Annotated in this window: 73 protein-coding genes, 1 pseudogene and 1 riboswitch (1 of these 75 running past the window's edge); of the genes and pseudogenes, 56 read left to right on the top strand and 18 right to left on the bottom strand. The window is 32.0% G+C overall.

Going from position 1 to position 56,426, the window contains the following annotated elements:
- Both GC105_RS11725 and GC105_RS11720 read right to left on the bottom strand, forming a co-directional pair.
- Positions 1-166, bottom strand: the start of a protein-coding gene (locus GC105_RS11725) for a methylenetetrahydrofolate reductase (protein ID WP_152804987.1). 704 nt of this gene lie to the left of the window's left edge; only the first 166 of its 870 coding nucleotides appear in the window; its start codon is at positions 164-166; its stop codon lies off the left edge, out of view.
- A gap of 144 nt (positions 167-310) precedes the next feature.
- Entirely contained in the window at positions 311-1,195 is an 885-nt protein-coding gene (locus GC105_RS11720; RefSeq protein WP_152804984.1) for a LysR family transcriptional regulator, read from the bottom strand.
- A gap of 224 nt (positions 1,196-1,419) precedes the next feature.
- Between GC105_RS11720 and GC105_RS11715 the strand changes: the two genes are divergently transcribed.
- The 3 genes from GC105_RS11715 to GC105_RS11705 are packed head-to-tail and all read left to right on the top strand — an operon-like array spanning position 1,420 to position 4,748.
- Positions 1,420-2,511, top strand: coding sequence for an NAD(P)-dependent alcohol dehydrogenase (locus GC105_RS11715; RefSeq protein WP_152804982.1), 1,092 nt, complete (start codon positions 1,420-1,422; stop codon positions 2,509-2,511).
- A 47-nt stretch (positions 2,512-2,558) separates the two neighbouring features.
- Positions 2,559-4,448, top strand: a complete 1,890-nt coding sequence (locus tag GC105_RS11710) for an aldehyde ferredoxin oxidoreductase family protein (RefSeq protein WP_152804980.1) — start codon at positions 2,559-2,561, stop codon at positions 4,446-4,448.
- A gap of 9 nt (positions 4,449-4,457) precedes the next feature.
- Entirely contained in the window at positions 4,458-4,748 is a 291-nt protein-coding gene (locus tag GC105_RS11705) for a MoaD family protein (RefSeq protein ID WP_152804978.1), read from the top strand.
- A gap of 62 nt (positions 4,749-4,810) precedes the next feature.
- Here the strand turns inward: GC105_RS11705 and GC105_RS11700 are convergent, their stop codons facing one another.
- Positions 4,811-5,470, bottom strand: coding sequence for a transaldolase family protein (locus GC105_RS11700; RefSeq protein ID WP_152804976.1), 660 nt, complete (start codon positions 5,468-5,470; stop codon positions 4,811-4,813).
- 359 nt (positions 5,471-5,829) lie between these two features.
- A complete protein-coding gene (locus tag GC105_RS11695; protein WP_152804973.1) occupies positions 5,830-6,738 on the bottom strand; it encodes a uroporphyrinogen decarboxylase family protein in 909 nt (302 codons plus the stop codon).
- 275 nt (positions 6,739-7,013) lie between these two features.
- Between GC105_RS11695 and GC105_RS11690 the strand changes: the two genes are divergently transcribed.
- The 5 genes from GC105_RS11690 (at position 7,014) to GC105_RS11670 (ending at position 11,972) form a co-directional block, all read left to right on the top strand.
- Complete coding sequence (locus GC105_RS11690; RefSeq protein WP_152804971.1) at positions 7,014-7,193, top strand: DUF6440 family protein; 180 nt, start codon at positions 7,014-7,016, stop codon at positions 7,191-7,193.
- A 70-nt stretch (positions 7,194-7,263) separates the two neighbouring features.
- Entirely contained in the window at positions 7,264-8,271 is a 1,008-nt protein-coding gene (locus GC105_RS11685) for a nucleoid-associated protein (protein ID WP_152804969.1), read from the top strand.
- Between the two features lie 104 nt (positions 8,272-8,375).
- A riboswitch (TPP riboswitch) is annotated at positions 8,376-8,472 on the top strand.
- Positions 8,473-8,661: 189 nt separating this feature from the next.
- The gene (gene thiC, locus GC105_RS11680) at positions 8,662-9,963 is read left to right on the top strand and encodes a phosphomethylpyrimidine synthase ThiC (RefSeq protein WP_152804967.1); all 1,302 of its coding nucleotides are present in this window, start codon (positions 8,662-8,664) and stop codon (positions 9,961-9,963) included.
- A 314-nt stretch (positions 9,964-10,277) separates the two neighbouring features.
- Positions 10,278-10,817 carry an ECF transporter S component gene (locus tag GC105_RS11675; RefSeq protein WP_343030021.1) on the top strand — a complete coding sequence of 180 codons (540 nt, stop codon included), beginning with the start codon at positions 10,278-10,280 and terminating at the stop codon, positions 10,815-10,817.
- Between the two features lie 15 nt (positions 10,818-10,832).
- The gene (locus GC105_RS11670; protein WP_152804963.1) at positions 10,833-11,972 is read left to right on the top strand and encodes a pyridoxal-phosphate-dependent aminotransferase family protein; all 1,140 of its coding nucleotides are present in this window, start codon (positions 10,833-10,835) and stop codon (positions 11,970-11,972) included.
- 256 nt (positions 11,973-12,228) lie between these two features.
- On the opposite strand, the gene GC105_RS11665 is transcribed toward GC105_RS11670, so the two are convergent.
- Together GC105_RS11665 and GC105_RS11660 are read right to left on the bottom strand one after the other, a co-directional pair.
- Positions 12,229-12,426, bottom strand: a complete 198-nt coding sequence (locus tag GC105_RS11665; RefSeq protein ID WP_152804961.1) for a cold-shock protein — start codon at positions 12,424-12,426, stop codon at positions 12,229-12,231.
- A gap of 228 nt (positions 12,427-12,654) precedes the next feature.
- On the bottom strand, positions 12,655-13,212 hold the full coding sequence (locus tag GC105_RS11660; protein ID WP_152804959.1) for an NADPH-dependent FMN reductase: 558 nt from the start codon (positions 13,210-13,212) through the stop codon (positions 12,655-12,657).
- A 205-nt stretch (positions 13,213-13,417) separates the two neighbouring features.
- On the opposite strand from GC105_RS11660, the gene GC105_RS11655 reads away from it, so the two are divergent.
- Positions 13,418-14,035 (top strand): DUF2238 domain-containing protein, encoded by a 618-nt coding sequence (locus GC105_RS11655; protein ID WP_152804957.1) that lies wholly within the window; start codon positions 13,418-13,420, stop codon positions 14,033-14,035.
- A gap of 43 nt (positions 14,036-14,078) precedes the next feature.
- Here GC105_RS11655 and GC105_RS11650 read toward each other — a convergent pair whose 3' ends face one another.
- The 3 genes from GC105_RS11650 to GC105_RS11640 all read right to left on the bottom strand — a co-directional run bounded on the left by GC105_RS11650 (position 14,079) and on the right by GC105_RS11640 (position 15,444).
- Complete coding sequence (locus tag GC105_RS11650; protein WP_152804955.1) at positions 14,079-14,345, bottom strand: hypothetical protein; 267 nt, start codon at positions 14,343-14,345, stop codon at positions 14,079-14,081.
- A 212-nt stretch (positions 14,346-14,557) separates the two neighbouring features.
- Complete coding sequence (locus GC105_RS11645) at positions 14,558-14,773, bottom strand: hypothetical protein (protein WP_152804953.1); 216 nt, start codon at positions 14,771-14,773, stop codon at positions 14,558-14,560.
- Between the two features lie 494 nt (positions 14,774-15,267).
- On the bottom strand, positions 15,268-15,444 hold the full coding sequence (locus GC105_RS11640; protein ID WP_152804951.1) for an aspartyl-phosphate phosphatase Spo0E family protein: 177 nt from the start codon (positions 15,442-15,444) through the stop codon (positions 15,268-15,270).
- Between the two features lie 286 nt (positions 15,445-15,730).
- Between GC105_RS11640 and GC105_RS11635 the strand changes: the two genes are divergently transcribed.
- The gene (locus GC105_RS11635; RefSeq protein ID WP_152804949.1) at positions 15,731-15,943 is read left to right on the top strand and encodes a hypothetical protein; all 213 of its coding nucleotides are present in this window, start codon (positions 15,731-15,733) and stop codon (positions 15,941-15,943) included.
- Between the two features lie 249 nt (positions 15,944-16,192).
- Complete coding sequence (locus tag GC105_RS11630) at positions 16,193-16,582, top strand: DUF5412 family protein (RefSeq protein WP_343030022.1); 390 nt, start codon at positions 16,193-16,195, stop codon at positions 16,580-16,582.
- Between the two features lie 536 nt (positions 16,583-17,118).
- Here GC105_RS11630 and GC105_RS11625 read toward each other — a convergent pair.
- The 4 genes and pseudogenes from GC105_RS11625 to GC105_RS11610 all read right to left on the bottom strand — a co-directional run.
- Positions 17,119-17,550 (bottom strand): annotated as a pseudogene (locus tag GC105_RS11625) (glycosyl hydrolase family 18 protein); the annotation flags it as partial.
- A gap of 6 nt (positions 17,551-17,556) precedes the next feature.
- Positions 17,557-17,784, bottom strand: a complete 228-nt coding sequence (locus GC105_RS11620) for a hypothetical protein (RefSeq protein ID WP_152804943.1) — start codon at positions 17,782-17,784, stop codon at positions 17,557-17,559.
- A 43-nt stretch (positions 17,785-17,827) separates the two neighbouring features.
- On the bottom strand, positions 17,828-19,348 hold the full coding sequence (locus GC105_RS11615; protein ID WP_152804941.1) for a recombinase family protein: 1,521 nt from the start codon (positions 19,346-19,348) through the stop codon (positions 17,828-17,830).
- Complete coding sequence (locus tag GC105_RS11610; RefSeq protein WP_152804939.1) at positions 19,345-19,833, bottom strand: ImmA/IrrE family metallo-endopeptidase; 489 nt, start codon at positions 19,831-19,833, stop codon at positions 19,345-19,347. The genes GC105_RS11615 and GC105_RS11610 overlap by 4 nt, the downstream gene beginning before the upstream one ends.
- A 158-nt stretch (positions 19,834-19,991) precedes the next feature.
- On the opposite strand from GC105_RS11610, the gene dcm reads away from it, so the two are divergent.
- Complete coding sequence (gene dcm, locus GC105_RS11605) at positions 19,992-21,449, top strand: DNA (cytosine-5-)-methyltransferase (RefSeq protein WP_152804937.1); 1,458 nt, start codon at positions 19,992-19,994, stop codon at positions 21,447-21,449.
- Positions 21,450-21,472: 23 nt separating this feature from the next.
- On the opposite strand, the gene GC105_RS11600 is transcribed toward dcm, so the two are convergent.
- The 4 genes from GC105_RS11600 to GC105_RS11585 all read right to left on the bottom strand — a co-directional run bounded on the left by GC105_RS11600 (position 21,473) and on the right by GC105_RS11585 (position 26,993).
- Entirely contained in the window at positions 21,473-22,171 is a 699-nt protein-coding gene (locus GC105_RS11600; protein WP_152804935.1) for an NgoBV family restriction endonuclease, read from the bottom strand.
- A gap of 21 nt (positions 22,172-22,192) precedes the next feature.
- A complete protein-coding gene (locus tag GC105_RS11595; RefSeq protein WP_152804933.1) occupies positions 22,193-24,055 on the bottom strand; it encodes a UvrD-helicase domain-containing protein in 1,863 nt (620 codons plus the stop codon).
- Complete coding sequence (locus tag GC105_RS11590) at positions 24,056-26,392, bottom strand: AAA family ATPase (protein ID WP_152804931.1); 2,337 nt, start codon at positions 26,390-26,392, stop codon at positions 24,056-24,058.
- A gap of 199 nt (positions 26,393-26,591) precedes the next feature.
- Positions 26,592-26,993, bottom strand: coding sequence for a helix-turn-helix domain-containing protein (locus GC105_RS11585; protein WP_152804929.1), 402 nt, complete (start codon positions 26,991-26,993; stop codon positions 26,592-26,594).
- Positions 26,994-27,124: 131 nt separating this feature from the next.
- On the opposite strand from GC105_RS11585, the gene GC105_RS11580 reads away from it, so the two are divergent.
- Positions 27,125-27,331 carry a helix-turn-helix transcriptional regulator gene (locus tag GC105_RS11580; RefSeq protein WP_152804927.1) on the top strand — a complete coding sequence of 69 codons (207 nt, stop codon included), beginning with the start codon at positions 27,125-27,127 and terminating at the stop codon, positions 27,329-27,331.
- A gap of 324 nt (positions 27,332-27,655) precedes the next feature.
- Complete coding sequence (locus GC105_RS11575) at positions 27,656-27,925, top strand: hypothetical protein (protein ID WP_152804925.1); 270 nt, start codon at positions 27,656-27,658, stop codon at positions 27,923-27,925.
- Here GC105_RS11575 and GC105_RS11570 read toward each other — a convergent pair.
- Positions 27,909-28,187, bottom strand: a complete 279-nt coding sequence (locus GC105_RS11570) for a hypothetical protein (RefSeq protein ID WP_152804923.1) — start codon at positions 28,185-28,187, stop codon at positions 27,909-27,911. The two genes, GC105_RS11575 and GC105_RS11570, sit on opposite strands and share 17 nt — an antisense overlap.
- Positions 28,188-28,292: 105 nt before the next feature.
- On the opposite strand from GC105_RS11570, the gene GC105_RS16945 reads away from it, so the two are divergent.
- From GC105_RS16945 to GC105_RS11380, 42 genes are all read left to right on the top strand, one after another.
- Entirely contained in the window at positions 28,293-28,448 is a 156-nt protein-coding gene (locus GC105_RS16945) for a hypothetical protein (RefSeq protein ID WP_193708404.1), read from the top strand.
- 85 nt (positions 28,449-28,533) lie between these two features.
- Positions 28,534-29,046, top strand: coding sequence for a helix-turn-helix transcriptional regulator (locus GC105_RS11565; protein ID WP_193708403.1), 513 nt, complete (start codon positions 28,534-28,536; stop codon positions 29,044-29,046).
- A 74-nt stretch (positions 29,047-29,120) separates the two neighbouring features.
- Positions 29,121-29,273 (top strand): hypothetical protein, encoded by a 153-nt coding sequence (locus GC105_RS16940; protein WP_193708402.1) that lies wholly within the window; start codon positions 29,121-29,123, stop codon positions 29,271-29,273.
- 77 nt (positions 29,274-29,350) lie between these two features.
- A complete protein-coding gene (locus tag GC105_RS11560; RefSeq protein ID WP_152804919.1) occupies positions 29,351-29,554 on the top strand; it encodes a hypothetical protein in 204 nt (67 codons plus the stop codon).
- A 20-nt stretch (positions 29,555-29,574) separates the two neighbouring features.
- Positions 29,575-29,826 carry a hypothetical protein gene (locus GC105_RS11555; RefSeq protein WP_152804917.1) on the top strand — a complete coding sequence of 84 codons (252 nt, stop codon included), beginning with the start codon at positions 29,575-29,577 and terminating at the stop codon, positions 29,824-29,826.
- A gap of 2 nt (positions 29,827-29,828) precedes the next feature.
- Entirely contained in the window at positions 29,829-30,812 is a 984-nt protein-coding gene (locus GC105_RS11550) for a hypothetical protein (RefSeq protein WP_152804915.1), read from the top strand.
- A 204-nt stretch (positions 30,813-31,016) separates the two neighbouring features.
- A complete protein-coding gene (locus tag GC105_RS11545) occupies positions 31,017-31,220 on the top strand; it encodes a hypothetical protein (RefSeq protein ID WP_152804912.1) in 204 nt (67 codons plus the stop codon).
- Positions 31,221-31,228: 8 nt separating this feature from the next.
- On the top strand, positions 31,229-31,408 hold the full coding sequence (locus GC105_RS11540) for a hypothetical protein (RefSeq protein ID WP_152804910.1): 180 nt from the start codon (positions 31,229-31,231) through the stop codon (positions 31,406-31,408).
- A gap of 3 nt (positions 31,409-31,411) precedes the next feature.
- The gene (locus tag GC105_RS11535; RefSeq protein ID WP_152804908.1) at positions 31,412-31,648 is read left to right on the top strand and encodes a hypothetical protein; all 237 of its coding nucleotides are present in this window, start codon (positions 31,412-31,414) and stop codon (positions 31,646-31,648) included.
- Between the two features lie 38 nt (positions 31,649-31,686).
- Positions 31,687-32,667, top strand: a complete 981-nt coding sequence (locus GC105_RS11530; RefSeq protein ID WP_343030020.1) for a DNA cytosine methyltransferase — start codon at positions 31,687-31,689, stop codon at positions 32,665-32,667.
- A 165-nt stretch (positions 32,668-32,832) separates the two neighbouring features.
- The gene (locus GC105_RS11525; protein ID WP_152804906.1) at positions 32,833-33,210 is read left to right on the top strand and encodes a hypothetical protein; all 378 of its coding nucleotides are present in this window, start codon (positions 32,833-32,835) and stop codon (positions 33,208-33,210) included.
- Positions 33,203-33,325 (top strand): hypothetical protein, encoded by a 123-nt coding sequence (locus GC105_RS17495; protein ID WP_281350118.1) that lies wholly within the window; start codon positions 33,203-33,205, stop codon positions 33,323-33,325. Before GC105_RS11525 ends, GC105_RS17495 begins: the two co-directional genes overlap by 8 nt.
- Positions 33,318-33,716, top strand: a complete 399-nt coding sequence (locus GC105_RS11520) for a single-stranded DNA-binding protein (RefSeq protein WP_152804904.1) — start codon at positions 33,318-33,320, stop codon at positions 33,714-33,716. Before GC105_RS17495 ends, GC105_RS11520 begins: the two co-directional genes overlap by 8 nt.
- A 154-nt stretch (positions 33,717-33,870) precedes the next feature.
- On the top strand, positions 33,871-34,308 hold the full coding sequence (locus GC105_RS11515) for a hypothetical protein (RefSeq protein WP_152804902.1): 438 nt from the start codon (positions 33,871-33,873) through the stop codon (positions 34,306-34,308).
- Positions 34,309-34,405: 97 nt separating this feature from the next.
- A complete protein-coding gene (locus GC105_RS11510; protein ID WP_152804900.1) occupies positions 34,406-34,741 on the top strand; it encodes a YjgN family protein in 336 nt (111 codons plus the stop codon).
- Positions 34,742-34,895: 154 nt separating this feature from the next.
- Positions 34,896-35,678: a Dam family site-specific DNA-(adenine-N6)-methyltransferase gene (locus tag GC105_RS11505; protein ID WP_152804898.1), complete on the top strand. Its 783-nt coding sequence runs from the start codon at positions 34,896-34,898 to the stop codon at positions 35,676-35,678.
- A 261-nt stretch (positions 35,679-35,939) separates the two neighbouring features.
- Positions 35,940-36,491 (top strand): site-specific integrase, encoded by a 552-nt coding sequence (locus GC105_RS11500; protein WP_152804896.1) that lies wholly within the window; start codon positions 35,940-35,942, stop codon positions 36,489-36,491.
- Positions 36,492-36,693: 202 nt separating this feature from the next.
- Positions 36,694-36,981 (top strand): hypothetical protein, encoded by a 288-nt coding sequence (locus GC105_RS11495; RefSeq protein WP_152804894.1) that lies wholly within the window; start codon positions 36,694-36,696, stop codon positions 36,979-36,981.
- 242 nt (positions 36,982-37,223) lie between these two features.
- Positions 37,224-37,520 (top strand): hypothetical protein, encoded by a 297-nt coding sequence (locus tag GC105_RS11490; RefSeq protein WP_152804892.1) that lies wholly within the window; start codon positions 37,224-37,226, stop codon positions 37,518-37,520.
- A 58-nt stretch (positions 37,521-37,578) separates the two neighbouring features.
- Positions 37,579-37,947 carry a hypothetical protein gene (locus GC105_RS11485; protein ID WP_152804890.1) on the top strand — a complete coding sequence of 123 codons (369 nt, stop codon included), beginning with the start codon at positions 37,579-37,581 and terminating at the stop codon, positions 37,945-37,947.
- Positions 37,925-38,254 carry an HNH endonuclease gene (locus GC105_RS11480; RefSeq protein WP_207706976.1) on the top strand — a complete coding sequence of 110 codons (330 nt, stop codon included), beginning with the start codon at positions 37,925-37,927 and terminating at the stop codon, positions 38,252-38,254. The genes GC105_RS11485 and GC105_RS11480 overlap by 23 nt, the downstream gene beginning before the upstream one ends.
- Positions 38,255-38,364: 110 nt before the next feature.
- A complete protein-coding gene (locus tag GC105_RS11475) occupies positions 38,365-38,709 on the top strand; it encodes a P27 family phage terminase small subunit (RefSeq protein WP_152804888.1) in 345 nt (114 codons plus the stop codon).
- The gene (locus GC105_RS11470) at positions 38,690-40,333 is read left to right on the top strand and encodes a terminase TerL endonuclease subunit (RefSeq protein WP_152804886.1); all 1,644 of its coding nucleotides are present in this window, start codon (positions 38,690-38,692) and stop codon (positions 40,331-40,333) included. Before GC105_RS11475 ends, GC105_RS11470 begins: the two co-directional genes overlap by 20 nt.
- A gap of 14 nt (positions 40,334-40,347) precedes the next feature.
- Complete coding sequence (locus GC105_RS11465) at positions 40,348-41,523, top strand: phage portal protein (RefSeq protein WP_152804884.1); 1,176 nt, start codon at positions 40,348-40,350, stop codon at positions 41,521-41,523.
- Positions 41,524-41,543: 20 nt separating this feature from the next.
- Positions 41,544-42,254 carry a head maturation protease, ClpP-related gene (locus GC105_RS11460; RefSeq protein ID WP_193708399.1) on the top strand — a complete coding sequence of 237 codons (711 nt, stop codon included), beginning with the start codon at positions 41,544-41,546 and terminating at the stop codon, positions 42,252-42,254.
- A gap of 5 nt (positions 42,255-42,259) precedes the next feature.
- Positions 42,260-43,411 (top strand): phage major capsid protein, encoded by a 1,152-nt coding sequence (locus GC105_RS11455; protein WP_152804881.1) that lies wholly within the window; start codon positions 42,260-42,262, stop codon positions 43,409-43,411.
- A gap of 11 nt (positions 43,412-43,422) precedes the next feature.
- Positions 43,423-43,716, top strand: a complete 294-nt coding sequence (locus GC105_RS11450) for a hypothetical protein (protein WP_152804879.1) — start codon at positions 43,423-43,425, stop codon at positions 43,714-43,716.
- Entirely contained in the window at positions 43,700-44,074 is a 375-nt protein-coding gene (locus GC105_RS11445; RefSeq protein ID WP_152804877.1) for a hypothetical protein, read from the top strand. The genes GC105_RS11450 and GC105_RS11445 overlap by 17 nt, the downstream gene beginning before the upstream one ends.
- Positions 44,071-44,400, top strand: coding sequence for a hypothetical protein (locus GC105_RS11440; RefSeq protein WP_152804875.1), 330 nt, complete (start codon positions 44,071-44,073; stop codon positions 44,398-44,400). Before GC105_RS11445 ends, GC105_RS11440 begins: the two co-directional genes overlap by 4 nt.
- Entirely contained in the window at positions 44,387-44,773 is a 387-nt protein-coding gene (locus GC105_RS11435; protein ID WP_152804873.1) for an HK97-gp10 family putative phage morphogenesis protein, read from the top strand. Before GC105_RS11440 ends, GC105_RS11435 begins: the two co-directional genes overlap by 14 nt.
- Positions 44,774-44,775: 2 nt before the next feature.
- The gene (locus GC105_RS11430) at positions 44,776-45,390 is read left to right on the top strand and encodes a major tail protein (protein WP_152804871.1); all 615 of its coding nucleotides are present in this window, start codon (positions 44,776-44,778) and stop codon (positions 45,388-45,390) included.
- Between the two features lie 3 nt (positions 45,391-45,393).
- On the top strand, positions 45,394-45,759 hold the full coding sequence (locus GC105_RS11425; RefSeq protein WP_152804869.1) for a hypothetical protein: 366 nt from the start codon (positions 45,394-45,396) through the stop codon (positions 45,757-45,759).
- Positions 45,760-45,887: 128 nt separating this feature from the next.
- On the top strand, positions 45,888-48,128 hold the full coding sequence (locus tag GC105_RS11420) for a phage tail tape measure protein (protein ID WP_152804867.1): 2,241 nt from the start codon (positions 45,888-45,890) through the stop codon (positions 48,126-48,128).
- Positions 48,128-48,787 (top strand): phage tail domain-containing protein, encoded by a 660-nt coding sequence (locus tag GC105_RS11415; RefSeq protein ID WP_152804865.1) that lies wholly within the window; start codon positions 48,128-48,130, stop codon positions 48,785-48,787. Before GC105_RS11420 ends, GC105_RS11415 begins: the two co-directional genes overlap by 1 nt.
- The gene (locus GC105_RS11410) at positions 48,784-51,357 is read left to right on the top strand and encodes a phage tail spike protein (RefSeq protein WP_152804863.1); all 2,574 of its coding nucleotides are present in this window, start codon (positions 48,784-48,786) and stop codon (positions 51,355-51,357) included. Before GC105_RS11415 ends, GC105_RS11410 begins: the two co-directional genes overlap by 4 nt.
- Positions 51,357-53,444 carry a DUF859 family phage minor structural protein gene (locus GC105_RS11405; RefSeq protein ID WP_152804862.1) on the top strand — a complete coding sequence of 696 codons (2,088 nt, stop codon included), beginning with the start codon at positions 51,357-51,359 and terminating at the stop codon, positions 53,442-53,444. Before GC105_RS11410 ends, GC105_RS11405 begins: the two co-directional genes overlap by 1 nt.
- A gap of 14 nt (positions 53,445-53,458) precedes the next feature.
- On the top strand, positions 53,459-53,890 hold the full coding sequence (locus GC105_RS11400; RefSeq protein ID WP_152804860.1) for a hypothetical protein: 432 nt from the start codon (positions 53,459-53,461) through the stop codon (positions 53,888-53,890).
- A gap of 52 nt (positions 53,891-53,942) precedes the next feature.
- Complete coding sequence (locus tag GC105_RS11395) at positions 53,943-54,191, top strand: hypothetical protein (RefSeq protein WP_152804858.1); 249 nt, start codon at positions 53,943-53,945, stop codon at positions 54,189-54,191.
- Between the two features lie 18 nt (positions 54,192-54,209).
- Positions 54,210-54,449, top strand: coding sequence for a phage holin (locus GC105_RS11390; protein WP_152804856.1), 240 nt, complete (start codon positions 54,210-54,212; stop codon positions 54,447-54,449).
- Positions 54,449-54,988 (top strand): D-Ala-D-Ala carboxypeptidase family metallohydrolase, encoded by a 540-nt coding sequence (locus GC105_RS11385; protein ID WP_152804854.1) that lies wholly within the window; start codon positions 54,449-54,451, stop codon positions 54,986-54,988. The genes GC105_RS11390 and GC105_RS11385 overlap by 1 nt, the downstream gene beginning before the upstream one ends.
- A gap of 795 nt (positions 54,989-55,783) precedes the next feature.
- The gene (locus tag GC105_RS16935) at positions 55,784-55,939 is read left to right on the top strand and encodes a hypothetical protein (RefSeq protein ID WP_193708398.1); all 156 of its coding nucleotides are present in this window, start codon (positions 55,784-55,786) and stop codon (positions 55,937-55,939) included.
- A gap of 31 nt (positions 55,940-55,970) precedes the next feature.
- Positions 55,971-56,183 carry a hypothetical protein gene (locus tag GC105_RS11380; protein WP_152804853.1) on the top strand — a complete coding sequence of 71 codons (213 nt, stop codon included), beginning with the start codon at positions 55,971-55,973 and terminating at the stop codon, positions 56,181-56,183.
- The last annotated feature ends 243 nt before the right edge of the window (positions 56,184-56,426 follow it).

Below are 56,426 nucleotides of genomic sequence, written 5' to 3'. Positions count from 1 at the left end.
CTGCGTTTGTTCCACCTGCACCATAAGTACAACTTATAAAATCAGGATCAAATTTATAGAGATGGTCAAGTGTGTTTAAAAGTGGCTCAATAGGATTTTCTGATTTTGGTGGGAATACCTCAAAAGAAAAACATAATTTTTGTTTCATAATTTCAGTTACTTTCATTTTTTAACCTCCATTTTTTCTATAATGACAATGAAGACTAGACTACAAGCTAAGCATGTATATCTATATATTAATCAACTTTTGTGATTTTAAACAAAGAATTTATATTTTATTTCGCATTAACAGGCACAAGTAAAAATATGTTTACTTATCGATTAGTTTTTTTATATAATTTATAAAAGTACTAGCTAACTTCTGACATTTTTTATCTTTTCTAGTTATAATATAAATATCCCAAGAAAAAGAACTATCGGAAAATGGTATCGAAAATACATTAGGATAGTAGATATCCTTTGAAACAAAATCTACAGTAATACCTACTCCTTTATTAAGTCGGCTCAGTTTATAAGGAACAAAAATCTCTGCTGTAGTAAGTGAAATATTTGGTTCAAATCCTAAGTCTACACATTTTCTTACAAAACTATGAAATATCTTAAAATTATCGTTCACAATTATGATATTCTCATTCTTTAAGTCTATGAAATCGATAGACTTTTTTTGTGATATAGGATTTAATTCGTTAATTAGGGCATGTGGTTTTTGTGTTTTGATCTTTACGGCATCAAACTTCTTCTCGTCTACAGGTCCAATAGTTAACGCAATGTCAATATGTTCTTCTAATAATGCTGCCTCACATTGAAAATCAGGATATTCAATTATTTCTAAATTAATATGGGGATGTAAAGAATGAAAGTCAGTGATAAGCTCTGTTGATATGGCCATAATAACACCAAATGCAAATCCTACAGATAGATTTTTAGATTTACTATTAGAAATTTCTTTGAAAGTTTCATGTATTGAGTCTAGTTCTTTTATTATAATATGTGCATGTTCTTTGAGATAGGTGCCATGTTCAGTAAGCATTATTCCATGTATATTACGGTAAAATAGAGGTGCTTGAAAATAGTTTTCTAAGCTTTTGATAGATTTACTTAATCCTTGCTGGGTTATAAATAAATTTTTAGCTGCTTTTGTAAAACTTTGGTCTTCACATATTTGCAAGAAATATTTAAGTTGCTTTATTTCCAATAAAATTACCTCCATATAATAAAAAAAATAGTATTTATAAACTATATAAAGTTATTAATTACAAATACAATTTTGTAATATTAGCTATATTATAACATATAACAACTTATAGTTGTGGCTGTTTATACAATAAGTTGTTATGATTAGAAGAAAGTTTCTTATATGATAGTAATATATACACTTATAAAAATCATTATTCTAAAATTAGGAAGGGTGGATTTAGAATGTTAATTAAAGGCGCAGTTACTCACAACAAAGGTGATGACTTTGTAATTGAAAACATAGAACTTGCATCACCAAAAGCAGATGAAGTTCTTGTTAAAATAACTGCTTGTGGCGTATGTCACACTGATGCAGTTGCTAGAGATCAGTTAATACCTGTACCATTAGCTGCAGTGTTAGGACACGAAGGATCTGGTGTAGTAGTTGAAGTAGGTTCATCAGTAACGACAATTAAACCTGGTGACCATGTAGTGTTATCATATAGTTCATGTGGATATTGTGAAAATTGTTTGACTGGAAAGCCATATTCATGTCTAGAATTAAACAAGCTAAATTTTGGTGGAGTAATGAATGATGGTACCAAAAGGTTAAAACATGGGAATAAAGAATTATCGACATTTTTTGGACAGTCATCTTTCGCTACATATGCAGTAGCAAATGAGAGAAATGTAGTGTCAGTTGACAAAGATGTAGATTTAAAAATATTGGGGCCATTAGGATGTGGATTTCAAACAGGTGCTGGAACTGTACTGAATGGATTAAAACCTGAGTTTGGAACTTCTATAGCTGTTTTTGGTTGTGGATCTGTTGGATTGACTGCCATAATGGGTGCAAAAATAGCAGGGTGTGAAAAGATAATTGCTGTTGGAGGTACACCTGCACGATTAGAGTTAGCAAAAGAACTAGGAGCAACACATATAGTAAATAGAAAACAAGTTGCAGATGTCGTAGAAGAAATCAAAAGAATAACTAATGGTGGAGTTAATTATACAGTAGAAACTTCTGCAGTACCTGATATTGTTAATCAAGCATTATATGCTCTCAGAAGTTTAGGGACTTGTGCAATTGTAGGAGCAACTGGTGATGTTACAATTAATATTCAGGGTGCCCTTATGGGAGAAGGTAAATCCATGGTAGGATATATTGAAGGTAATTCTGTTCCTCAAGTCTTTATACCTAAGTTGATAAAATACTTTAAAAAAGGATTATTTCCAATAGATAAACTAGTAAAGGTATACGATTTAGAGGAAATTAACGTAGCTTTTGAAGATTCACATAAGGGAATAACGGTTAAGCCAATTATTAAAATGTAGAATCATTTAATAAGTGTGAAAAGTAATACAAATAAGGGGAGGATATTATGTTAAAAGGCGGTTATATGGGTAAAGTACTGCGTGTAAATCTTAGTACACAAAAAATTAGAGTTGAAGATTTATCTGAGGAAATTGCGAAAGATTTTCTTGGGGGAGCTGGTTTTGGTATAAAGTATCTATCAGATGAAGTACCAGGAAATATAGACCCATTAGGTGAGGAAAACAAGCTGATTTTTGCTCCAGGTCCTCTTAGTGGTACATCTGCACCATGTGCAAGTAGAATGGCTCTAACTACAAAATCTCCATTAACGGGTGCTGTTGGGATGTCTTTATCGGGAGGTCATTTCCCTGTAGAATTGAAATTTGCAGGATACGATATTTTAATTATAGAAGGTAAATCGGAAAAACCAGTATACATAAATATTAACGACGATAAAGTTACTATTCGTAAAGCAGAAAAAATATGGGGCATGGATACTGTAGACACTCAATTGCTTATTAAACATGAATTGAAAGAACAAAATACTAGAATCGCTTGTATTGGACCAGCTGGAGAAAATCTATCGAAGATGGCATCCATTATTAATGAAAGAAGAGCTTTTGGTCGAAAAGGTGTTGGAGCTGTAATGGGTTCTAAAAATTTAAAAGCAATAGCTGTTAGAGGCACAAAAGTTGTCCCTATTGCAAAGAAAGATGAATTTAATAAAGCAAGGTCAACAATGTTAGCCGCAATGAAAGCAAGTCCTGTTTTATATCCTGAATTCTCAAAACTAGGTACACCTATGGTAGTTGACGTAACTAGTGCATTGGGAATATTTCCATCTGAAAATTATAGGACTACTGGAGAGAAAGATTATACAAAGGGAATAGGTGCTGAAGCAAGCGAAGCTACCAATATTGCAAGTGAACCTTGCTATGGATGTCCAGTTGGATGCAGTCAACTTAAATTAGCAAGGGGAAATTCCAAATACACAGGAGCACTTTCTGATCCAGAGTATGAGACTTTTTATAGTTTTGGAGGTCAAACAGGAGTTGATAATTTAGATAGTATAATTGCTGCAGATCAAATATGTGATAGATTAGGAATAGACACTATGTCTGTTGGAGTTACGATTGGTTTTGCAATGGAGTTATTCGAAAATGGATTATTAACCCTTGAAGATACTAAGGGTATCGATTTAAAATTTGGAAATCATGAAGCTATGGTTGATTTACTTAAAGAAATAGCTTATAGACGAGAAGGTTTAGGAGCTTTGCTTTGTGATGGAACTAAAATTTTATCAGAAACTATTGGTCGTGGTAGCGAAAAATATGCTATGCATGTTAAAGGGCTAGAATTCCCAGCATATGACCCTAGAGGTGCAAAAGCTCATGGACTAAATTATGCAACATCTTATACTGGAGCAGATCATAATAGAGGATATGCGTTTCAAGAAATATTTGGAATGCCAATTCCAAAACCGTATGATAGATTTACAATAGAAGGTAAGGGTGCATTAACAAAGTGGAATCAAGATACTAGATGCGCGACTACAGATTGTCCAACTATGTGTGGATTTTTAATGGATATGGCATTACCTGATATTGCTCTTGAGAATACTGCGAATATGGTGAATAGTGTATCAGGATTAAATCTAACTCCTGATGATATTTTTAAAATAGGTGAAAGAGTAAATAACATTGCTAAGGTATTTAATATTACTGCTGGTTTTACAAGAGAAGATGATACTTTTCCTGAGAGGATACTTACTGAACCGATTAAAGAAGGTACAGCTAAAGGTCATTATATTAGCAGTGAAGATTTAAACACTATGTTAGATGAATACTATGAAGCGAGAAGCTGGACACTAGAAGGTATTCCTACTATTGAAAAACTAGAAGAATTAGGGATAGGATATATTCACGAAAAGATTAAATCTCTTGAAGTAAGTGAATAGGTCTACAAGATGATAGAAATAAGACTCAAAACGATTTTAGGAATAGTAAATTTAGTAGGTGGTCTCAAAGAACAAAAGGTATATATAGAACAAGATGCGAGAGTATTTGATTTATTAGAAATATTAGTATTAAAATATGGTCATGAGTTTAAGCAAAAAATATTTGATGATTCTATGGAAATTAATAGAGGAATAGCTATGTTTATAAACGGAAGAAATATTTATGCACTAGATGGTTTAAAAACAAAGTTATGTTTAGGTGATGAATTTTTAATTTTTCCACCAGTAGGTGGAGGTTAGAGCTAAAAGTACAGAGAATGCATAGGCATTCTCTGTACTTTTCCTTTGTATATTTTATTAATTTATTTTATGTCGTAATAAGTGTAACCGTCAAGAATAAAATCAATAATACTTTCCTGAGTAAGTGGATGATAAAGAAGATTCGAACATAGTTCAGGGCTAATAGTAACGGAATGAGCACCTGAAAGACTTACTTGATGAACTTGTTCAACGTTTTTAAAACTAGCAGCTAATACTTTTGTGCTTAATTGAAAATTTTTAATTAAATTTACGATATCTTCTACAACATTGATACCACTTGAAGATATATTATCAAGTCTATTGACATAAGGAGCCACAAAATCTGCTCCTGCAACGCTTGCTATAAGTGCCTGTTGTTGAGTAAATATTGCAGTGGCTGTGACATTAAAGTTGTCTTTCTTAAGAAGTCTAATTGCTTTGATACCTTGTTCGTTTACTGGTATTTTAGCGTAGAAATTTCCTTTAACTGCATCTCGTAAGATATTTGCTTCTTTTATCATATCTTCTGAAGTTTCTCCTAAAGTTTGTACGTGCAGCATTTTATCTTCACCTATACACGCTCTAATTTCTTTAATAGTCTCGATTACGTTTTTACCTCTCTGTGCAATAATTGTTGGATTTGTAGTTACACCACTAATGGGATAAAACTCAATTGATTTTCTTATAGCATCTACATCTGCTGTGTCAAGTAAATACAACATGTTAATTCCTCCTTTGATTATCTATTATATTTCATCCCCTACTGAATATTAGTTTTTCGCGAAACAACCAAGCGAAAATATATTGTCGTAGTACCTTAATGACGGATAATTTAATAGCTTGCTTTCATTTGGCGAGTGTCGTGACTGAAAGAAGCTAGAAGCCTAGTAACCTAAGACGAGAGTCTTGGTACCTTTTAATGCGGGATAAAAAGTACAAGTCATAGTATTTCGCATTACAGTTAAATGATTATAAACATAACATTATATCAAAGTTGAACAAATGTAAATACTATATTTTATGTAAACCTTTGCTAATAACAAATACCATCATTGATGTTTTAGGATCATTACATGTAATGTCATTTCATATTAATAATATCTACATTTTTGTACATATTATTTAATTTATTTACGTCCATGCCAGTAAAAAGTCCACTATTTGTTCCCAATATAAATCCATTAAATTCGGTATTGTCACTAATATCTTTGATTAGACGATTCATTACAATAGGATCATCTGATAAATTTAAATCATCTACATCTAAATGTCCCCATAAACAAATCTTATCTGCATATGGCTTTAAAGCCCTTAGAGTTACATCACATTTTTTATCTATACAATGTATACCTTTAAAACCACTATTTATAATGTCATCTATTACTGCTAGATAATTACCATCTGAATGAAAGAAGGGAATCATTTGCCTTTCTGATATGGCTTTTACTTGATTTTCTAAGGAAGGCAAAAATAGTTCTCTAAAACTTTCAGGATGTAGCATTAGTCCATTTCGAAAGGCAATATCGTCAGCTATGATTATACCATCGACTCCATAGTCTGCTAATTTTGCAGCTGTTTCAATATTTAGTTTTTCAACTTTAGAGATAAATTCTTTAGTTTCTTCTGGATCATTCATTATCATAGATAAAAATTCTGCAAACCCAATTGATCTTAAGCCGAATTCAAATGCTCCATCTAAAAGTACAAAAGTAAATAATGAAGTATTCTTTGTCCATTTATTTAAATCTAATTCAGTACAATCAATAGAAAAGTCTTCTACTTTAGAGTATTTTGGTGATAAAGAAATAATATCAAGTCCAAATTTATTTATAAATTCATATCTCTCATCAAAACCTACTGTTTTGCTTTGTAGATTATTTTTAATGATATCGTCGTCAAGTACCAATTCACCTCTAGGTACCTTATTCGTTGTTTGACGATAAATTGTATCAAGTACTAAATTGCGAGAATTAACCTGTTTTTTATCCATTATATCTCCTCCTATTTAATAGATTTTATCATTTTTTATAAAATTAAGTAACCTGAAATTGCCGATGAACATCAAAAAAATCTAGTAATACTACTATTAAGGTGTTGATGGTATGATAAAGACATTAATATTTAACAAAAGGCGTAATTGCTTAAGGTAATATAAATATATCTTTATTAACAGATTACGGATATGGTATTATTAATAAGGCAATATAAGATTTGTCAATATACAGTAATTTTTATTAATCACTTTATCATATTGAGGAGAATAAAATGAAAAAAAACGATAGATTCATAAAAACATATACACAAGGGACATTAAACCAAACTGAGATATGGGTTGACCGAGAAACAGGAGTAAACTATGTTTATCATTCAGCTGGCTACTCAGGTGGGCTTACTCCATTACTAGATAAAAGTGGCAATGTGATTGTAACAACAATAGAATTATAATCAATACAAATTGAAGTGAATTAAATTAATATAATAGCATAGATGACTCAATCATCAGAAGGGGAGTATTATGGGTCAAGATATAACAATTAAACGAGCAATATTACATATTCTAGATAATGCAGGAGGCATTTCTGTTGTATCTGATAAAACCATTCCAATGGACTCAGAAATTAATGAATATTTAAATAAACATATACTAAAGTGTTTTAGCGATATTGATGTTAAAAATACTAACTTTGAAGATAGAGAAAATAATGGATTTTTGAAGATAATCCAATCATATGTGCAAAATGATAATTTTTTGGAAACTAGCAAAATAATCGCTAAGACATTTATAGATTTTATGGTTAATGGTACATCAGTTATATCTGGTGATCTTCTCATTGTGGATTTTATGCACGATGGTCAGAATTACTTAGGAATTTTTAAATTTAATTACAAATATAGTTATATTCATTATGTTGAAAGTGAAGATGGATATAGAAATACGATTATTAAACAACCTTGTACTCTTCCTTTAGAGACTCAAAAGCTAGATGAGTTTGTTATTGTAAATTTAGAAACTCAATATCTTATAGTAAAGGATAAAAAATATGAAATAAACGGTGTAAAAGAAGAGTATATTACTAAATACATTTTAAACTCAAAGGTAGTCAGTACTGATAGAGAAGTAGTAGATTTAGTTGAAAAAACTGCTAAGACAATTATACAAAATGAGTATAATAATGATATTTCTAAATTGAATACATTTAGAAAAACAATCGCTGATACCTTTGTAATGACTAATGAAATTGATTTAGATAATCTAGCAGATACAACCTTTGAAGATGAGATTGGTAAAAAAGCATTTAAGCAAGGTATATTAGATGCAGGTATACAGGAAAACAAGATTAAAATTAGTCCAAATGCCGAAAAAAGAATTGTGAAAAAGCAAAAGTTAGTCACAGATTCTGGTATAGAAATAAATATACCTTCAAGCTGCTTATCAGATAATGAGTTGGTTGAGTTTGTTAACAACATTGATGGAACTATATCTATAATAATTAAAAATATTGGTACAATAAACGGAAAATAATGAATAGGTAATTGAGAAAGTTTTATATTTTGAAAAATAAATTATTTAATAAATTTTAAATGAAGTCATTGATTGACATAATAAAAAAAAAGAGCTAATATATAGTTATATTGCAGGGGAACATTAAGTTGAGAAGGTTAAAACCTGACCCTTTGAACCTGTCGGTTAAAACCGGTGTAGGGAAGCAAGATACATTTATTAAGTTTATAATGTATACATAAGTGCTTACCTTTTTTGGTAGCACTTTTTTTGTACGATAGAAATTTCAACTTGCGCGCTTAGGCAAACCAATCTATCGTGCTTAATGAGTGTTAAAGACGTTATTCTTGTACTAGAACTTATCCCTATAAGTCTCACTGCATATATAAATAAAATTAAAGGAGAATAATTATGATTTATAAAACACAGATGGAGGCAGCAAAAAAAGGGATTATTACAAAAGAAATGTCGATTGTAGCAGAGAAGGAGTATATCTCTGTAGATAAGCTGAGAGATCTGATAGCTTGTGGTAAAGTTGCAATTCCAGCTAATATTAATCATAAATCACTTAGCCCTGAAGGAATAGGAGAAGGCTTAAAGACAAAAATCAATGTGAATCTAGGTGTCTCTGGAGATTGTGCTGATTATACTAAAGAGATGGATAAAGTGAAGATGGCAATTGATTTTGGAGTTGAAGCAATAATGGATTTAAGTAATTATGGTAAGACAAATACTTTTCGTAAAGAACTAATTGATTATTCACAGGCTATGATTGGTACTGTACCTATGTATGATGCGATAGGTTATCTTGAAAAAGATTTAATGAAAATAAAAGCAATTGACTTTTTGAGTGTTATCGAAGCACATGCGATAGAAGGTGTAGATTTTATGACTATCCATGCAGGTATTAACAGACGTGCTATTGAGAGCTTTAGAGGTTCGAATCGACTAACAAATATTGTGTCGAGAGGTGGATCTTTAATATTTGCATGGATGGAAATGACTGGAAACGAAAATCCATTTTATGAATATTATGACGATATTTTAGAAATTTTACGTAAGTATGATGTGACAATTAGTTTGGGAGATGCACTAAGACCAGGAAGTATTAATGATAGTAGCGATGCAGGTCAAATAAGTGAACTCATAGAACTTGGAATGCTTACAAAACGCGCATGGGAAAAAGACGTACAAGTAATGGTGGAAGGACCAGGACATATGGCAATAAATGAGATTGCTGCAAATATGACTCTACAAAAAAGATTGTGTTTTGGTGCACCATTTTATGTTTTAGGTCCTATTGTCACAGATATAGCGCCAGGTTACGATCATATTACTTCAGCAATTGGTGGAGCAATAGCAGCTTCCCATGGAGCAGATTTTCTATGTTATGTTACACCAGCTGAACATCTACGTTTGCCAAACTTAGAAGATGTAAAAGAAGGTATTATTGCCACAAAAATTGCTGCACATGCCGCCGATATAGCAAAAGGTGTACCTAATGCAAGAGATATAGACAATAAAATGAGTGATGCTAGACGTCGTATTGATTGGGAAGAGATGTTCTCACTTGCAATTGATGGTAAGAAAGCTAGAGAATATTTTGAAAGCACACCTCCTGCTGATGATCAAAGTTGTTCTATGTGCGGTAAGATGTGTGCCATGAGAACTACAAATAAGATTCTAAATGGTGAAACAGTAGAATTCTGTTAATATGTTGAGTTTTATACATACCTAATTGTATTTATAACATGCTAATTAGAATACAAAAGTAAGTTTACCAAATAAGAGCTGAAAGGCTCTTATTTGGTTTATCGCGAAGTAATGAGCCAAATAGCTGCTTGCAGACATTTGGCGACTACCGCGTAACCGCGAGAAACTCGCAAAGAGTGTTTCTTGTGGTTTATGAAGACAATGAGAAAAATAAAAAAAACTGTACCCTTTAAAAAATATAAATCTGCACATTTACAGAGTGACAATTAAGAATTATTATAGTAATAACACATAGTATTAGGAGGATGGGAATTGTGGAAAATCAAATATTAAAAGAAAATACAGTTAGAACAAGTGCAAAGGATCTAGTAGTTACAGGATTATTAATTGCTATGGTTTTCATAGGGACAATGTTTATAAATATACGTTTACCCATATCAATTAATGGTGGTCTTGTACATTTGGGTAATGTAATACTCTTTACAGTATCTTTTACATTTGGTAAGAAAAAAGGTGCAATGGCAGGAGCTTTTGGTATGGGTTTATTTGATATCTTATCAGGGTGGACTGCATGGGCTCCATTTACTTTTATTATAAGAGGTATTATGGGCTATTTATTAGGTAGTATTTCTAATTATAGAGGAAAAAATGGTGAGAGCATTTTAATAAATATTCTTGCAATTATCATTAGTGGGATATGGATGATAGGGGGATACTATTTAACGGAAGTCATCTTATATGGAAATTGGATTACACCAGTTACTTCAGTACCAGGAAATATTACACAATTAGTCATTGGGTTATTTGCACTATTATTAACACCTGCAATAAAGAAAATAAAAAATATACTATAATATTAGGAGGCAAATATGAAAACACCTATGATAATGACACCTGGACCAACTTATATTCATGAAGATGTAAGAAAGGCTATGTCAAGGGAAGTTACAAATCCTGATTTAGATAAAAATTTCTATGAGTTTTATAAGGAAACTTGTGAACAGTTGAAAAAAGTATATAACACGACAAATGAAGTTTTAATTTTAAATGGAGAGGGTATACTCGGATTAGAAGCAAGTTGCGCTTCATTAATAGAACCAGGTGATAGAGTGTTATGTATCGATAATGGAATATTTGGCAATGGATTTGCTGATTTTGCAAAAATATATGGGGCTGATGTGACTTATTTTAAAACTGATTATAAAAAAGCTGTGTCAGTAAATGAACTAGAAGAATTTTTGAAGGTGGACAATAAGTTTAAAATAGCAACATTAGTACACTGTGAAACTCCTTCAGGAATAACTAATCCAGTAAAAAACATGTGCCCTCTTTTAAATAAATACGGGATTATTACTGTTGTTGATTCTGTTTCAGCTCTTGGAGGAGAAGAAATGAAGGTAGATGAGTGGGATATGGATATTGTATTATCAGGTTCCCAGAAATGCCTTTCAGCAGCACCAGGGTTAACGATATTAAGTATAAGTGAAAAAGCATGGCAAAAAATTAATAATAGATCAACGCCAATTGCTGGTTTTTATTCTAATCTAAGTATCTGGAAAAATTGGTATCAAAATAAAACATTTCCATATACACAGCCAATAAGCGATATCTATGGATTAAGAGAAGCAGTTGATAGAATTTTAATGGATAAAGATGTGTTACTGCGACATAAAAAAATAGCAAATGCTACAAGAGTTAGTCTTTTGAACTCTGGAATTAAGTTATATGCTACTAGTGGTTATTCCAATACCGTTACAACGGCACTAGTGCCTGAAGGAATCTCATATAATGAAATCTTCATAACTATGGTTGAGGATTATAATATTATGATTGCAGGTGGATTTAACTTTTTAAAAGATAAAGTATTCAGGATAGGACATATGGGAGAAAATTGTCGTGAAGAAAAAGTATATATAACGTTAAAAGCGTTAGACTGGGTTTTAAGAAAATATGGAGTAGTATTAAAAAGTGAAATACATGTAGAGTTTGTAAAAGCGATGAAACAATAGGAATTAGAACGAAGAGATTGGGTCATGGTAAACCACAAGAAACATGCTTCGCGAGTTTCTCTGTGGTCACGCGGACAGTCGCCAAATGAAAGCAAGCTTTCATTTGCGGATTCTAAACCTAACTTAGTCAAATTAGCAAGCTATTTGACTAAGTTAGGTTTAGAATCCTATCGAAAACAAGTTTTCGCTTGGCTCATTGTCTTCGCGATAATAAAAAAACCTTATGCAAAATGCATAAGGTTAAAATATTTCAATATTAAGCAACTTCAATATTTTCTGCTTGTGGTCCTTTTTGTCCTTCAGCAAGATCAAAAGTTACTTTTTGACCTTCTTCTAAAGTTTTGAATCCACTTGAATTGATTTGAGAATAATGTGCAAAAACATCTTTACCATCTTCAGTAGTTATAAAACCAAAACCTTTGTCTGAATTAAACCATTTTACTGTACCATTCATATTGGTGTACCTCCTAATTTCATTTTCCCTAAATCTTTGTAATACATATAACAAATACATTTCTTAATTAGGATAATACATTTATAAAATGGCACCAATTAAAAATATTTAAGTTAAATTTAGTTACTGTTAATTTAAGCAATAACTAATATTAACATCAATAAATGAAAATGTCAAGATATTAAAACTAATTTTAATATCTTGATTAAGTATTAGTGTTAAAATTCTCTATTGACGCACTGATTTTAAAGCATTGCTCCATGAGATCAATTGATCAAAGAGTGCAACTACAGCTTCATCATGTATAGAATTTGGTTTAAATTCACTCATGTTAACAAAATCAGTAAAAAGCGAAAGCATAACTTGAGCACGTACATCTGCTATTTTAAGTTCTCCAGCAATAAGTCTTAAGTGCTCAACTGCTCTAACCCCTCCAGCGCTGCCATAGCTAACAAATCCAGCAGCTTTATTATTCCATTCCACATTCAGAAAGTCTATAGCATTTTTTAGTGCTCCAGATATTGAATGATTGTATTCAGGTGTTACAAATATAAATCCATCAAATTCAGAAATTTTAGCTGACCATTTTTTAGTATGATCCTTAGTGTATTGTACCATTGCAGCGGGATATGGTTCATCTAGTAGAGGAAGATTATAATCTGCTATATCTACTATCTCAAATTCTGCATCATTTCTCTCTTGAGAACGCTTATAGATCCAATTAGCAACTGCTTCTCCATTTCTTCCAGGTCGAGTACTTCCTAATATTATGCCTATTTTTGTCATTTTAATGACCTCCTATAATTATTACTTTTTTCATGGTATTTACTTAGCTAATCGCTAATATAAATTATATACCCAGTTACTTTAATTAATAACCAAAAATAGTAAAAAAACGAAGTTTATAGAATAAAGCTCATTATCAAAACTTTAGAATTATAGAGAATAAACTATGCTGAATTTTATAATAATAAAATAATGGAGTGTGTATATGAAAAAATATATTGATAAGTTAAGAGTAGTAGTTTTTATTGTGATACGTATATCCCTAGTATACGCGGGGATAATATCATTTCTCCAAGGTGACTGGGCTTATTTAGGAATGACGATACTCACATTGATTATGATGTTTTTACCATACATTGTAGAGAAGAAATTTAGAGTGGATATACCAAGTATATTTGAAATTGTATTAGTAATTTATATTTATGCTGCAGTTTTTCTAGGTAGTACTAATGGATTTTACAGTGTGTTTTGGTGGTGGGATAAGATGCTACATGGATTATCTGGTCTTATTTTCGGTAATATAGGATTTTTTATAGTTAGTTATCTAAATTCAAATAAGAAAATTAATATTAAATTATCTCCTGGTTTTGTAGCCTTATTTTCATTTTGTTTTGCTATAGCAATAGGAGCTATTTGGGAGATATACGAGTACACAATAGATTATTTTTTTAATACTACAATGCAAAATGCAAGCTTAGATGATACTATGTCAGATATAATTTTAGATACTATAGGAGCGTTAATAATCTCTATAGCTGGATATTATCAAGAAAAAGGAATAGAGAATCATTTAACTAAGTTCCTCATTAAAATTAATAAATAGTTTATATTGTTAATATAGGTGCGTAATAATTGAGAACAGGGTATTACAACAATACTAACACGACCATACTATATAAAAATATTAATAAACCTGTGATTCCCGCAATAAATTCTAAAAATATTTGTATTTCATGATTGCGGTTTATATAGCGTAAGATGTTTATTCTGTTATTAAAATGATTTATGCCAGTCATTAAAGCATTTCTTATTTTATTAGAAGATTTTTTAATTATATTATTATTTTCTTTACTATTTATATTATCTATATCTACTGGTACTCGATAGAGTTCTTCGTAATCTAAATAGTTCAATGTGTAATCTCCTTAGGGTGCATATTATATGTTGAGAGAGATTAAAACTCCAACAATATATCTGTATTTAAATAAAAAATCCTTTTATTAGCATAAAGATTACTAATAAACAATAAATAAATAACTTGCATACTATTTTCCATATTTTTACCCTTAAGTTTATCTTAAAAACATGAGCAAATATTAATATCTAAGTATGATTTAAATTAATGTTAAAATAATTCTTTCTCAGTCTCAATTTCTTTATGAAGTAAAAAACGTAGAGTATCTTTTATATTAAAGAAATCTAGTTTTGTTTCAGTCATAAACTCAGTCAAATTTGCAGTCTGTTCATAAACTGCCTTAAGCTCAGCTTTGATTTCAGTTTGTCCTATTTCTATTGAAGTTAACTTTTCTAATATAAGTTTTTGGAATTCATCATTGGACATTTATAATTTCTCCTGTACTTTTATTTAAATAAACAGATAACTATATTGTAATAAGGTAGGTTCTTTGGATTATTAAATAAGATAATCAAGTTTGAACCACATCAATACCTAGTAGAGGATAAGGTTATGGTTTCACTTTATCTTATCATGATTAATATATAAAAGTATAGACTTCACAATAATTAAAATGTAGTTTTTATGAGAACTGGTCTCTAACACATAAATAGGAAAAATCATTATTATAAAAATACTCAATCTAGTGCTACTTGTGTTTAATCTAGGCAATTATTTAGAGGGAGTTATTATAAATATTATAAGGATATTAAAAGATAAATTTTAAGATTATTTTTAAGATTTACACGACAAATATATCAGTTATACTGACAACATTAAGTGGAAGTGAGATTAAAAAGGTAGGTATATATTTTACATTGTAATTGTAAATGAAGAAGTGGGAATAAAACATAAAAAAACTGATGATTTACATCAGTTTTTCATTGACTATTTTTTTTAAGAATGAATTCATTATATTTAGTAATAGTGCTATTTAAAATTTGGCTTGCAACTATTATATCAGGATCTTGAAGGTTTACCTGTTTCTTATCAAGTAGTTCTTCTAAATTTTTTCTTAGTTTTTCAATATCATCAAGTAAATCTTGAATTTCAGACATTTAAATCACCACCTATATATTAGGTTGTACAAATTATATGTAATTATGCATTAGAAAATATTTAATGGGTAAATTTTCTATATCAGAAAGAAACCTATATTTCGACAATTTTTTTTATGCTAATGTTATAATATTTTATATATAAAAATAAACTATAAGAGGTAAAAAAATATACTATTATGTTGACATATATGCGAATAAATGTCTCGGTAATTTATGATTTGGATACCTTTATAGTGCTAACTATATTAATATGAGGTAATTAAATTAGATGAGGTAGGTTAATATGAATAATAAAAATATCATATGTTTAATTATAGGCATTATCACAGGATTGATTATGTTATTAATCCCAGGATCTACAGCTAATGCCATGGTGAACTCTACATATGTAGGGAGTTACTTTTTGGTAGTATATACTATGAAATGTATTTTTAAAGCACTAGCTTTACTTATTATGTCTTATAGTTTTATGTACTTTATAAAAAGTATAGATTAATTTTTAAGTTAGGATAGATTTGTTAATCAATTTATATTATTAGGAGTGGGATAAGTAAACGATATAGAAAATGAGTGTTGGGAAAAGTTAGTTGATAAATGTGAGGAATATGGTTATTAAAGTTTAGAATCTGGTGATCTTATGAAGACCTTCTATACAGTTTGGTTTTCTGTTAGTATACTAGTATATATGATGTAGAAGAGCGTTATTATCAAATATTAGGTGGGATGAAAAATTTAAAAAAAATATATAATTATCAGCATTCCTATTATTATCTCAGGAATATTAGGATATTTATTATATGATTTAGTATCTGTACAACTACCTGAATTGAATGGAAGAGGAGAATTTAAAGAAGAATTTTTATCTCCAAATCAAGAATATGTAGCAGGTTCTTATTTAGTAGATGACGGTGGTGCTACTGTAAGGGCACAAGTAAGAGTAGGAATCACGTCTAAGCAAAATGCTGAGAAACAATACGATGATGAAACAATTTATTGGGAAATGAATACTGATAAAGATATAGCTAAAGTTATTTGGCTTAATGAACATATAATTTCAGTAAATGATATTATGATTGATATACACGATAAAAAAACATATTATAACTGGAAACATTATATTGGCAAGGAAAAATAAATAATGGAAAGAGAGTGATAATCATATTAATTATCCTAGCATGGAGTTTGATTGATTATATACTCAAAGTAACATGTGTAATATGTATTTCTCCAATCATAAAAAAACAAGTGAAGACAATTTCTAAAAAACATCACTTTTATGTCACCCAACTTGAGTTATGCTATAAGAAAGTCGAGGAAGCTGCAATTGCAGTTTCTTTTTCGTCTGTAAGGCATGTTGCCGAGCTAGTCCAAAAATTAGTTAAACTACATATGCGTAACCTAATAACTAAACAGTTAAATTAGCAAGCTGTTTAACTGCTCTGTCATTAAGGTACTAGTGAAAACATATTCTAGCTTAGCTCATTGTTTCGCAAAAAGTAATATTCTGTAGTGGATGAAGAAAAGAATTAATCTTAATTAGCATCATAAAAATACTCAATCTAATATTACTTGCGTTTAATCAAAGTAATTGTTGAGAAAGAGTATTTTAAAAAAGCTTTGTATAAGGAGGTCCTTTAGATGAGATAAAGTTTAATAGTAATTTTTGAAAAACTATACCTTAATAACAGTAAAATTATCTTCTATAAGCAACCAGTTTTGAGGGAAATCTGGTCCAAGAACCCAATAGAAAAATCCCCGAATTCCAAGACTTTTAACTAGATTAAATTTTGCTTGTATGCTTCTAGCGTCTTCAAACCACACTACGTGTTGTCTTCCTTCTGCATCGTAGTAATTAAAATATGGTGCTTGTGCAGTATAATCGTAACTAATAGTGGCTCCATACTGTCTAGCTAATTCGATAGCTCGTTGTGGACTTACTACTCGAGCCCATTGACCACCAGGAACATAAGGCAAAGTCCAATCATATCCATATAAAGGTATACCCATCATTAATTTATCACGTGGAATTCTAGTAATGGCGTATTCCATAACTCTTCTTACTTCATTAATGGGAGAAACGGCCATTGGCGGACCACCTGACCACGGGCTTTAGTAGCGATTATTATATTTAACTATAAGTTTATCAATATCTTTTTTATCTTCAATCCATTCTTCTGAATATCCGCATTCACAGCACAGATATCTTGTTATCTTTACAGCACTAAAAATACTCATTCCAGTCATGATATTATTTCCTGAACCGTACGCTCCTGCTTTACCCGGTATTCTTATAATATTTTTTGAATTACATTTCGAACATGTTTTTGTATTTTTCATAGTTACCTCCAATAACAAAAATCTAATCATCTTTAGCAATGTATTATTTTACTATTTCTATACTTATCTTATCATGTTCACTATCCCAGATGATAGACTTTATGATACTTCTTATATTATTTCTTTTCAGATCTACATCATTTTCTAACTCTAAGAAATTAGTAATTTGCTGGTGCAGCACATCAATATTTTTCTTATCTAAGTTATCTATGAACTTTGATCGCTCAAATTTTAGCAATTCATCTTTCAATGTATTTGTTTCCTTACTTAGTTGTTCTATCTTTTTCGTGATAAAATCAGAGGCTTCATTTGATAGGATCATTAGCTTATCAATGAGGTTATTGATTGAAGATGTATTACTATCTATTTTTTTATGTAAAAGCTTTATATTTTTATCAACGTCTAAGTTATCATTCGATTTACTTAATGATTCTAATTCTTCTCTATTCAGCAATCGTTCTAGAAATGCTAATACTTCACTTTCTACTCTTTCCACACGAATAGATCTGTTATTACATAACGTGCTATCCTTCGCATTGGCGCTGCACTTAAAAGAGTAGGGGCGAGTGCCATCTTTTCTTTTATGACCATTTATAACATACATACCTGAGCCACATCTACATTTTACTAATCCAGATAACCAGGAGAATTGACTTTCACGAGGGCGAGGTGCCTGAAATCTCTCCTTAAGCTTTTGTTGTGTCCTTATCCATAAATCAATATCGATAATTGCTACATGAGTCGATACACCTACGATCTTTTCACCATTGAAACGAATACCATTTTTTCTAGGTCTACGATTGTAGGGGAGGAAACCGCATTCATTGGGCTCTCCATAGATTTTATACCCTTGCTGTTTCAGATAGTGAATGCTCTCAGGAGTGGATTTCAAATAGGTTGGATTTTTAATAAAATCTAAGATTGAATCGGTAGGGTAGTTGAATCCTTTTTCTTTAAAATAATTTGTGATCTCCATAGGGAAGTGACCACTTGCGTACATTTCAAATATAGTTTTAATATTAACTAGCTCGTCATTAGCTACTAAAAAAGCAACGCTTTTACCATTCAAATCAATTCGTGTTGAGTTGTACCCAGTAGGAGGAGAACCACCGCTCCAGTAGCCCAATTTAGCCAGCTCACGCATATTGTCTCTAACCCTTTGAGAGATATTCATTCGCTCCATTTCAGAGAAACTAGCAAGAAGCAACATCATCATTTTACCTGCAGGAGTAGTAGGATCAAAACCTTCCGTAATACTAACAAGTTGAACCCCCATTTTATCTAATTCATCATAAACATTTACAAAGTCAACGATATTTCTAGCAATCCTATCAATCTTGTATACTGCAACTACATCAAACTGCTTAAACTTCACAAGCTCCATCATTCGTTTAAAGTCAGGTCGATTAATATTACCACCAGAAAAACCTTCATCCTCAAATATCTCAAATTTACAATCAGAGTATTTATGATTGAAGTATTCCTTACACATATTAATTTGATTCTTTATACTCTCACCAGTATCTGTCTCAATAGATTTACGACTATAGATAGCTATTTTCATTTCATCACCTTAGTATTATATATTTCATCGAAGTAGCCAATATGTATAAGACTTTCAGTGAGAGTTTTTCGGTAGCGTACAAATTCAATATTTACTCCAAAGTTTTCAGATAGTTCAAAATCGTTGCATCCTTGTGATAGATCTGATTCGAAGATGAAGACAGGCATGAGGAAGTAAGCAGCGAAGGCGTTCGCTTGCGCTTCATTCTTAGCAATAGTAGTATTATCATTATTAAACGCATTTGCTGCATGTTGAGTAATATGACACACTTCATGTATAAGATTCTCACGGTATTGCTGGGAAACATAGTCTCCAATAGTTAACTCGCCATCTAGATACATAGAAGATTTGAGATTGTTTTTTATTATGATTTTAATATTCAGATCTTTAATAATCTGGTCAATGGTATCTAACTGTATAGGAAAGTCAAAAATTTGATATTCAGTTAGGAGAAAATTGGCACGTTGAAGCATTCGAAAAAACATTTATTACCTCCTTTAAATATGAGTAAATTTAGAGTATAATGTTAATACATTATATCAGAACATATGTTCTAAAAACAATAGTTATTTTGATTTATAGGGTTGAAAAATCAAAATATATAAGATATAATTATCTTATACTTTAAAGGAGAACTGATAATATGCAAGGTGGTAAACGTGAGGGAGCTGGTAGAAATGAGCTCCCAGAGAATGAAAAAAAGACTGGTTGTAAATTATATATAACTAATAAACTTATAAATGATATAAATATGTACGCATCCGGTGACAGTTTTTCTGAAAAATGTCGTTCATTAATTGAAACACAAATTCAATTACTAAAAGATGATATTAATCGTCCTATTAGATTTATTGATTTATTTGCAGGTTTGGGGGGAATAAGACTTGGTTTTGAACAAGCTCTACATGAAAAAGGATTAGAAACACAATGTGTTTTTAGTAGCGAAATTAAAGAGTATGCAATTAAAGCTTATGAAAACTATTTTCAAGGTGAAAAAGTCTCTGGAGATATTACAACAATAAAGAGTAATAGTATAGATGATTTTGATTTCTTATTAGCTGGTTTTCCATGTCAACCATTTTCATCTGCAGGAAAAGGACTGGGTTTTACTGATACTAGAGGGACATTATTCTTTGAAATCGAAAGAATAATAATGAATAAAAAGCCATATGGTTTTTTATTAGAAAATGTAGAAGGACTAGTAAATCACAATAAAGGAAAAACATTAGAAGTCATTATTGATAAATTAGAAAGATTAGATTATGAAGTGTCTTGGAAATTATTAGATAGTAAATATTTTGGCATGGCGCAATCAAGAAAAAGGGTATATATTGTAGGAACTAAGAAATACAAAATAAATTTAGATAATTTTCCGGTTTCGACACAGGTTCTAGGAGATATTTTAGAACATGGAATTCCTACAGTTAATTCTCTTTTCACTAAAAAACTTTTTAAAAACTTCAAACCAGAAGAAGTTATTGGAAAAGCTATTAAAGATAAACGTGGTGGTACAGATAATATACATAGTTGGGAAATTGAGTTAAAGGGAGAAACAACACAAGAACAAAGAATTTTACTTAATAAGCTTTTAAGAGAAAGACGAAAAAAAAAGTGGGCAGAAGAAATTGGGATTGATTGGATGGATGGTATGCCTTTAACATTAAATCAAATTCAAACTTTTATTAATAGTCCAGATATAGAAGATAGTCTAAATGATTTGGTTAACAAAGGTTACTTAAAAATAGAGTATCCACGAAAACTTGTAGAAGATAAAAGAGTTCCCGACACAACAAAACCAAAAGGTTATAATATTGTAGCTGGTAAGCTATCATTTGAATTTACTAAGATTTTAGATCCAAATCGATTAGCGCCAACGCTAGTGGCTATGGATGTATCACGCCTTGGAGTAGTAGATAATGGAGGATTAAGACGTTTAACTATACGTGAAGCACAGAGATTAAGTGGCTTCCCTGAAGATTATGATTTATCTTTTTTAAAAGAAAAAGAAGCATTTGATTTATTAGGTAATACAGTTTGTATTCCTGTTATCAAAGAAATCGCTAAACGTTTAGCTGTTTCTTATATTAATAATAATAGTTAGAGAGGGTTAATCTCTCTAACTATTTACCAAAAATTATCAATTTTATACGCCATATCTTCTCCACAAAATATCTGATATCCATCTACTATCTGTTTTAACCATGCTCTTGAAACTCTAGCTTGGTTTGTATATGTAAGATGAGTCTGATATAATGCAACCAAAAATTCTTCTTTGCATGAAAAAGGTCTTAGTTTAGATCTTTCAGACATCCAACTAACAGGCCTTATATTTACTATTTGTCCATTTTTTCTTTGACATTTAAGTGGATAATCAATAGCTGGTCCAGCTATTTCCCAAACCTTCTTACACCACATTTCTTTAATTGAAATATTTCCAAATTCATCACTTAAGTAAGAACAAATTAAATAATCACTATCAAGTCTATATGGGGATGAAACTAGAGAGTTAGTGTAACCTAAAAAATTAGCAATATCAAATGCAGGGCTTTTATTTGCAAGATATGTTTTCATCTCACACAAATTTCTGTCATCATATTCACTTAAATAAAAATCAGGAAATGTTTGACCTCTCGCTGGACGAAAATAAATATCTTGTTCCTTAAGAAATTGACCAAGCCATTCTTGTAAAATGTTTCCTACAGTATCATTCTGTTTAATTACTACAGAAGTACCGTTTAAATTCATCGATATGTTACCAACAGCAGAGTATATATCATTATCTTCTAATAATTGAATTATTTCTTTAGCAGTTGCAAATTTCATTAGAAATCCCTCCAAATATATTTAAATAAATTCTATTTCTTTTTCATCAAACCATTTTTCTGCTAATACGGATTTTTTTATCTTTTCAGGGTTAGATGAATATGCAACAATTGCTAAACTTTCTTTAGCACGACTACATGTCACATAAAATAATCGTCGTGTACGTTCAATGCTAGTTTCTTTACCTTCCTTTATATTTTTCAAGTCTGTGGTGGTTTTTTCTTTTGCTCCAAATAACCTTTCATAACTAAAAGAAAAACCTTTTGCTTCACTATCATCAATGATAACTATGACACGTGGAAATTCAAGACCTTTTACACCTTGATGAGTAGCAAAATTGGACTGATCAGTAGTATATGTATCATATTTAATAATTTGACTAAATGGTGTACTTAAGCATTTTTCCCAAGTATCAAATATAGTCGTTTCACCATTTTCTGTTGTATCTTCAAGTTTTATAATTTTTTTCTCATCTCTATATACTATAGGATATAGACTATGTGGAATATTAAATAGATTTGTTTTAGCTACACATTTTAATATATCAATTAGAAGAGGGTCGTTGTTATTTTCCCAGAGTGATAACAACTGACTTACTGCTTCATTGGTAGCTTGAATTAAATCTAACTGATTATCTTTTTTTTCTGACATACTTTGTTTACTCATTAAATTAGAGTAAGTTCTTGCGATACGAGCGATAGAAAACTGATCCTCATGGTCCTTTGCAATTTTTATTGGCAGAATAAGTTGTGTAAAGAATCTTAATTCAGGGATTGAACCATCCAATAATCCATGGACATCAGCTTTATATAGAGGTTCAAATAAGTCTATAAATCCCATTCTACTTGCTGCCATATGATGTTCAAGAATAAGAGTTTTAGAATCTGAACACCATAACGAATCATTTGTAATTATAGCCATTTTTTCAGTTACATTTTTCTCTGTTAAATCTTTATTGGGTGAATTATTTGAAAGAAATAACCTTACAGTACCCTCTTTTTTATCTGCTCTAGGCCTTTGTTGTTGTTGATCAACTGAAGATCTAATTTTATTAATTAATTTAACTATTCTTGGAGGACAGCGATGATTCATTATTTTAGCCGGTTTCATCCAATCTTCTGGTAGATCTATTCCTAAATCTACTTTACCATCATTATATATACGTTGCATTGTATCACCAAATAGTCCCAGTAAAAATTCATTAGAATGCATTTTTTGAACTAAAAGAAAGGCGTTCATTAAATTCTTATTTGTATCTTGACTTTCATCTATTAGAAGAATTGGGAAACCTTTAATTAATATCTTTTGCATTAAGTCATTATTTAAAAAAGAAGCACCAATATTTATTACTTCTGAGTGATTTAATGAATCTCTTGTACGATTATCTCCATTAGGGTTATATATAAATGATTTAATGGATTTTAGGTTTTCTAATCTTTTCTTTTTGCTTTCAATACTTTTCTCACGATTTATTGCGGTTTTAGTTCCTGATCGACCATTTTTATTCTGAAGTTCCAAATCTTTAATTTGTTCTTTAAGATTTATAGTTAACCAATCTTTAATATCACTTTGAAAATTTTTAATTAAATCCCAAATAAAACTATGAATAGTAGACACGGAAAATAATGAATCATATTCTAAACGACTTTTAATTTCTTCACAAGCTGCGTTAGTATATGTAATAATTGCTACACGTTTACCATATCGTCTTAACTGTTTACCATTATTTTTTTTAAATTCGCTAAGTGTTTCAACTAACGAGCGAGTTTTTCCTGACCCTGCACCAGCGAATAAAAAAAAACTTTTAGGATTTTTTAAATTTAGACATTCTATAATATCCTCATCTATATGATCATCAAAATGATTATCGCTATTAACGTTCATTTAAATACCCTCCGTTACAGGTATCTGAATTTTTTGTAAAGAATGTTTTATAACACATTCTTTTTTTGTTTCTAATTGCTCTTGTAACCAGGTTAAACCTTCATGAATATAGTTTGGTATATTTAGAGTTTCGGGATCTTCTAAATAAAGCAGATCTAAAGAAAATTCACCTTTATTTGTATTTGAACTCTTTAATATATTAAAAAAACTATCTTCTAATTCTGTAACCTTTGTACTTTTATTAATTACATCGTTAAATTTTTTAATTAATCCATTTCCCTCTAGCTTTTTAAAGGTATCTAAATTACTGAAGACTAATGCATCTTCAAATGTATTCGACAATGCATCTACAGTAGTATTTTTGTCTAATTTAATATTAATAGGATACTGATAAGCTACTCGTATATTAAAAAAATCATCAGATTTTTTTACTTTATCGTCTGAATTTAGATTCAATAATTTATCGATACTTGATTCTCCAGGAATCCAACTTCTTAAAGTTGTATTTCTACTTTCTAATCCTTTATTTTTAGAGGGTTGTACTTTTTTTCCGGTAGAAGGATCTTTACAGTCTAAGTCAGTAATTATTAAAGTTGTTATTCCTAAAGATTCAATTAAAGGTTTTAAACGATGAGCATGACTACCACCTATTTCTAACAAAGAAATATATGATTGATTTAATTTTACAAAATTATGTCGAATGAAATGAGGAATCAACATTCGCTCTGCAGGACCTTCTATTAATATAGCTGCATCTGCAAAGAATAAATCACAATGTGTTGATTTTATATATCTGCTCACAAATCGATTAGTTTCACCTATTTTATCTTCTTTATTTTTTTGACCGAATACTTCAGATAAATTTATTATATTAGTTGTGGGTACTTCACCTTCTTTAATAACAGCTATTCTACGAAAATATCGGAGGCAACTAAAGTTCATTTCATGAGCAATACTACTGGAATGTGTACTAACAACCATTTGTGTTGTGAAATTATTATTTTCCTTTAAATTTTCATGATTACGTAAAATATCATATGCCTTTTTAATAAAGACTTGTTGGACTTGAATATGTAGGTGTGCTTCTGGTTCTTCAATTAAGACAAGGTGTAATGGGGGTATCAAATAACTACTATCAGATTTTAAACTTTCTTCTAATTTGCCTACTTGCATCCATTCATCACGAAATTGCATCAACTTAAAAACCATAGAAATTAGGTTTTGATAACCTAAACCATTATATTGTTCTGGTAATCTTAAAGGAACTGTATTATTTTCAGGATTTTCACTCATAAGTTCAAATTGAACAGCTGAATTATGATTTAGGCTATCAATAGGTCTTATTTTTGTAGATATTGTTATCTTGGGATCAGAAAATCCAGGATAACCTAATTTACTTAGTTCTAGAATTGCTTCTTCAAATCCCTTTTTTAAATTTTCATCAAAGGATTTTTGTGCTCTTTCAATGGCATCTAAAGCTCCTATATCTTTAGAGTTAGGGGCGATTGTTGGATTTAAATGCTTAGAGTAATATGTTCTCAACTGTGAAGAAAGCATTCCAACGTTTTTATTACTTGTTACGTTACTTTCTGATAAATCATTTTTTCTGTCTGGATCAGAAAAACCACGCTGAGCATCTATGTTATGTATAAGGATTAAACCTTTAAAAGGATCTTTATCTAATGGCTCATTTTCATTGGATAGATCTTGTGGAGTAACTATATGATTGCTAACAGTTCTATATTTTGAATCATCTAGTAAGTAAGCTCTTATAGTAAAATGAGTTAGAAGAGTTTTGTCTAAAAAATCTCTCATATTTCTTGGCCATAGTTCTAAAGCAATAGGATCCTCTCCGTGATCTATTTGAGCATCAGATATGGTTTTTTTAGCTTTAGCTCTTGATATACAATAATCATAGAGTAGAGTATCAATATCTTTTGGTTCAAGTCTCAATCGAACTCCTAACAAACCTCCTTTCCAGCTTAAAGTGGGTATAAGATGTGTTACATAATGTATTTCATTTTCTTCAACTTGAAGCCAGACATCCATAGTAGGTAGTATATCTTTCCATTCATCTATTGATGATTCCAAACTAATATTTTCACTGTAATTGGATTCCCATTTCATACCTATGTTATTAATAACGCTCCAATTAGATAAGGTAAAGTCCATTATCGTAAATTGATTACTTCGAATTAAGAATTTTACAAGAGCATCCATTGCGGAGGTTTTTCCACTATTATTTGCACCAACAAATAAAGTTGTTTCTTCAGTAAATTCGATACGACAAGATTTAAGTTTTCTAAAATTCTGTATTTCAACACATTTAATATACATAATTTTCCCCCTCGAATCACAACATCTTGTGATAGTTAATTTATCTTTATTCATTATAAAATTAATTTTTAATCATATTTTTCTGGTAATATTCAATAATTGATATAAAAACAGATAAATCAATAATTATTTACCCTATATTACAAATTATGCAATAACACTTAAAAAAAACTACGGCTCACTTATTAAACCGTAGTTGTCATTCTCTATTGTCGTTTTTTCTCTTCTCAGCAAGTAAATATCTAGCTTCTACATATTCAATAATTGATTCTATATCTTCATCATCCATTGAATCAAAGTCTTTAAAGGCAAGCTCTTTATCCCTAATTTTTGGATGTTGAAAGAGTTCTTTTAAACGTTCCTTTGGGGTGAGTTCTATGTCTTCACTAATTATATGGTAAGGAATAGGATCCTTTGTTTTGCCAAGTAAGTAATCTATGGATACTTTATAAAAATCTGATAACAATTTTAGAGTTTCTATATCAGGTTCTCTTCTATCAGTTTCATAGTGAGAATATCGTGCTCTAGATATACCTAATTGCTCTGAAATCTCCTCTTGACTTCTTTCACCACGTAACTCTTTTAAAATATTACCTAACATAAGCATCACTCCTAATTTGATTATAGATACTCTGTGTATCCATAATCAATAAAATATACAAAAAGTTTCAAAAACTATTGACTGATACATTATGTATCTGATACAATACGTATCAAAGGAGGGGATAAATAATGCAACTGTCAATACTTAGGACAAAAAAAGAGATCACTCAAGAACAATTATCAAATATAGTAGGTTGTTCGGAAATATACATCCGGAAAATTGAAGCAGGAGAAAGATTACCATCTGTAAAACTAGCAAAAAAAATAGCATCTGTTCTAGAGTTTGATTGGACAAAGTTTTTTGATGATGATGAAAATTTTAAGGAAACAGGGTAGGGGGGTGGAAGGTTTGTTGGAAATTAATTTTCAATTGATTGTTGCTTTATTTGCTCTTCTAGTGTCAATATTTTGTTGTCTTATCAACCTGAGACGTTAAAGGTACCATATGTTTAATTAGAGTTAGGGGGTGAGAAAGTTGGAAAGAGTCAAAATAAAAACTTCAATAAACTTAGAAGGCATGAATGAGTTGGAAAAACTTCTGCAAAAACAACAGAAACTATTACAAGAACTACGTACAAATAACTAAGAAATTGAAAGAGTAAGGATAGAAATTAATCTTTCGATAGATGAAAAGGAAACAGGGTAGGGGGGTGGAAAAGTATGGAAGACAAAATGAAGATATTTCAGATTAATAATTTTGACAGTTCTATTACGAGTAGTATAGTTGATGAACTACAGATATATTCAAATTATGAAGTTAAATGCGAGAAAAACGGAAATAAAGTACTTCAAAAATTTTATGTACCTAAGCTTGAATATGAATTCTATCAAAGATGGAAAGAGTTAATGGTTAATAACTTATTAAATAGTAATCACGTCGTACTAGTAGAAAATATAGCACGACGTCATAAACTTAAATTACAGAGATAGATTTAACAGCTGACTTTAAGTAGATAGTTTCATTTTCACTTTCGCCGAGTGTAAAACAATCAAAGGACAAAATGAAGCCTGTAATACCTAGGCGTTCATCTGTCGTTAATAGACTTAACCCATTATCGACAATACTGTTATATTCCTGTTGTAAGTAGAATGTTTCATCTCGTTTATTTCTTGAACTATTATTAATACCTATTAACGTCGTATCCCTTGAAATATCGATATGCTCTCCATCTATAAATGTAATACGAATCATTTTCAACACCTCCTTTCATGAATATTATACCATGATTGAGATGTGTGAGTAATTAGTGATAGGACAAATATAGTAACACATAACTTAAAGTAAGGGGGTGAGCATGTGCCTAAGAAAAATGAGAAACGGCTTACGGTCGAAATCATTAACCCGGAGGCTTTGCCGGAAGCATCGAAGAGATTCACCCGGCAGATGTATCAGTCATACAAACAACATTTGGTTGAAGAGAGTTTGAAGAGGGATGAAGTGAAGGAAGGATAAAGTACATATGGAGAGTGGCTAAGGCTGCTCAAACGAGCAAATGATGGACAACTACGAAAGAAAGTTCTTTATAACTTAATTATAAATGAAAGGAAGTGAGAATAAAATGACTCGCCAAGCAACAAAAGCAATAGGAAATATGTATTTCAGAGCTAGAAAACTTGCTGGAATAAGTAGTAGGGAGGAAGCTTCTAGAAGTCTTTATGTAGAGCCAGAGACAATTGGAAAATGGGAAACAGATAAATGTGTACCAGGAGCAGAATCAGTATTACTAATGAGTGATCTATATGGTGATCCCCTCTTAATTAATCATTACTGCACTGACAAATGCCCCATTGGAGCAAATCATTATAACAAACTGGATAACAAAGATTTAGCAGTAGTGAGCCTTCAAATGATTCGTTCTCTTAGAGAATTAGAAGATGCAAAGGATAAGTTGTTGGATATTACAGAGGACGGAATTATAGATGATAGTGAAATTGTAGAACTAGATTTTGTCATGAATTTCTTTGACAAGATGGAAAAGACCATTCAAGAGTTAAGATTAAGCATAAAAAAAGAGTTGAACAGCGACCAAACTATTTCAACTCAAGGCTAGATAAAAAATATCTTTAATAAATTATATCATATTGACTATAAAATTAGCAAAAAAAATAAGGAGGATGCCCAAAAATGAATAATGGAGAAGCAATTGGCTATATGATCTTAGCAGCAAAGGCATTAGGACTTGATGAGAAGGCAATTAAAAATTTAGAGCGTGAAATGAATAATCAGATGGATATGAGATCAGAAAGTTATGCCTATACTGCATACTGTAATTTTTAATTATATAGAGAGGGGAGAGTGTGCTCCCCTGCTAATAATATTATATTTGCTAGCTTTAAATTGAGGAGGAAAAATAAATGATCTATGAAAATACACGAGAAAATCAAAGTCAATTTGATAAATTTTGGAATAGTTTAGCAGAGGTAAATAAGAATTTACCTAAAACATGTGATCAAATGGCAAAACAGACTTTAAAAGAATTAGATTTGATCAAAGGTGACAAAGTATTTTCAGTACAAGAAGTTAAAGACATGATAATAAAGTGTTTGCAAGGATATTAAACAATTATTGGGGGATTATTATGGACAAGAATAATAGGATAGAAGTTTTAGATTATGTAACTTGCCAGATTAGATATAAAAATCAAGAACTTAGGAAAATAAAAAACAACATAAATTTAGCACCAGTCACTATGAAAGAAGAGGAAGAGTTGAAGCTGCTAAATGATCTAAAATCTTCATTAATAAATTTAATGTTGTTCTATGAATGTGAGATTGTATCCAATGAGGTTGAAATAAACGACTTATTTAGTGAAATATCTGAGGAGGGATAATTATGGCATTATATCGAAAGATAGAGACTTCTTTCTGGTGTGATGTTGATATGCAAGACTTGACTCCGGAGGAGAAGTATTTTTATTTATACCTAATGACAAATGACTATACCAATTTGCTTGGGATCTATCAGATTACAATACGAAACATAGCACATGAAACTGGATACAATCAGGATACAGTAAAGAAGCTAATACATAAGTTTATTGAGTACGGAAAAGTACTATATTCATTTGAAAATAGTGAGCTAATGATTCTTAATTGGTTTAAGCATAATAGTAGCAATTCACCAAAGGCAAAGGCTGCTATAAAAAAAGATCTTGAGGAAGTTAAAACCTTCGAATTCACAGAGAGCTTTATTAGCATTTGTAATAAGAAAAGTGAGTATTTAGATAGAGTATTTATAGAGTATCTATACTCTATCTCTAGCATTAGCATAAGCAATAGCAGTAGCATTAGCAAAAAAACATATGTGTGTGATTTGCCTGAAAATCAAATTCAGAATGTTTGTAAAGAAGTCCCTGCTGAGAATCTTGGTGAAAGTGAACCAAGGGGAGCGGATCCAGACCACAGTAAGAATGAGGATCGCAAAGACAATAAATATATTGAGGAATTTGAAAAGATATGGATTATATATCCGCGTAGAAAAGAAAAGGCTAAAGCGCGAAAAGCATTTATTGCTAGAGTGAAACAAAAGCACGATCCCGAGATTATGTTGAAGGCTGCTATTAATTATGCAAGATACTGCAGGGCTCAAAAACTTGAAGAAAGATATATTAAGCACTTAGCTACATTTTTTGGACCAGATGAACCATATATAGATTATATAAATTATTCACCGCCTAATAATCCGATACCACCAAGTGGCGGAGGTAGGGCAATACAGAAAATTTCTAATGATCACAATGATTATGATTATGACGATATCGAGGCTAAACTACTTCGCAACAGTCTAGGAAGTGACTTTCATGCTTCGGCAAATTAATATCACAGATCTGCTCTATGTAGACAAAGTGAAACCTGACTACGTGAAGATAAATAAATTGAAAAGGAAGTACTTTTGCCCATATTGCAACGAGGTAAAGCTATTTAAGCGTGATAAGTATCTCGGTGTGCGAAGATGTACAAGTTGCGGTATAAGTGATCATGATTTCCACGTGAAAAATTGCAATCGTCTGGAGGTGCATAGATGAAACAAGCTTATGACGTTGAGCGGAAAAGAATCATAAATATTGTAGCAATGACAAGACAAGGAGCAATATCACAATATAGTTTGCCAAATAAGCCTAATCAGATATTTTTTCCTCTGATAGGTGAAGACGGTAAGAACATAGAACAATTCAATATCATCGGAAAAGTTAAGAGTACTGAAAAACATGAAGAGTGCTTTTGAGGGTAGTTATGCTTAAGCGAAAAGATGATAGGTTTCTAAAATATAATTGCACATGTGGCATGCGTACCTGGTGCCTAAAAGAAACAGTGATTTGTTCAAAGTGTGGTAAAGAAAATAAAGCTTACATTCCAGTAGATGATCCTTACTGGGTAGTGATACTCGGTAGGAATAAAAATAAGGGGGCGTAAAGGTTGACTAAAGAAGTATTAGAACATTGCACAAGAGCTGTAGTGAGATATATGAATGGAGATATGAAAGAGTTTGAACGGTTAACTAATATTGCTATGAAAATAAATCATCAATGTGTATGTAGTAACTGTGGCAATATTACAATCCCAGCAAAGAGAAAAATTGATAAAGATAAGTATGTGAAAATAGAATTATGTTTAGATTGTGGGGCACAGAAAGAATTGCAGTGTGTTTCGTAAATTGAATAAAATGTGCAACAAGTGAGGTGATTACATAAGTGAGGTTTTTAGATTTATTTAGTGGTATTGGCGGTTTTAGGTTAGGAATGGAAATGGCTAGACATGAGTGTCTAGGTCATGTAGAAATAGATAAATATGCGAATAAAAGTTACGCAGCGATGCACAAGCCAAAGGAGAGTGAATTTTATGCAACAGACATACGAGCAGTTGAGCCTGGAGATTTGCCAGATGCCGATTGCTACTGTTTCGGATTTCCTTGTCAAAGCTTTTCCATTGCTGGAAACAGAGGTGGCTTCGAAGATACACGAGGAACTCTATTCTTTGAAGTCATGCGGTTGGCGGCAGTACGAAAACCTAAATATCTTTTCGCTGAAAATGTTGCCGGACTTCTTTCACACGATGGAGGAAAAACTTTCGGAACAATCCTCGCAACTTTGGGGGAATTGGGGTATTGGTTCGAGTATCAGGTGCTTAACAGCAAAAATCTCGGAGTGCCCCACAACAGAGAAAGGGTGTTTATTGTCGGACATCTTGGAAAATACAGTGGAGGAGAAGTATTTCCTATCGGAAACAGCGGTGGAAAGGTTGTTGAGTTACAAGGACAACAAAATATCGCAAATTGCCTTACAGCAAGATATAGGGCAGAGGGAACAGGGTCGTACATTATTGAACGTGAACAGTATGCACAAGCGGTAAGAATAAAAGACAATGTAAAACAAGGATATTCAAAAGCTTTTATAGGTGATGGAATAAGACTTGATTATATAAATGGAACTACTGGCAGAGGCAGAGTGCAAAAACAAGCATCACCTACACTAACAACAAGTTGTCAAAGTGGTGTGTTATTGCCAGGGTTCAAACTCAGAAGATTTACGGCAAAAGAGTGTTTTAGACTTCAAGGCTTTCCTGATGAATATTTTGAAAGAGCAGCCGAAGTAAATTCTGATAGTCAACTTTACAAGCAAGCTGGTAATTCAGTAACAGTAAACGTAATATATGAAATTGCCAAGCGACTATAGGTCACATTTCAAGTAAATCACGAATAAAAGGGGAGAAAGAGATAGTTAAATATAAATTAAGAGAATTAAAATAGCCAGTAGAGGTTATAAGTACAAGATATAACTTATATCCATAATAAGAATAGTAAGAAAGAAAATATGAAAGAAATTTAAGAGGATAAGATCATGAAAAAAATATGCGTGGAATGTGGAATCACTTTTGAAACTAAAACAGTTTCAGTTACTTGTAGTGAAAAATGCAAGAGAGTCAGATACTTGAGAAAAAGAAAAGAGTATCACTCATATAAAAATGATAGTTTCTCTGCACAAGTAGATAGTAATTATAGTGAAGGTGAAAATGTTTTAGTACATAGATATGTTCGAGAGAATAATGAAAAAGTTAAGCAAAAGGAAGTTGCAAAAGTAATAAAAGTTTATCCATATTTCGTACTATGCGAAATTAAATTGAGAAATAGAAACTGCTTAGAAAGTTTTAGATTTGATGAGGTGAAAAGGGTAGAACAAAATCAGTATACAAATGAAAGGGAGTATGTGAATGAATAATGATACCAAGTTTAATATATTAAGGGGAATCACAGTGGCATCTCATTTAGAAAATGATGACAAAGCGGAGCTTTTAGAGTTTATCACTGAGATGGAGGGATTTGAAAATGAATAAAGTAATGTTAGTTGGTAGATTAACGAAAGCGCCTGAACTTAGATATACTTCACAAGGATCACCAGTAGCTGGTTTTACTTTAGCCATTGATAGAAGAGGTAAGAAAGACCAGAAAAAACAAGCAGATTATATTTCAGTAATTGTTTGGGGGTCAATGGGAGAAAATAGTTCAAAGTATTTACATAAAGGTAGCCAAGCTGCAATATTTGGGAGATTGCAAACTAGGAGTTATAATGCCAATGATGGTACGAAAAGGTATGTAGTTGAAGTTGTTGCAGAGGAAGTGCAATTTTTAGATAGCAAGAAGGAAAGTGACAAAAGTAGTTCAGAGGGATTTGGAACACCTTTAGATGATTTCACTCCCATTGAAGATGATGATTTACCATTCTAGGTTGGGTAGATGAAATTTGACATGAACATTTGTTGCAATCGAGCAATTATAATTTTAGCACTTAGTATAAAAGGTATTAAATATTGCCCATGGTGCGGTAAAGAAATAAAGATAAAAGAGACTAAAAGATAATCTCCATCAAAGGGGGAGTAACATGACAAAGGTGGATAGCAATTATAAAAAGACTGAGAAAGCTTTATATGATTACAAGTTTTTGAAGGGATATATAGAATTAAGAAAGAAAGATTTAGCCGAGCTCGATTACCAGGGAGTTTCGGCTACAAGACTATCACTAGCTAAAAGCGATAATAGAAAAATTAGTGATCCTGTAGGGGATGAATTTGAGAGCTTAGAGAGAATAAAAGAAACATGGGGAAAAGAAATTAAGATAAAAGAAAATGTAATTAGTAGTATTGACTATGCAATATCATTATTAGATGATGGCGAAAGAAAGATTGTTGAAATGAAATATAAAAAGTGTATAAGGTATAAAGATATAGCAAGTTTCTTAGGTTATAGTGAAAGGCAAATTATTAGGATTAATAAAAGGATAATAGAGAAGGTTGGTATTGTTTTGTTTGGGATTGAATAAAATAGAAGCAATTTTTAATAAAGCCTTTTTTTGTAAAAATATTGTATTAATTTGGAAAATAGTGTAGAATAAGCATATAAAATGAGGAGGTAGATCAATGGATGGTATTGCGCAACGAGAAAATGTAAAACAGGATTCATATTTTGATGGAGGGCTACTTCAATTAATTGGATGGTCTATATTGGGAGCACTAATAACTAGTTTTACATTCGGTATCTGTTATCCATGGGCTTTATGTATGGTATATGGGTGGAAAACTAATCATACAGTTATAGAAGGAAGAAGACTACAATTTAATGGAAGTGCAGTTGGATTATTTGGAAATTGGATTAAATGGCTTTTTTTCACTATTATCACTTTAGGAATTTACAGTTTTTGGCTAGGTATTGCATTGGAAAAATGGAAGGTAAAAAATACTACATTTGTTAACTAATTATTGATATTATACATTATCATTATTATGGTGAATTAATTTTATAACATGTCACTTTTATGTCACCTTAACTGTGTTAAGATATACATAATCCAAGGAGCTGTGAAAACAGTTCTTTTTTTATGCCAAAGCCACTGGTGAATAAAAATAGGAGATGAAAAGTAAATATATGAAGAGTCCAATTTCTTGGGTAGGGGGTAAGTCTCGAATGATTAAGAAATTACTCCCAATGATACCTGATCATAAAGGATATGTAGAAGTGTTTGGAGGGGCAGGGTGGCTACTCTTTGGTAAAGAAGCATCTAAGTGGGAAGTTCTAAATGACTATGATTCTAATCTAATGAATTTCTGGTGGGTAGTGAAAAATTGTCCTGATCAGTTAATTGAAAGTTTTAACTTTACACTAATAAGTAGAGAAACCTTTATGCAGTATAAAGAAATATATAAGCAAAACGAATATGAGGATTGCATTGAGCGAGCTCATATTTTTTATTACCTGGTAAAGGCTGGCTTCGGTTCCAGTATAGTAAATCCTAGTTTTGGAACAGCTAAGGGAAAGAGTAATTTAAATATTGATAAAATTCATGATGATATTTTGAATACCTATGAAAGACTGAAAAGAGTGACCATCGAAAATAAGAGTTTCGAAGATATTATTCGGATTTATGATAGTCCAGAAACTTTCTTCTTCATGGATCCTCCATATAGAAATACCTGTGATTATCCTGTAGGACATTTTACAGATGAACAGTACATAAAATTAGCTGAGTTATGTAAAAGTATGAAAAGCAAGTTCATGATCACTATTAATAAGGATAAATTTATCAGAGATATCTTTAAAGGTTTTCATATCATGGAGCAAGAGGTTAGATATTCCTTATGCAAGGATATTAGTGGTAGAAGAAACTATGGAGAGTTCATTATCAGTAATCATTAGTAAATTGAAGATTCTGCTTAGGCAGTTTCTTTTTTTAGACAGTGAATTTTACATAATGAAGGTATTAAAAAATTGAATATTTCAGAATAGAATAATTGCTTAGTATTAAGTGGGTTTAAGGATTGTTTTTGGAGTTTAACACAATTAGTTATTATGTAAAGTTGAAGGTAAGAAACTGTGAGTGATCCAGTTTCTTTTTTTGCTTATCAGTTACTCATATCTTAACAGATGTACAACTAAAAAATAGAAGAAGGTGAAAATATGAATTATGTACAACCAATACGTGATCAACATTTAGTAAGAGACATTGGATCTTATATAAAGAATAATTGTGAAAGAAACTATGTAATGTATTTATGTGGGATTTATACAGGCCTTAGAATTAGTGACATTTTGAAATTAAGGATTGCAGATGTAAAAGATAAAACTTACATTAATATAAGAGAGAAGAAAACTGGTAAACAGAAAGTAGTAGAAATTAATCCTATTCTAAAGAAGGAACTAAAATTTTATCTAGAAGATAAGACAGATTCTGAACAATATCTTATCCAATCTCGTGAAGGATATAATCAACCATTAAGTAGAAGCATGGCATATAAAATTTTAAGAGAAGCTGGCGAAAGATTCGGGCTTGAAGGAATCGGTACACATACATTAAGGAAAACATTTGGATATCACTTCTATAAACAAACAAAGGATGTTGTTACACTACAAGCAATCTTTAATCATAGTCATCCAAGTGTTACTTTGAGATACATAGGAATCAATCAAGAAACAGCTAATATTGCAATAAGAAAATTTAAAATATATTAGCAGTTACACATAATGAGGTGAGGGTGAATTGATATTTGGGAATCTAGCTCAAAGTATTGATATTACAAGCGAAACCTATACTAGTGTGAGTTACACACAATTATAAGATATGGATAACTCAATATATCAAGATTAATTAATTAAAGATAAAATGTATTAGTAAAAATATGGTATAATATATTTTACAAAAGGTGGGATAAAAATGGATTGGTTACTTTGGGTTAGTGTAATACTTATAGTCATTGGAATAATTTTGGTTGTTTACTTAATTATTAATAAGAAAGAACTGGATAGAGATATTAATAAGAAACATATTGTTTCAAGAAATTCATGGATATTTGGGGCAGTTTGTTTTTTGCTTACAATTATCCTAGCATGGTGGAGTGGTGACACGAGTATTATTAGTTATACTCTTAAAGTAACAAGTGTAGTATTATTTCTCATTAATGCATTTATAAGTCATAAAAAGATAAGTAAAGATAATCTCTAAAAAACATGTCACTTTTATGTCACCCAACTTGTGTTATGCTATAAGAAAGTCGAGGAAGCTGCAATTGCAGTTTCTTTTTTTTATAGGTGAAAATTATGAGAGATAAATCTAAATGCAAAACATGTATATGGGTAGTAAAGATAAACGTTGAGAAATGGTATTGTCCATTTAACCGATGCATTAAAAAAGTCTATAAGTAATTACTCTAATATATTATAATAGTAGAAAAGGAGTGGTTAAATATGGCACTGTTTGGAGAGAAAAAAAGTAAAGAAGAAAAAGAAGAGCAGAAATTACAACAATTTATGGACAGATATCAACTAGAAGATTTAGATAAGAAAGATTTAGTAGTATTACAACGAATAGCAGGCGATTTAACAGGGAATAGTTTATTTAAAGCTGGTATGGCATTAAGTTTTGCTAAAGCAGAAGAACAGGCTAAGGTTACTTACTTATCTGCATTAGTCGAACAGAACTGGCTTATAATAAAACAGTTAGGTAGACTTAATAAAAATATAGAAAAGTTAAATGAAAAGTAAGGCATCCGAGAGGGTGTCTTTTTTATAAGAAACAAATAAGTATAGGAGGTAGAAAGTAATGTATCTAGTAGGAACAAATAATTCAAAGTTTGTTGATGAAAATTATATAAAAAAATATCTTGACCAGAATCATAAAGTAAATAATGTATATGGATTATCTAAAGGAGATTTCTTTTGGATGATGGACATGACATTTAAAAGCCCAGAGGAAGCCATTAAATATATTAGATTGTACGAAAAAAGAGGTTTCAATGTATTTCACAGCATTTCTATTCCCAAAGATTTAAAGGAAGATGTAACTATTGTAGAAACAGAACAACATATACTTCCTGATATAGATGACACAGAAAATGAATTAGTTCCAGAGGTGAAGCCAGTTGAAGAGAAGCAACGTAAGGGAACTGGTGGAAGCAGGAGAAAAAAATAAGTTTTATTGGCGTGCTGAATGGATGGTAGAACTTAGACCTAGTGCATTAGAACGTGACCATTATGAGTGCCAAAGATGTAATCATAATTGGGATAGTGAACAATATCCTAACAAAAGAAAGAAGACACTAACAATAGCTAAGACTGTTCATCATATATATTCGGTGGAGAAATATCCTGAGTACGCCAAAGAGTTATGGAACTTAGTTAGTCTTTGCTACAGATGTCATAACGAAGTAGAAGGTAGAGCTTGGTTTAAGTTCAAGGAATATAAAAAGAAACCTCAGATAAACGATGAAAGGTGGTAGATACCCCCGGGGTAATTCTCAAAAATACCTAATCGTTGAGGCAAGCGTTTGTAAGGGGGTAGACTGTGGGGATTTTTTTTATTTCGCACGTATAAAGGGGGTGGGTATAGGTGGCTAAACGAAAAAATAATGAACTCAATGATTTGAGACTTAAACAAGAGTGTGAAATTCGTACTGATTTATTGGAGCAATTAGACGATAATGGAATGATTGGGAAACAGTATGAGGATATGATCGAGGACTATGTTGAACTAATCAAACTTAAAAATTTATTAATAGATGATATTCACACAAAAGGGATTAGATCAAGAGTGAAAACCGGGAACGGTTTCTTTCAAACAAAGCCTAATGAATCTGTTGATAGACTTTTGAAAGTGAATGCTCAGATGCTTAAAGTTTTAACGGAATTGGATCTAAAAAAACCTAAGGCTGCTGATGAAGATGATCTATTGTAAAGAAATAGATGATTATATAAAAAGCAAAGAACCAAAATCAACAGATATTTTACTTCTCGTTAAGAATATAGTAAAACCTTTACTAAAATCTAATGCATATTTTGATAGTGATACTTTTTATAAGTGCTTGGAATATACTGAAAAATATTACTATGAAATGTTTCCATTCCAAAAGTTTATTTATGCTTTGTTTTTCTTTTATGAAGATGAAACAAAGCTGTTCACTACATTTGATACTTTTTTCATCATGGAAGGTAGAGGAAATGGCAAAGATGGATTTATGGCTCCTTTGGCAGATTTTCTGACAACACACTACCATGGTATAAAAAATTATAATGTTGATGTTGTAGCAAATAGCGAAGAACAAGCCAAGGGACTAACAGAAATTATCTATAACCGGATGGAAGACTATAAAGACAAAATGAAGAAGTTTTTCCGGTGGACGATTGAAGTTATTATTAATAGAAAAACACATTCTAAAATTACTTACAATACTTCAAATAGTAAAACTAAAGATGGTAAGCGACCAGGGATGATTATATTTAATGAATTTCATCAGTATGAGAATTATTTAAACATCAATGTACATATGAGAGGGAAAGGAAAAGTTCAAAATCCAAGGGTAGTTATTATTACCACTGATGGATCTATTCGTGAAGGTCCACTTGATGACTATAAAGCATTGTCAGAAAAAAGATTAAAAGGATTACTTCCTAATTCAAAACTATGTCCTATACTCTATAGGTTAGATAATGAAAAAGAAATTGACAAACCTGAGATGTGGGTGAAAGCAAATCCATCATTACCCTATATGCCAGTATTGAAAAGAGAAATCGAAACAGACTACGCGCTGATGCAAGATATGCCTCATATGAGACCAGATTTCATCACTAAAAGAATGAATTTACCGAAAGAGGATGCAGAATCAGTATTTTGTAAATGGGAAACAATATTAAAAACCAAAAGACCACTACCGAATCCCAATAAAGCATTAGCTATATTTGGGATGGACTACGCAGAATTAAATGACTTTGCATCTGGTGGATTTCTTTGGAAGAATGGAAATGATTATTGCTGGATGCAGCATACCTGGATAAATAAAAATTCACCTTTTTTCAAATCAATAAAGCCACCTCTTCAAAAATGGGAGGATGAAGGTTTTGTAACTATAGTAGATACTCCTACGATTGATCCTAATTTAATCCTAGACTGGTTCTTTGAGAACGCAGTCTTTTTTAATGTCCAGATTCTATCAATGGATAAATTTAGATGGGAAGCTATCAGTGATGATTTTGAAGCAAGGGAATTAAGTGTTGTGACTAAGGAAAATCCTAATGGTGAAATTGTACATGTTAGATCAGGTGGATGGACACAAAATGAAATTGCCCCAGTAATGGATGTTATTTATGCTAATGGACATATGATATATGGTGATGATCCTTGTATGCGGTGGTTCACACAAAATACAGGTGTTAAGAGAGATGGAAAAGGGAATAAAACATACTTTAAGATTGAGCCTAAGCTTAGGAAAAATGATGGATTCATGGCTCTTGTACATGCTATGAGTGAGAGATCTCGGTTAGACATACCAGAGTGGAATCCAGATGGAAATCCATATTTATAGGAGGAGGTGAGAGATTGGGATTATTAGACTTTTTATTTAACAAAGCAAACTATGTAGAAGTTTCTAGTATTTACTCTGATGCAGTCAAACTATATGTTAATGAGCTTGCTATACAACGAGGAATAACGCTGTATGCAAATGTTATTAGCAAATGTGAGTTTCAAAGAATTAAAAAAGAGGGCAACAAATTAATGAGTGTAAAAAATGATCTCTATTATACTCTTAACATTAGACCCAATCAAAATAGTAATGCTACAGTATTTTGGAATAAAGCCATTACTCAACTTTTTAAAAATGGAGAAGTATTAATTGTCCAAGGCTATACGAACGAACTTTTTCTAGCAGAATCATTTTCTAAGCGAATATATGCATACAAGCCATGGGAGTTTTATGATGTTGTCATAAATAATTTAAACACGAACAAAACATATCTAATGGGTGATGCGATATATCTTACAATTGAGAATATGACTATCAGTAAGACTATGAGTGATTTTTATGAAAAGCTAAGTGGGATTCTTGATGCTGCAGTGAATAATTACAAGCAGAACAATGGGAAAAAATATAAATTTAATACAGGAACATCTACAGCAAGAAGAGGAATCGGAGCAACTCCAGATACCACAACTGAGGGAGAAGAAATTGAAAAAACAAAAGCACAACAATATGTAGATAAATTATTCGAAAAGATTTTCACTACTCCCAATGCTATAGTACCATTGCAAACTGGAGAAGAATTAGAGGAATTAGGCAAAGTAACAGGACAAAATTCGGAAGACATTGTGAAAATGATAAATACAACAATGGAATCAGTAGCTATAGGAATGAATATACCTATCGATATTTTTATTGGTAGAACTACCGAAAAAAGCAATGCAATGAACGATTGGATAACCACAGGAGTAGAAATATTTCTTGAGCTAATAGGAGATGAATTAAACGCAAAGCTTATTTCTAAAGCTAATTATCTAAAAGGAGATCAAATACTCATTGATGCTACAAAAATTAATCATAGAGATATTTTAGACAGTGCAGTGGCATTGGAAAAGCTCTTTGGAATTGGATTTACTCACAATGAGATTAGAGGCTTATTTAAAATGCTCCCTACAACAGATGAAGGAGCTGATGACAGACACTGGTCTAAAAACTATGGAACTGAATCAGAATTTAAAGGAGGTGAGAAAGGGTGAATATAAAAAATATATATTTCATGACATTAAATAATAAGCCTAATGAATCAGAGAAACCAGCAAAGTTCTTTCAATTCAAGCAAATTGATGATGATACTACAGAAGTAAGTATTTTTGGTGATATCACATCATGGAGATGGATTGAATCGGACGTATCTGCATTTAGCTTTAAAAAAGAACTTGATGCTGTAGAAACTCCAAATATTGATGTACATATCGACTCATATGGTGGTGAAGTTGCAGAAGGTTTAGCAATCTACAACATGCTCAAAAACAGTGGAAAGAATGTAACAACCATTGTTGATGGGTTTGCTTGTTCAATTGCATCTGTGATTTTCATGGCAGGATCCAAAAGAATTATGAACACCGGATCATTACTCATGTGGCATAATCCATGGACATATACAGCAGGGAATGCTAATGAACTCGAAAAAGAAATAGCAGGCTTAAGAAAGATGGAGGAATCTTCAATTAAAATTTACAAAGAAGGTTCAAACCTTGAGGAGAGTACCATAAAAGATATTATGGATGCTGAGACATGGATAACAGAAGATGAAGCATTAGAGTGGGGAATTGCAACGTCAAAAATTGAAAGTGCTGCAAAGCAGTCGTTAGAATCAAAGACTTTTCATTCCACAATAGCAAAACTTAAGTCTTTGGAAAAAGAGAATAGAGAATTAAAAGAACTAGAAAATAAAAATACATCCTCATGGGATGAATATTGGAGGTAGAAGAAATGATAAATTTAGAAAAAAATGAAAAGTATCTTGAATTAGTTAAGGAAATAAATGAAGCACCAGGGGAACAAAAATCAGAAAAGATTGTTGAAGCAATGCATCAGCTGATTGAAGCAAATTCAAGCGAGATTGTTAGTCAGTATAAGTCGGATTTTAATGAACTACAGGCAAACAAAGAGAATGCAACAAAGATGGGTTTAAGAACGCTAACTGTAGGGGAAAAAGAATTCTACAACAAAGTATTCTCACCCCAACAATCTATAACTGTTACTGACATTAATATCTTTCCTGAGACAACATCAAATTTTGTATTTGAAGAAATTAAGACAAGTCATGATTTGCTAAAGTACTTTAAGACTGTTCCTGCAGGTGTAAATAAATTTATTACATCTGAGTACACTGGAAAAGTTCTTTGGGGCGAATTGACGGATGCAATAACATCTGAAATTAGCGCAACTATCAAAGGATTTAATGTTGATGCTTATAAACTATCAGGATTTATGTATGTTCCTGAGGCTATTCTTGATTTAGGACCAGAATGGATTGATAGATATGTAAGAACTGTACTTATAGAAGTTTTAGAAGATGGAATTGAAGAGGGTTCTGTTATTGGAACTGGAGAAAAAGGACCTATTGGGTTAGTAAAATCTCTTTCAGGAGCTGTGGACGGAGTACATCCTAACAAAACACCTGTAGCATTAACATCATTTAAACCTGAGGATTTCGCACCTAAGTTAATCCCTCTTACCAATGGTGGCAAAAGAAAACTTGGTAGAATTTTACTAGTAGTTAACCCAGCTGATAGATTAGGTAAAGTTATTCCTGCATCTACAGTATTTACTAACGGAAACTATCAGAGTATTTTGTCATACATCAATGTTGAAATCATCGAGAGTGCTCATGTACCTACTGATAGAATGGTTGCATTTTTACCTGAATCATATCAAATGGGACTTACTAAAGTTGGAGTTCAGTTCTCAAACGACTTTAAGTTCTTAGATCATGTTCGTACATATAGGACTATAGCTTATGGTAACGGCAGAATTATCAACGACAACATGTCAATCGTGTTTGATATCAGTGGACTTACTCCGTTCGTACAACCAGTATCTGTTGAGGGCATTGTACAAACTCAAGAAGTAGTAGGATAGGAGGATAAACAATGACTGAAGAACAACTGAATGCGCTTGAATTAGAGTTAGAGGATGAACTTCAGTTATTCCTCGATTCGAATAACCAGGAACACATGAGAATAAAAAATAGACTGAAAAGACACCTGAAAAATGGTGCCTTTTACCTTATATCAAAAATTGGACAATTTGACATAGCAGAAAATCTTACAGCTAGAGAATATGTAATAAACTATGCACGGTACTCCTATTATGGGGTATTAGATGAATTTCACCAAAACTATCAAGGAGACCTAAGGGGGCTGCAAATTGAGAATTTCGAATAACTCTAAAAGAATACCAGTCTACCTTGATGGTTTTTTTATTATTTATGAAGTATTTCACAACGAAACAGAAGATTATCCACTTGATAAGCTTAGAGAAGTAGGAATAGCAGTACCATTTAATGAATTGCAGATATTTGATAATACGAAAATGGTGTATAAAGCTCAAGGCATTGAAGTAACTCGTAAAATCAGAACAAGACCTATTCGATTTAAAAATAAGAGTTATTTAAAGATTGGTGAATCTATGTACAAGATAGAAAATTCTGTAACAGCAGTAAATTCTACTGGATTTCAGGAAACTGACATTACTTTATCTAAATACACAGAAGCTTATGAGATTGAAGAGGTGGCAGAATGATAACCAAAAATGAACTTGCAGCAAAAGTTAAAATAATTTTCACAAACTTAAGAGAATGGCAGTTTAGGGAAGAAGATTTGAGCGTATTCCCCCGTGCATTGTATTGGGGTTATGCCAGATCATCAATAAGAGCATCTGGTAATACTTATGAAAAGACAGAAACAGTACAAATATCTGTATTTTCAAAGGTGCCGGATGAATTAAAAGTAGATAAATTAGAGGATCTACTCATTGAACTAGGAATAAATACTGATATTTTTGTAGAATTTAATGAGAATGATAAGATCTTCCACTACTACACAGGAGTAGAATGTGAACGAGGATAATTTTTTAGGTGGAATTAACGATTTGGAAAGTGAATTAGCTGAAATATTAGCAAGAACAGAAGAAAACCAGATTGACAATGTTTTAGAATCAGGAGCAGAATTACTTGCAAAAGACATAAATAGGCTTCCAAAACCTAGATCTCAAATTTCAAAAGGTGGATACACTCATATACTTGATACAGTAGGAGTGTGGAGGGATAATCTAAAATCAGGCTCTAAAGTAAGATTAGGTTGGAGAAAGTACCATGGTCCTATTCTTGAGCATGGATCTTATAAAATGGGTGCACAGCCACATTTAAAACCTACATGGAATAGAAATAAAACAAAATATCAGTTAGAAATGATAAAAAAATTAAAGTTAGGAGGTAATTAATTATGCCTATATCAACAAAGAAACCAGCAAGAAAACAAACAGTTGGTGCACTGTACTATGATTTTGCAACTGACATGGATGCAATGACTTATGCAGGTACACCGGCAAAATCTGAAGTAGTAAAAAGCGTTAGTACTACCGAGAATGAAGAGTCCGAACCAGTTTATGCTTCAGGGAAAATATATGATACACCAACTTTGAGGTCATCAGATGAAATTGAAGTAGAGGTTGTAGCGATAGATCCTGACGATTTAGCAAAAATGAGAGGGGAGAATATAGATGCAAGTGGTCTGGTATTATCTGGTGGAGCTCAAACGAAACCGTTTTTTGCATTTGGGAAAGTAGTTGTTAAGACAGGTAGTCACGCCAAATATCAATGGTTTCCAAAATGCCAACTAATAACTAAATCTGATGAAGCGTCTACTTCAGAAGGTTCCCCATCTGAACAAAATGACACATTAACTATTCAAGCACTGCCATTTGATTCATCAGGAAATACAAATGTATATGTAGATACAGAAATGACAACATTTCCACCGGGCTTAACTGAAGATCTATTCTTTGGCCAAGTAATACATTCACCATCAACTATGCCAGTTATACCGCCGGAGGTTTAATAGATGAATAAATCAGTATTACTTGCTAATGGGGATAAAGTAGAGCTTACATATACATTTAAGACATCAAAACTTATGATACCATTTAGGACAGAAATGATAGAGCTTAATAAAATTGCTGAAGAACATGGTGAAGAGTTTGACATGAACGAACTTGAAGATGAAGAAATAGAAAAATTCACAGATGCTATTTCAAAAGTAATATATGCAGTTTTGAATGGTTCTCGTTATAATTGTGATTTTGAGGAAGTGGATTTTCTGATTAATGAAGAATTAATCAAAAGTACTATTGATCTTATGGAAGAACAAAAGAAGAAAGAGAAGGCTTTATCAAAAAAAAAGACCTATCCCTCATCCAAGAAGAAATAAATTTCAATAAATTAAGGGTCATGGCTTATCAAATTGGATTATCAGAGTCTGATTTTTGGTGGATTGACCCTTTTGACTTTTATGAAATGATAAAAGAATTTGTTGATTTGAAAGGAGGGATTTAATCTATGGCAGGTGATTTAAAAAGGGTTGGTCTAGAATTTAAAGCTGATGGGACTGCAGATTTCAGAAAGTCAATAAAAGCTGTTACTCAAGATATGCAAGAGTTAACTTCTGCCTATCAGCTTGAAAAGGCTCAGTTAGATAAAAATACCTCAACATATGATAAGTTAGCTCTAAGGTTACAGTTTGTTCAGGATGCATATGACAGTTACGCAGATAAGGTAAATATTCTTGAAGATGAATTAGTGGCTCTTGAAAATGCCGAAAATAGAAATGAAACTGCTATACAAAAGAAAAGAACAGAGCTAAATAATGCGAAACGTCAAATGGAAGAATACGGAAAGTCAATTGGTGAAGTTAGCAAAAAAATGAAAACTGCAAATTGGACAGATGTTGCAAATGATCTAGACAAAATTGGAAAAAATTCAACTGCAGCAGGAAAAAAAATGTCTATATTTACTGCAGGGGCTATAGCTGGTGGTATTAAGATAACAGGCATGGCATCTGATTTACAAGAAACAATGTCAAAAACAGATGTTATATTTGGTGATAGTGCTAATTCTGTAAAAGAATGGTCTGAATCATCAATTGAAGATATGGGATTAGCTCAGCAGACTGCATTAGATATGGTAGCAACATACGGGGATATGGGTACATCAATGGATATATCCACAGATAAAGCTGCAGATATGGGAAAAGAGCTCACAAAAAGAGCAGCTGACCTATCCTCATTCAAAAATATTAAAATTGATGTAGCCAATACTGCTCTTAATGCTATTTATACTGGAGAAACAGAATCTCTTAAAAAGCTTGGAGTTGTAATGACACAAGCAAACCTTGAACAGTTTGCCATGGCACAAGGTGCAAAAGAATCATACAAAGAAATGACAGAAGCAGAAAAAGTGATGCTCCGGTATGAATATGTTATGACGAAAACCAATAATGCTGCAGGTGATTTTGCAAACACCTCTGATGGATTTGCAAATTCGCAGAGAATAATGAGTGAGTCTTTTAAAGAAATGGCAACAGAACTAGGAGAAATACTACTTCCATATATGACTAAATTAGTTCAAAAGGTAACAGAGGTTATTCAGTGGTTTTCTGGGCTAGATAGTAGTATTAAAACAATTGTTTTAGCTATTATCGGAGTTGTAGCTGCTATAGGTCCATTGCTAATTATATTTGGAGCTATGGCTAGTGGTCTAAGTAGCATCATTACACTTGTAACAAGTCTTTCTGGCGCAAGTGCAACAGGTGCAACAGGAATAACAGGGTTATCAACTGCATTCACATCTTTACTTGCTCCAATAGTTGCAATAATAGCAATATTTGCAGCAGTAGTTTTAGCATTTAAACAACTATGGAATACAAATGAAACTTTTAAAAAAGCAATGATTGTTGCATGGGATTCCATAAAAGACACTTTGAAAAAAATATGGGAAACTGTGATACAACCGATTTTTAATAGCATTAAAGAAGTTATGCTGATGGTGTGGAATAAAGGAATTAAGCCGTTATGGGATAGTTGGGTAAAGTTTGTTGGCGGCATTATGGTCGAAATGGCAAGACTATGGACAAGTATTAAACCCATAGTAGATTGGTTTATTTCTGTATTCGGGCCTGTTTTAACAGCTGTTTTCCAAGTAGTTTCAAAAACATTTGGAGGTATAGTAATTGGAATTATTGGGGTTGCAGGATCCTTACTTGAATCATTAGGAACGATCATTTCAAGTATTATTGGCATATTTAGAGGTTTGATTGATTTTATATCAGGAGTATTTACAGGAGACTGGTCACGTGCTTGGAATGGAATTAAAGATATCTTTGGAAACATAATGAAAGGGCTTGGCGCTTTAATTAAAGCCCCACTCAATGGAGTAATATCTCTAATAAATGGAGCAATAAGAGGGCTCAATAAAATATCTGTTAAGATTCCTAGTTGGGTTCCTGGACTGGGTGGCAAAAATTTTGGAGTCAACATACCAAGGATTCCAATGCTTGCTGACGGGGGATATCTATACGGTGGAGCAGCAATCGTTGGTGAGGCTGGAGCAGAGCTTTTAACCCAGCAAGGCAGCAGAACGAGGGTAACACCATTGAACGGCTCTGGGGGCAATACAGATTTAATTGACTATAATAAAATGGCTAGAGCGTTTGCATCAGTGATGTCTACCATGGCCATGTACGTAGATGAAAATGGAGTAGCAAAAATGGTGGATAAGAGGATGATTGAGGTGATGACATAATGTTTAAATTTAAAGGTATATCAAGTAACGATATGAAGGTAATTGCAGTTGAAGAGAATTTTATTGCAAAAGCATCTCTCTTGGTAGAATCTATTAATATTGATGGGAAAGATGGAGAAGATTTTATTGAACATGGCTATGGATCAGTAGAAAAAGATATTGAATTACAAATATTAGATGTTTCTAAAATTGACAACATTATTGCATGGCTAAATGGACCTGGAGAATTAGAATTTAATAATAGAATCACTAAAGCGCGTTTTTATAATGGGTATGATGTAGACCGATTTGTTACGCTTAAAAAAGCAGAAGTATCTTATATTAGAGATCCATTTTGGTATGAAACGAATGATGAATATGATGTAGTTACTACAACAGTATTAAACGGAGGTAATATCTATTCTAAACCTTTAATAAAATTGACCGGTAACGGAACGGTGGATATAACTATAAATGGTGTTAGATTTACTTATACATTTACAGATCCATATGTAGAAATAGATTGTGAAGAAATGACAGAAAAATATGATGGCTTATCACGTTCGAGGAACATTGAAATAGGGTTGGAGTACCCAAAACTTAATACGGGAATAAACGAGATCATTTTACATAGTGGAACATGCATAATTGAAATGAAAAGGAAGGATAGGTGGCTATGATTAAAATCTTTAATGCAGATGATAAAAATTATAGTACAAACGGTAACATAGCCATCCAACCTTTAAAATGCATTGAAACTAAAAAGGAAGGATTTGATGGATGGTATGTCGAACTTGAAATAGCAATTGATTATAAAGAATATATTGCTCACGACAATATAATAGTTGTTCCAACGAAATCAAAAGGAGAACAACCATTTAGAATTAAAAATCCCGAAATTAATAGTAGAGGAATCAGATTTACGGCACATCATGTAGCATTTGATAGTGAAGATTATATATTAGCTGACATATATCCTCAAGGGCTAAATGGGATGGCATTGCTAGACTGGATAAATACTCGTACAGATAACACTAGCCCCTTTACTGTTTTCTCTGACGTGTCAAATTTAGGGACAGCACGAATTGTGAGAAAAACATTAAAAGATGCTTTTCTAATTGCTCAAGAGCGAATAGGTGGGAATTTTGATTTTGACGGATGGACAATTAATTTATTATCATCAATAGGTTTAGACCGTGGTGAAACTATTAGGTATGGAAAAAACCTACAAGGAATTAGGGTTTATGAGAACTGGGGTAATGTTTGTACAAAACTATTGGCGGTAGGTCCTGACGGTATTATTTTGCCTGAAGTATACCTTGTCTCAGAAGTACAGTACGATAAACCTTATACTAAGGCTATTTCATTTGACATTCCTCAGAAAGAGGGAGAAGAACTTACAAATGAGGAAATAATCTTGAAGCTAAGGGAGATAGCTATAGAATATATTGAGACTCATCAATACCCTGAAATTAGTTATGAAGTGGAAGCAAACATTAATCAAAGTTTAAATATCGGCGATATTGTTTATTGTGTAACTAAATATGTTACAGTACCTACGCAGGTACAAGGATACGTTTATGACGTAAACAAGAAACGAGTAACCAAATTAGTATATGGGAATTATAAAAGAGATGTTAAAGCAGTATTCAGTACTATAAAAGCTGATATTGAGAAAGCAGTAGAGTTGGGTGTTACACTTAATAAAGTCGTAGCAGATCAAAGTAACTTAATTAATCAATTAGGAAAGTTAGGGCATGTATATATTGATGACAATGAAATAATGGTTCTCGATGCACTCCCAAAAGAGGATGCTCAAAATGTACTGTTGATTAATCTAGGAGGTATTGGTTTTTCATCCACTGGAATCGAAGGTCCATTTACATCAGCTTGGACTCTTAATGGAGCGTTTAATGCATCTTTTATTACGACAGGAATTTTAAATGCATCATTGCTTAAAGCTGGAATGATTCAGTCTCCAGACGGATTGTCCTATTGGAATCTAGAGAATGGGGAAATAGTACTTAATGTTAGTTCGCTTAAAATACAAGCAAAGACTGTTAGTACACAGGAAGATATTGATTCAACGTTAGAATCTGCTGTGGGTTTAATATATGCTGATGTGGAAAGTCTTGAAACTAAGATAACCCAAAATACAAATGAGATAGCCTTAAGAGTAGCTAGAGAAGAATTGACCGCAAAAAATGTCTGGGGAATAAATTTAATAAGTAATGACCCCGTAAAATGGGAGCTTATTGATTCGTTTACAGGGCAACCTGTGGAATATGATGAGTTGTCTCCCCCCACTATGCAAGAGGCTGAAAGGTATCATTTAAAGCCTGTATCTTTAATCCCTGTAGAGGCTGGAAGACCTTATACTCTATTTAGTACCTTAAGGGACGGTCAAGAAGCTCCTACTCAAATGGAATTAGTATTTTACAATATTCATGATGAGATTGTTTATCCACAAGAGGATTCTTCTGTTAATTTATTCTTCAATAACAGTTATATTATGTATTATGAGGGAGAAGTTATGAGTTATAATTCAAGCTATCCTGCAACCTTTGTAGTACCAGATGATGTAGTTAAAATGGATATTACTATAATTCAGCGCGCAACAGGGATTTCTTATCCTATCTGGGACAGAGCAATTCTAAATCCAGAGGAAATATCAGACTCCCTATTAAAGTTAGAGATTGGATATACATCTACTGATTGGATTATAGCTATTGATGATGTGGAGGGTAACCATAATTTAGAGACTAGAGTAGAGGGGGAAGAGCCTATAGACCCTGAAGTTGGTCAGTTGTGGTTAGACAGTCTAAATGGAGCAGACTTAAATAAGTGGAATGGAGAAAACTGGATAACTATAGGATGGGGTAATTCAGAAAATGTCCTAGAAAAGATATCTGCTCAAGAAGCTTCTTTACGAGTACTAGAGGATTCAGTCAATATTAAAATTTCAAGTCTTGAAGAAGGACAAGAAAAAGTAGACACCTACTTTAATTTTAGAGAGAGCGGTATGAACATAGGTAAGTCTGATAGCCCACTAAATATAAATATAAGTAATCAGCAAATGGATTTTATAGATAATGGGCAAGCAGTAGCTTATATAAACGGTCAAAAGATGTACATAACCTCAGCCAATATAACGAATGACCTAATAATAGGGGTTCACCAAATTGAACGCTATAATGACGAAATAACTTTTATAAAATATGTAGGCTTACAGACTGGAGGAGTTGGTTAATGGCTAAAAGTAGTAATTTTTCTACTAGTGGCAACGTATATTATTGGATTGAGGCTATTGTAAATTCACAAAGTATACCTAATAATACCTCAAGTGTTACTGTCCGAGTCTGGGCACAAAAGACTAATAACATAGATACTTACGGTAGTGGTACAGTCTATTGCACGATTAATGGTACTCAGTACTCAGCCTCTATTACCTCAAGCACTAGATTCAATTTAACAGCTAAAAAGATATTTGAAAGAACTCAAAATATAGGACATAACTCGAATGGAACAAAGACCTTATCTATGGCAAGTTATATAACCCATAGTCAATTTACATCAAGTAATAAAAGTTGGAATTATACCTTATCGACTATACCAAGAGCTAGCTCTATTACAGGATTTGCAGACTTTAACATTAATGGGAGTTCTTCAATCACAATAAGTAGACACAGTAGTAGTTTTACCCACAATTTAACTCTAAGGGTAGGAAATACAGTGGTAGCAACAAGAAACGGTATAGGAACGAGTACAACTCTAACTTTGTCTACATCAGAACAAAATATTATGTATCAAGCTATACCCAACGCTACTTTTACAACCGTGACCCTTTCATGTCAGACAAGAAGTGGGAGTACAAATATAGGTTCTGCGGTTACAAGAAATGCTACGGCTTATGTTCCTAGCTCGATAGTGCCCTCTTTTACTGCATTAACCCACTCGGAGAATATAGCAAATGTAAAGACAGTTGTGGGGGCTTATGTACAAAGCTTAAGCAGATTAAACCTAGCCATAACAGGGGCAACAGGGGCTAAGTACTCTTCAATAGCAAGTTACAGAATAGCTTTTGAAGGTGTGACTTATAACAGCAGAACAGCAGTAACCCCTTATCTACCGAACTCTGGAGGCAGGATTGCTACGGCTACAATTACTGATAGTAGAGGTAGAACAGCTACCAAGAATGTAACAATTAGTGTTTTAGCTTATTCTCCGCCTAAAATTTCAAGTTTTAGCGTTACTAGATGCGACTCTAACGGTACGCCAAACCTCATGGGTACATATATTAGAATTCCTATGTCTTATGTAGTTCGAAGTTTACTCTCTGGGACTGAAAAGAATACAGTAGCTATAGTCATAAGGTCAAGGATTAGAAATGGGAGTTGGGTCACTAAGCATAACCAAGCTGCTACTACAAGTCATTTAACTAGAAACTCCACTTGGGGTTACTATGGAGTATATGCCATAACTGATAGCTACGATATCAGGGTAGATATAACCGATAAATTCAACACTACTATATCTTATGTAACTATATCTACTGGAGCTGTTCCTATGTCTTGGGGTAAAGATGGTGTGGGGATAGGTAAGGTACATGAGGGGTTATCAGCACTAGAGGTAGCAGGTGATATCGATGTATCTGGTACAGTCACTGGTGTTTGCAAGTCAAACACAACTCCAGTACCTGCAAGTACTCCAGGAAGTAACTACCCTATAGGGCATACTTGGTTTTCAATAGGTAACGATACTTCTTATCCTTATGCTTACGGTATAGTTGTTAATTATAAAATGAGTGATTCAAGGTTTACCCAACATTGTTATCATCACGGGCATGGTGAAACTAACACAGGTTTTTACTACAGGCATTGGAACTCAGTTAGTGGCTGGACAGTTTGGAGAACACTTTCTGTAGAAGGTCATACGCACAACTATATAGCTCTTAACTCTGACCTTTGGGCAAGACATTTAGATGGTAGAACTACATCTGGAGCTGATGGTCGATTATATTTGAACTGGAAAGACAATAACCCAATACATATATGTGGAGAGTTAAATATGACGGGGCAAAGAATAATTAACTCGAGTAGTTTTGTTAGTGGTACAATATCGGTTTCTCCCACAGCAAATTCTCCTAGTTATGCTACAGCGAGTTATGGAAGAACTCTAAGTGGAGTACCCTCTGTAGTAGCAACAGCTAGAACTTCAGTGCCAGGGAGTACTTTATTAGAAACGGGAGTAACAAATGAATCTACTACCAGTTGTAGAATTTATATCTATAGAACAAATACAACAAGTACAGATGTTAACTGGATAGCAGTGGTATAGGGAGGATGTAAAATATGAAAATATGCTTATTAATAGATAGTGACAATCAAATATATGCTTATGCTCCTTGTCATGTTTTAGAAGAAGATGGAGTGGAATATCATTCCCCATCTTTAATAGTGGATGGAGAGTCACAACAATTAGGCTGTAGAATGGTTATGATTGATGAAGAAGATATTCCAAACTATTACGATTTGGAGCTTTGGCAATGTAGATGGGTTGAGGGTAACTTAGAATATTGTCATGAAAAAGTAGAATTTGTTGAGATGTCAGTTTTAAGGGATGAGAGAAACAAAGCTTTTGCAATTGGAGATAAGTACCAAAACTTTATACTTTGGGAAAGTCTAACAGAAGAGCAAAGACAAGAATACAGAAACTGGAGAGAAGCATGGCTAAATGTAACTGATAATAAAGTAAAACCAGAAAAACCAATATGGTTTGATTAGGATCTCTTCTGAGGTCTTTTTTTATAAATAAAAACATGAAAGCAGGTGAACTATGGGAGAAAATTGGTATGACAACAAAGATTTGTTTGAAATGATCCAGGAATTAAAAAAACAACTATCAGAGACTACAAACTTAATTAAAGAATATAATGGTCTCCGTAAAAAGCAAACAGACTTTGAGAAAAGAATTATTATTGTTGAGAATTGCTTAGAAAATAAAAAAGAAAACAAAAAAGATTGGCAATGGATACTTGGATGGTTAGTAGCTATCGTAAGTTTATCCATTGCTATTTTTAAATAAAAATTAGGAGATGGTAACATGGTTTTGAAAAATGTAAAGAAAGAAACATGGATACGAACAACTGTCTTAGTAGTAGCTTTAGTTAACCAAGGGTTACAAATAACTGGCAAGCAGATACTACCATACACACCTGAAGAAGTGGCAAACGGTGTATCATTTGGATTGACGATTGTGGCAACAATATGGGCTTGGTGGAAAAATAACTCATTTTCTGAAAATGCACAGTATGCAGACGAAATAATGAAAGGTGGAAAATAATGAATAATAAACAAATTCAAACACTGTTAAATGTATGGTTGAAGAGTCAAAAGAAAACTTTGCTAGTCGTAGATGGTAAAATAGGACCATTAACTAGACAAGCTTCTAAAGACTTTCAAAAGGCTCATGGTTTAGTTGTGGACGGTAAGCCAGGTCCAATAACTCAATATGAGCTCATGTTCTTCAAGTACTCAAATTTCAGAAAATCAGAATTCAAATGCAAATGTGGAGGTAAATATTGCAATGGATACCCAGTAAAAGTAGATGAAAATCTACTTATTTTATTGCAAAAAATTAGATATCATTTTGGGAAACCTGTTAATATTAACTCCGCAATCCGTTGCAAACAGCATAACAGGAACATAGGTAGTACAGACACTAGCCAGCATGTCAGAGGTGCTGCAGCAGATATAAGGATAAGTAGTATTAGTCCTAGTACAGTTTATAATTATTGTAATAGTATAAATCCTAGTGGTGGAGTTGGTAAATACAGTACTTTTACTCACATAGATACTAGAAATAAAAGGGCTAGGTGGTAATTTATCCATGAGAAAATATTAAAATACTATAACTAGATATCCTAAAAGAGACCTCAATCCAATATGTGGATTGGGGTCCTTTTTACTCTCGGAATAGCCCTACTATACGTGAATCCTCATTAATAGTATTGAGTTATTCGTATAAGTGTTAGAAGATAACTTTATATCGTGTCGGTTTAATAAAACCGATTAACGACCTTAATTATATTATTCAAAAGTTTTGTAAAATGTGATATAATATTTACATTATTAGGGAAATTCCAATGTTAACATTGGATTATGTCATAATATTTAATGTGAAAATTACTTTTGGAATCAAAAATATGTTGTAACCGATCATAGGAGAGGAGAGAGTGTATATGATGATAAATCCAGGTGGTATAGGAAGTATAGTTATATTGATATATTTATTAATTTTAGGTGTGGGAGCATATCTTACATACCTGATTATTAAAGCTTTAAGAATATATATTAAAAGGAACTCATAAGGTTCATCGAACCGATCAAGAACTGGTACCTTCGGTATAAATATGGATTACACAAAAACATATTATATATATGTGCATAAGAATGATTATGATAATGCACAAGCATTATTAAGAAATTAATTAAATAGATCATAATTCATATTTTTCTATAGATACGCAACAGTAGAATGGGGCGACCAAAGGTGCGCCCCTACGTATTAATGATGCTATGTCGTAAGGGGATACCTCTGGTCTCTCAATGTATGACTTATATTACGCATTTGTAAAATATGGTGAAGTGATTTTTAGTAAAAAAAGGAGAAGGTTTATGGACGTTGTTCGTGTGTTAAGTCAAATATTCATTTTAGGTTTGTTTGGAATAGGGATTTATGGGTTTATGCTATTTGTAAAACTTGCTAATAGAGGAATTAAAGCATTTGATATTTATATTAACGAAAAGACAAATAATAAGTGGAATTTTTAATTATAGGAGTTTTTTATAATGGGGAGTAAGCTTGAGTAAGAATAATTTAAAAATAATCGTTAATATTTTATTTGTAGTAGGTTGGTTAATGATTTTAGGAACAATAATTTTTTCTATCTTAATGAAAGATAATTTAGATGCATATAACTTAGGGAGAATATTAATAACGATTACTATTATAAATTTGTGTGCATTAATTTTTATTTTTATAAAACCAATAGGTCATAAGTTTTTAGATTGTTAAAAACAAAGGAGATTTATAAATGGGATGGCATTTAATTGAATTTATTTTAGAATTAATTCTAGACATAATCTTTTTTAAGAAAAAAAAACATAAAAAATCTTAGGATGAGTTAAAATAATTCAGCTACTAAAGCCTTTGGTCTGCACCACCTGACCACGGGCTTTAGTAGCGATTATTATATTTAACTATAAGTTTATCAATATCTTTTTTATCTTCAATCCATTCTTCTGAATATCCGCATTC

The organism is Alkalibaculum sporogenes, assembly GCF_009362815.1.
GTDB lineage: Bacteria > Bacillota > Clostridia > Eubacteriales > Alkalibacteraceae > Alkalibaculum_A > Alkalibaculum_A sporogenes.
The sequence above is the reverse complement of the archived record's forward strand: the minus strand, read 5'-3'. Positions and strand labels throughout refer to the sequence as shown.

Bases quoted from the DNA above. Each gene is read 5' to 3' on its own strand.
- GC105_RS11715 (WP_152804982.1), top strand. From the start codon at position 1,420: ATGTTAATTAAAGGCGCAGTTACTCACAACAAAGGTGATGACTTTGTA.
- GC105_RS11710 (WP_152804980.1), top strand. From the start codon at position 2,559: ATGTTAAAAGGCGGTTATATGGGTAAAGTACTGCGTGTAAATCTTAGT.
- GC105_RS11705 (WP_152804978.1), top strand. From the start codon at position 4,458: ATGATAGAAATAAGACTCAAAACGATTTTAGGAATAGTAAATTTAGTA.
- GC105_RS11700 (WP_152804976.1), bottom strand. From the start codon at position 5,470: ATGTTGTATTTACTTGACACAGCAGATGTAGATGCTATAAGAAAATCA.
- GC105_RS11695 (WP_152804973.1), bottom strand. From the start codon at position 6,738: ATGGATAAAAAACAGGTTAATTCTCGCAATTTAGTACTTGATACAATT.
- GC105_RS11690 (WP_152804971.1), top strand. From the start codon at position 7,014: ATGAAAAAAAACGATAGATTCATAAAAACATATACACAAGGGACATTA.
- GC105_RS11685 (WP_152804969.1), top strand. From the start codon at position 7,264: ATGGGTCAAGATATAACAATTAAACGAGCAATATTACATATTCTAGAT.
- thiC (WP_152804967.1), top strand. From the start codon at position 8,662: ATGATTTATAAAACACAGATGGAGGCAGCAAAAAAAGGGATTATTACA.
- GC105_RS11670 (WP_152804963.1), top strand. From the start codon at position 10,833: ATGAAAACACCTATGATAATGACACCTGGACCAACTTATATTCATGAA.
- GC105_RS11665 (WP_152804961.1), bottom strand. From the start codon at position 12,426: ATGAATGGTACAGTAAAATGGTTTAATTCAGACAAAGGTTTTGGTTTT.
- GC105_RS11660 (WP_152804959.1), bottom strand. From the start codon at position 13,212: ATGACAAAAATAGGCATAATATTAGGAAGTACTCGACCTGGAAGAAAT.
- GC105_RS11655 (WP_152804957.1), top strand. From the start codon at position 13,418: ATGAAAAAATATATTGATAAGTTAAGAGTAGTAGTTTTTATTGTGATA.
- GC105_RS11645 (WP_152804953.1), bottom strand. From the start codon at position 14,773: ATGTCCAATGATGAATTCCAAAAACTTATATTAGAAAAGTTAACTTCA.
- GC105_RS11640 (WP_152804951.1), bottom strand. From the start codon at position 15,444: ATGTCTGAAATTCAAGATTTACTTGATGATATTGAAAAACTAAGAAAA.
- GC105_RS11635 (WP_152804949.1), top strand. From the start codon at position 15,731: ATGAATAATAAAAATATCATATGTTTAATTATAGGCATTATCACAGGA.
- GC105_RS11620 (WP_152804943.1), bottom strand. From the start codon at position 17,784: ATGAAAAATACAAAAACATGTTCGAAATGTAATTCAAAAAATATTATA.
- GC105_RS11615 (WP_152804941.1), bottom strand. From the start codon at position 19,348: ATGAAAATAGCTATCTATAGTCGTAAATCTATTGAGACAGATACTGGT.
- GC105_RS11610 (WP_152804939.1), bottom strand. From the start codon at position 19,833: ATGTTTTTTCGAATGCTTCAACGTGCCAATTTTCTCCTAACTGAATAT.
- dcm (WP_152804937.1), top strand. From the start codon at position 19,992: ATGCAAGGTGGTAAACGTGAGGGAGCTGGTAGAAATGAGCTCCCAGAG.
- GC105_RS11600 (WP_152804935.1), bottom strand. From the start codon at position 22,171: ATGAAATTTGCAACTGCTAAAGAAATAATTCAATTATTAGAAGATAAT.
- GC105_RS11595 (WP_152804933.1), bottom strand. From the start codon at position 24,055: ATGAACGTTAATAGCGATAATCATTTTGATGATCATATAGATGAGGAT.
- GC105_RS11590 (WP_152804931.1), bottom strand. From the start codon at position 26,392: ATGTATATTAAATGTGTTGAAATACAGAATTTTAGAAAACTTAAATCT.
- GC105_RS11585 (WP_152804929.1), bottom strand. From the start codon at position 26,993: ATGTTAGGTAATATTTTAAAAGAGTTACGTGGTGAAAGAAGTCAAGAG.
- GC105_RS11580 (WP_152804927.1), top strand. From the start codon at position 27,125: ATGCAACTGTCAATACTTAGGACAAAAAAAGAGATCACTCAAGAACAA.
- GC105_RS11575 (WP_152804925.1), top strand. From the start codon at position 27,656: ATGGAAGACAAAATGAAGATATTTCAGATTAATAATTTTGACAGTTCT.
- GC105_RS11570 (WP_152804923.1), bottom strand. From the start codon at position 28,187: ATGATTCGTATTACATTTATAGATGGAGAGCATATCGATATTTCAAGG.
- GC105_RS11565 (WP_193708403.1), top strand. From the start codon at position 28,534: ATGAAAGGAAGTGAGAATAAAATGACTCGCCAAGCAACAAAAGCAATA.
- GC105_RS16940 (WP_193708402.1), top strand. From the start codon at position 29,121: ATGAATAATGGAGAAGCAATTGGCTATATGATCTTAGCAGCAAAGGCA.
- GC105_RS11560 (WP_152804919.1), top strand. From the start codon at position 29,351: ATGATCTATGAAAATACACGAGAAAATCAAAGTCAATTTGATAAATTT.
- GC105_RS11555 (WP_152804917.1), top strand. From the start codon at position 29,575: ATGGACAAGAATAATAGGATAGAAGTTTTAGATTATGTAACTTGCCAG.
- GC105_RS11550 (WP_152804915.1), top strand. From the start codon at position 29,829: ATGGCATTATATCGAAAGATAGAGACTTCTTTCTGGTGTGATGTTGAT.
- GC105_RS11545 (WP_152804912.1), top strand. From the start codon at position 31,017: ATGAAACAAGCTTATGACGTTGAGCGGAAAAGAATCATAAATATTGTA.
- GC105_RS11540 (WP_152804910.1), top strand. From the start codon at position 31,229: ATGCTTAAGCGAAAAGATGATAGGTTTCTAAAATATAATTGCACATGT.
- GC105_RS11525 (WP_152804906.1), top strand. From the start codon at position 32,833: ATGAAAAAAATATGCGTGGAATGTGGAATCACTTTTGAAACTAAAACA.
- GC105_RS17495 (WP_281350118.1), top strand. From the start codon at position 33,203: ATGAATAATGATACCAAGTTTAATATATTAAGGGGAATCACAGTGGCA.
- GC105_RS11520 (WP_152804904.1), top strand. From the start codon at position 33,318: ATGAATAAAGTAATGTTAGTTGGTAGATTAACGAAAGCGCCTGAACTT.
- GC105_RS11515 (WP_152804902.1), top strand. From the start codon at position 33,871: ATGACAAAGGTGGATAGCAATTATAAAAAGACTGAGAAAGCTTTATAT.
- GC105_RS11510 (WP_152804900.1), top strand. From the start codon at position 34,406: ATGGATGGTATTGCGCAACGAGAAAATGTAAAACAGGATTCATATTTT.
- GC105_RS11505 (WP_152804898.1), top strand. From the start codon at position 34,896: ATGAAAAGTAAATATATGAAGAGTCCAATTTCTTGGGTAGGGGGTAAG.
- GC105_RS11500 (WP_152804896.1), top strand. From the start codon at position 35,940: ATGAATTATGTACAACCAATACGTGATCAACATTTAGTAAGAGACATT.
- GC105_RS11495 (WP_152804894.1), top strand. From the start codon at position 36,694: ATGGATTGGTTACTTTGGGTTAGTGTAATACTTATAGTCATTGGAATA.
- GC105_RS11490 (WP_152804892.1), top strand. From the start codon at position 37,224: ATGGCACTGTTTGGAGAGAAAAAAAGTAAAGAAGAAAAAGAAGAGCAG.
- GC105_RS11485 (WP_152804890.1), top strand. From the start codon at position 37,579: ATGTATCTAGTAGGAACAAATAATTCAAAGTTTGTTGATGAAAATTAT.
- GC105_RS11470 (WP_152804886.1), top strand. From the start codon at position 38,690: ATGAAGATGATCTATTGTAAAGAAATAGATGATTATATAAAAAGCAAA.
- GC105_RS11460 (WP_193708399.1), top strand. From the start codon at position 41,544: ATGACATTAAATAATAAGCCTAATGAATCAGAGAAACCAGCAAAGTTC.
- GC105_RS11455 (WP_152804881.1), top strand. From the start codon at position 42,260: ATGATAAATTTAGAAAAAAATGAAAAGTATCTTGAATTAGTTAAGGAA.
- GC105_RS11450 (WP_152804879.1), top strand. From the start codon at position 43,423: ATGACTGAAGAACAACTGAATGCGCTTGAATTAGAGTTAGAGGATGAA.
- GC105_RS11440 (WP_152804875.1), top strand. From the start codon at position 44,071: ATGATAACCAAAAATGAACTTGCAGCAAAAGTTAAAATAATTTTCACA.
- GC105_RS11430 (WP_152804871.1), top strand. From the start codon at position 44,776: ATGCCTATATCAACAAAGAAACCAGCAAGAAAACAAACAGTTGGTGCA.
- GC105_RS11425 (WP_152804869.1), top strand. From the start codon at position 45,394: ATGAATAAATCAGTATTACTTGCTAATGGGGATAAAGTAGAGCTTACA.
- GC105_RS11420 (WP_152804867.1), top strand. From the start codon at position 45,888: ATGGCAGGTGATTTAAAAAGGGTTGGTCTAGAATTTAAAGCTGATGGG.
- GC105_RS11415 (WP_152804865.1), top strand. From the start codon at position 48,128: ATGTTTAAATTTAAAGGTATATCAAGTAACGATATGAAGGTAATTGCA.
- GC105_RS11410 (WP_152804863.1), top strand. From the start codon at position 48,784: ATGATTAAAATCTTTAATGCAGATGATAAAAATTATAGTACAAACGGT.
- GC105_RS11405 (WP_152804862.1), top strand. From the start codon at position 51,357: ATGGCTAAAAGTAGTAATTTTTCTACTAGTGGCAACGTATATTATTGG.
- GC105_RS11400 (WP_152804860.1), top strand. From the start codon at position 53,459: ATGAAAATATGCTTATTAATAGATAGTGACAATCAAATATATGCTTAT.
- GC105_RS11395 (WP_152804858.1), top strand. From the start codon at position 53,943: ATGGGAGAAAATTGGTATGACAACAAAGATTTGTTTGAAATGATCCAG.
- GC105_RS11390 (WP_152804856.1), top strand. From the start codon at position 54,210: ATGGTTTTGAAAAATGTAAAGAAAGAAACATGGATACGAACAACTGTC.
- GC105_RS11385 (WP_152804854.1), top strand. From the start codon at position 54,449: ATGAATAATAAACAAATTCAAACACTGTTAAATGTATGGTTGAAGAGT.
- GC105_RS16935 (WP_193708398.1), top strand. From the start codon at position 55,784: ATGGACGTTGTTCGTGTGTTAAGTCAAATATTCATTTTAGGTTTGTTT.